Annotated in this window: 48 protein-coding genes and 1 riboswitch (2 of these 49 running past the window's edge); of the genes, 37 read left to right on the top strand and 11 right to left on the bottom strand. The window is 71.8% G+C overall.

Annotation, left to right across the window (positions count from 1 at the left end; genetic code table 11):
- A protein-coding gene (locus FCH28_RS31755; RefSeq protein ID WP_136743633.1) for a primosomal protein N' crosses the window boundary here: on the top strand, positions 1–2,014 show its 3' portion. It extends 125 nt beyond the left edge of the window; 2,014 of the gene's 2,139 nt are visible here — the last part of the coding sequence; its start codon lies off the left edge, out of view; the stop codon is at positions 2,012–2,014.
- 160 nt (positions 2,015–2,174) lie between these two features.
- On the opposite strand, the gene FCH28_RS31750 is transcribed toward FCH28_RS31755, so the two are convergent.
- A complete protein-coding gene (locus tag FCH28_RS31750; RefSeq protein ID WP_136743632.1) occupies positions 2,175–2,720 on the bottom strand; it encodes a hypothetical protein in 546 nt (181 codons plus the stop codon).
- Positions 2,721–3,001: 281 nt separating this feature from the next.
- Here FCH28_RS31750 and fmt point away from each other — a divergent pair, with 281 nt between their 5' ends.
- The 9 genes from fmt (at position 3,002) to FCH28_RS31705 (ending at position 12,824) form a co-directional block, all read left to right on the top strand.
- Positions 3,002–3,940: a methionyl-tRNA formyltransferase gene (fmt, locus tag FCH28_RS31745; RefSeq protein ID WP_136743631.1), complete on the top strand. Its 939-nt coding sequence runs from the start codon at positions 3,002–3,004 to the stop codon at positions 3,938–3,940.
- A gap of 130 nt (positions 3,941–4,070) precedes the next feature.
- The gene (locus FCH28_RS31740; RefSeq protein ID WP_136743630.1) at positions 4,071–5,510 is read left to right on the top strand and encodes an RsmB/NOP family class I SAM-dependent RNA methyltransferase; all 1,440 of its coding nucleotides are present in this window, start codon (positions 4,071–4,073) and stop codon (positions 5,508–5,510) included.
- 78 nt (positions 5,511–5,588) lie between these two features.
- Positions 5,589–6,269, top strand: a complete 681-nt coding sequence (rpe, locus tag FCH28_RS31735; RefSeq protein WP_136743629.1) for a ribulose-phosphate 3-epimerase — start codon at positions 5,589–5,591, stop codon at positions 6,267–6,269.
- 335 nt (positions 6,270–6,604) lie between these two features.
- A complete protein-coding gene (locus tag FCH28_RS31730) occupies positions 6,605–7,594 on the top strand; it encodes a sugar-binding transcriptional regulator (RefSeq protein WP_136743683.1) in 990 nt (329 codons plus the stop codon).
- 99 nt (positions 7,595–7,693) lie between these two features.
- Complete coding sequence (locus FCH28_RS31725; protein ID WP_136743628.1) at positions 7,694–8,125, top strand: guanyl-specific ribonuclease; 432 nt, start codon at positions 7,694–7,696, stop codon at positions 8,123–8,125.
- Positions 8,126–8,414: 289 nt separating this feature from the next.
- Positions 8,415–8,867, top strand: coding sequence for a barstar family protein (locus tag FCH28_RS31720; protein ID WP_136743627.1), 453 nt, complete (start codon positions 8,415–8,417; stop codon positions 8,865–8,867).
- A 119-nt stretch (positions 8,868–8,986) separates the two neighbouring features.
- Entirely contained in the window at positions 8,987–10,450 is a 1,464-nt protein-coding gene (locus FCH28_RS31715; RefSeq protein ID WP_136743626.1) for a GuaB1 family IMP dehydrogenase-related protein, read from the top strand.
- A 435-nt stretch (positions 10,451–10,885) separates the two neighbouring features.
- The gene (locus FCH28_RS31710) at positions 10,886–12,358 is read left to right on the top strand and encodes an amino acid permease (RefSeq protein WP_136743625.1); all 1,473 of its coding nucleotides are present in this window, start codon (positions 10,886–10,888) and stop codon (positions 12,356–12,358) included.
- 10 nt (positions 12,359–12,368) lie between these two features.
- Positions 12,369–12,824 (top strand): Lrp/AsnC family transcriptional regulator, encoded by a 456-nt coding sequence (locus FCH28_RS31705; RefSeq protein ID WP_136743624.1) that lies wholly within the window; start codon positions 12,369–12,371, stop codon positions 12,822–12,824.
- Here the strand turns inward: FCH28_RS31705 and FCH28_RS31700 are convergent.
- Positions 12,821–14,272: an MFS transporter gene (locus FCH28_RS31700; RefSeq protein ID WP_136743623.1), complete on the bottom strand. Its 1,452-nt coding sequence runs from the start codon at positions 14,270–14,272 to the stop codon at positions 12,821–12,823. The genes FCH28_RS31705 and FCH28_RS31700 overlap by 4 nt on opposite strands.
- Before the next feature lie 54 nt (positions 14,273–14,326).
- Between FCH28_RS31700 and FCH28_RS31695 the strand changes: the two genes are divergently transcribed.
- The 3 genes from FCH28_RS31695 (at position 14,327) to FCH28_RS31680 (ending at position 18,153) form a co-directional block, all read left to right on the top strand.
- On the top strand, positions 14,327–15,244 hold the full coding sequence (locus tag FCH28_RS31695; protein ID WP_136743622.1) for a LysR family transcriptional regulator: 918 nt from the start codon (positions 14,327–14,329) through the stop codon (positions 15,242–15,244).
- A 170-nt stretch (positions 15,245–15,414) separates the two neighbouring features.
- Positions 15,415–16,224, top strand: coding sequence for a carbon-nitrogen hydrolase family protein (locus FCH28_RS31690; protein WP_136743621.1), 810 nt, complete (start codon positions 15,415–15,417; stop codon positions 16,222–16,224).
- A 234-nt stretch (positions 16,225–16,458) separates the two neighbouring features.
- Positions 16,459–18,153 carry a flavin monoamine oxidase family protein gene (locus tag FCH28_RS31680; RefSeq protein WP_136743620.1) on the top strand — a complete coding sequence of 565 codons (1,695 nt, stop codon included), beginning with the start codon at positions 16,459–16,461 and terminating at the stop codon, positions 18,151–18,153.
- Between the two features lie 43 nt (positions 18,154–18,196).
- Here FCH28_RS31680 and FCH28_RS31675 read toward each other — a convergent pair whose 3' ends face one another.
- Complete coding sequence (locus FCH28_RS31675) at positions 18,197–18,952, bottom strand: DUF5995 family protein (RefSeq protein ID WP_222852471.1); 756 nt, start codon at positions 18,950–18,952, stop codon at positions 18,197–18,199.
- Positions 18,953–19,152: 200 nt separating this feature from the next.
- On the opposite strand from FCH28_RS31675, the gene FCH28_RS31670 reads away from it, so the two are divergent.
- A complete protein-coding gene (locus tag FCH28_RS31670) occupies positions 19,153–19,608 on the top strand; it encodes a phospholipase (protein WP_136743619.1) in 456 nt (151 codons plus the stop codon).
- Positions 19,609–19,671: 63 nt separating this feature from the next.
- Here the strand turns inward: FCH28_RS31670 and FCH28_RS31665 are convergent, their stop codons facing one another.
- Positions 19,672–21,066 (bottom strand): uracil-xanthine permease family protein, encoded by a 1,395-nt coding sequence (locus FCH28_RS31665; RefSeq protein WP_136743618.1) that lies wholly within the window; start codon positions 21,064–21,066, stop codon positions 19,672–19,674.
- Between the two features lie 163 nt (positions 21,067–21,229).
- Here FCH28_RS31665 and FCH28_RS31660 point away from each other — a divergent pair, with 163 nt between their 5' ends.
- On the top strand, positions 21,230–21,706 hold the full coding sequence (locus tag FCH28_RS31660) for an acyl-CoA thioesterase (protein ID WP_136743617.1): 477 nt from the start codon (positions 21,230–21,232) through the stop codon (positions 21,704–21,706).
- Between the two features lie 79 nt (positions 21,707–21,785).
- On the opposite strand, the gene FCH28_RS31655 is transcribed toward FCH28_RS31660, so the two are convergent.
- On the bottom strand, positions 21,786–23,009 hold the full coding sequence (locus FCH28_RS31655) for an MFS transporter (protein ID WP_136743616.1): 1,224 nt from the start codon (positions 23,007–23,009) through the stop codon (positions 21,786–21,788).
- Positions 23,010–23,294: 285 nt separating this feature from the next.
- Positions 23,295–24,059 carry an SDR family oxidoreductase gene (locus FCH28_RS31650; RefSeq protein WP_136743615.1) on the bottom strand — a complete coding sequence of 255 codons (765 nt, stop codon included), beginning with the start codon at positions 24,057–24,059 and terminating at the stop codon, positions 23,295–23,297.
- A gap of 195 nt (positions 24,060–24,254) precedes the next feature.
- Positions 24,255–24,385, top strand: a riboswitch (FMN riboswitch).
- Between the two features lie 184 nt (positions 24,386–24,569).
- Between FCH28_RS31650 and ribD the strand changes: the two genes are divergently transcribed.
- The 10 genes from ribD (at position 24,570) to FCH28_RS31600 (ending at position 33,296) form a co-directional block, all read left to right on the top strand.
- Positions 24,570–25,661 carry a bifunctional diaminohydroxyphosphoribosylaminopyrimidine deaminase/5-amino-6-(5-phosphoribosylamino)uracil reductase RibD gene (gene ribD, locus FCH28_RS31645; RefSeq protein WP_425472044.1) on the top strand — a complete coding sequence of 364 codons (1,092 nt, stop codon included), beginning with the start codon at positions 24,570–24,572 and terminating at the stop codon, positions 25,659–25,661.
- 1 nt (position 25,662) lies between these two features.
- On the top strand, positions 25,663–26,310 hold the full coding sequence (locus FCH28_RS31640; protein WP_136743613.1) for a riboflavin synthase: 648 nt from the start codon (positions 25,663–25,665) through the stop codon (positions 26,308–26,310).
- Positions 26,307–26,960 carry a nicotinamide mononucleotide transporter family protein gene (locus FCH28_RS31635; RefSeq protein ID WP_136743612.1) on the top strand — a complete coding sequence of 218 codons (654 nt, stop codon included), beginning with the start codon at positions 26,307–26,309 and terminating at the stop codon, positions 26,958–26,960. The genes FCH28_RS31640 and FCH28_RS31635 overlap by 4 nt, the downstream gene beginning before the upstream one ends.
- Positions 26,957–28,291: a bifunctional 3,4-dihydroxy-2-butanone-4-phosphate synthase/GTP cyclohydrolase II gene (locus tag FCH28_RS31630; protein ID WP_136743611.1), complete on the top strand. Its 1,335-nt coding sequence runs from the start codon at positions 26,957–26,959 to the stop codon at positions 28,289–28,291. The genes FCH28_RS31635 and FCH28_RS31630 overlap by 4 nt, the downstream gene beginning before the upstream one ends.
- A gap of 100 nt (positions 28,292–28,391) precedes the next feature.
- Positions 28,392–28,877, top strand: a complete 486-nt coding sequence (gene ribH / locus FCH28_RS31625; RefSeq protein WP_136743610.1) for a 6,7-dimethyl-8-ribityllumazine synthase — start codon at positions 28,392–28,394, stop codon at positions 28,875–28,877.
- A gap of 34 nt (positions 28,878–28,911) precedes the next feature.
- Complete coding sequence (locus FCH28_RS31620; RefSeq protein WP_086720687.1) at positions 28,912–29,184, top strand: phosphoribosyl-ATP diphosphatase; 273 nt, start codon at positions 28,912–28,914, stop codon at positions 29,182–29,184.
- Between the two features lie 53 nt (positions 29,185–29,237).
- A complete protein-coding gene (hisG, locus tag FCH28_RS31615; protein ID WP_136743609.1) occupies positions 29,238–30,086 on the top strand; it encodes an ATP phosphoribosyltransferase in 849 nt (282 codons plus the stop codon).
- A 64-nt stretch (positions 30,087–30,150) separates the two neighbouring features.
- Positions 30,151–30,621: a PH domain-containing protein gene (locus FCH28_RS31610; protein ID WP_136743608.1), complete on the top strand. Its 471-nt coding sequence runs from the start codon at positions 30,151–30,153 to the stop codon at positions 30,619–30,621.
- A 165-nt stretch (positions 30,622–30,786) separates the two neighbouring features.
- Positions 30,787–32,181: a hemolysin family protein gene (locus FCH28_RS31605; protein ID WP_136743607.1), complete on the top strand. Its 1,395-nt coding sequence runs from the start codon at positions 30,787–30,789 to the stop codon at positions 32,179–32,181.
- Positions 32,178–33,296, top strand: a complete 1,119-nt coding sequence (locus FCH28_RS31600; RefSeq protein ID WP_136743606.1) for a hemolysin family protein — start codon at positions 32,178–32,180, stop codon at positions 33,294–33,296. The genes FCH28_RS31605 and FCH28_RS31600 overlap by 4 nt, the downstream gene beginning before the upstream one ends.
- A 547-nt stretch (positions 33,297–33,843) precedes the next feature.
- Here the strand turns inward: FCH28_RS31600 and FCH28_RS31595 are convergent.
- Positions 33,844–35,754, bottom strand: coding sequence for an AAA family ATPase (locus FCH28_RS31595; RefSeq protein ID WP_136743605.1), 1,911 nt, complete (start codon positions 35,752–35,754; stop codon positions 33,844–33,846).
- 499 nt (positions 35,755–36,253) lie between these two features.
- Positions 36,254–36,838, bottom strand: a complete 585-nt coding sequence (locus FCH28_RS31590) for a uridine kinase family protein (RefSeq protein WP_136743604.1) — start codon at positions 36,836–36,838, stop codon at positions 36,254–36,256.
- Positions 36,839–37,039: 201 nt separating this feature from the next.
- Between FCH28_RS31590 and FCH28_RS31585 the strand changes: the two genes are divergently transcribed.
- The 4 genes from FCH28_RS31585 to FCH28_RS31570 all read left to right on the top strand — a co-directional run bounded on the left by FCH28_RS31585 (position 37,040) and on the right by FCH28_RS31570 (position 42,411).
- Positions 37,040–38,455: a peptidase C39 family protein gene (locus FCH28_RS31585; protein WP_136743603.1), complete on the top strand. Its 1,416-nt coding sequence runs from the start codon at positions 37,040–37,042 to the stop codon at positions 38,453–38,455.
- A gap of 1,100 nt (positions 38,456–39,555) precedes the next feature.
- The gene (locus FCH28_RS31580) at positions 39,556–40,851 is read left to right on the top strand and encodes a peptidoglycan-binding protein (protein WP_169314304.1); all 1,296 of its coding nucleotides are present in this window, start codon (positions 39,556–39,558) and stop codon (positions 40,849–40,851) included.
- A 74-nt stretch (positions 40,852–40,925) separates the two neighbouring features.
- Positions 40,926–41,621: a peptidoglycan DD-metalloendopeptidase family protein gene (locus FCH28_RS39785; RefSeq protein WP_281289776.1), complete on the top strand. Its 696-nt coding sequence runs from the start codon at positions 40,926–40,928 to the stop codon at positions 41,619–41,621.
- A gap of 223 nt (positions 41,622–41,844) precedes the next feature.
- Positions 41,845–42,411 (top strand): hypothetical protein, encoded by a 567-nt coding sequence (locus FCH28_RS31570; protein ID WP_136743601.1) that lies wholly within the window; start codon positions 41,845–41,847, stop codon positions 42,409–42,411.
- Between the two features lie 116 nt (positions 42,412–42,527).
- Here the strand turns inward: FCH28_RS31570 and FCH28_RS31565 are convergent, their stop codons facing one another.
- Positions 42,528–43,439, bottom strand: coding sequence for an LPXTG cell wall anchor domain-containing protein (locus FCH28_RS31565; RefSeq protein WP_136743600.1), 912 nt, complete (start codon positions 43,437–43,439; stop codon positions 42,528–42,530).
- A 501-nt stretch (positions 43,440–43,940) separates the two neighbouring features.
- Here FCH28_RS31565 and FCH28_RS31560 point away from each other — a divergent pair.
- The 3 genes from FCH28_RS31560 to FCH28_RS31550 are packed head-to-tail and all read left to right on the top strand — an operon-like array spanning position 43,941 to position 48,994.
- A complete protein-coding gene (locus tag FCH28_RS31560) occupies positions 43,941–45,242 on the top strand; it encodes an alpha/beta hydrolase family protein (RefSeq protein WP_222852470.1) in 1,302 nt (433 codons plus the stop codon).
- Positions 45,243–45,302: 60 nt separating this feature from the next.
- Positions 45,303–48,026, top strand: a complete 2,724-nt coding sequence (locus tag FCH28_RS31555) for a molybdopterin-dependent oxidoreductase (protein ID WP_136743598.1) — start codon at positions 45,303–45,305, stop codon at positions 48,024–48,026.
- Entirely contained in the window at positions 48,023–48,994 is a 972-nt protein-coding gene (locus FCH28_RS31550; RefSeq protein ID WP_136743597.1) for an FAD binding domain-containing protein, read from the top strand. The genes FCH28_RS31555 and FCH28_RS31550 overlap by 4 nt, the downstream gene beginning before the upstream one ends.
- Here FCH28_RS31550 and FCH28_RS31545 read toward each other — a convergent pair.
- Together FCH28_RS31545 and FCH28_RS31540 are read right to left on the bottom strand one after the other, a co-directional pair.
- Positions 48,967–49,866, bottom strand: coding sequence for a phenylalanine 4-monooxygenase (locus FCH28_RS31545; RefSeq protein WP_136743596.1), 900 nt, complete (start codon positions 49,864–49,866; stop codon positions 48,967–48,969). The genes FCH28_RS31550 and FCH28_RS31545 overlap by 28 nt on opposite strands.
- 63 nt (positions 49,867–49,929) lie before the next feature.
- Positions 49,930–50,580, bottom strand: a complete 651-nt coding sequence (locus FCH28_RS31540; protein WP_136743595.1) for a class I SAM-dependent methyltransferase — start codon at positions 50,578–50,580, stop codon at positions 49,930–49,932.
- Between the two features lie 259 nt (positions 50,581–50,839).
- Between FCH28_RS31540 and FCH28_RS31535 the strand changes: the two genes are divergently transcribed.
- The 5 genes from FCH28_RS31535 to FCH28_RS31515 form a co-directional block, all read left to right on the top strand.
- Positions 50,840–53,383: an excinuclease ABC subunit UvrA gene (locus FCH28_RS31535; RefSeq protein ID WP_136743594.1), complete on the top strand. Its 2,544-nt coding sequence runs from the start codon at positions 50,840–50,842 to the stop codon at positions 53,381–53,383.
- 85 nt (positions 53,384–53,468) lie between these two features.
- Entirely contained in the window at positions 53,469–54,473 is a 1,005-nt protein-coding gene (locus FCH28_RS31530; protein ID WP_246103412.1) for a thiamine pyrophosphate-dependent dehydrogenase E1 component subunit alpha, read from the top strand.
- Positions 54,470–54,700, top strand: a complete 231-nt coding sequence (locus tag FCH28_RS31525) for an acyl carrier protein (protein WP_136743593.1) — start codon at positions 54,470–54,472, stop codon at positions 54,698–54,700. The genes FCH28_RS31530 and FCH28_RS31525 overlap by 4 nt, the downstream gene beginning before the upstream one ends.
- Positions 54,697–56,793: a 2-oxo acid dehydrogenase subunit E2 gene (locus tag FCH28_RS31520; protein WP_136743592.1), complete on the top strand. Its 2,097-nt coding sequence runs from the start codon at positions 54,697–54,699 to the stop codon at positions 56,791–56,793. The genes FCH28_RS31525 and FCH28_RS31520 overlap by 4 nt, the downstream gene beginning before the upstream one ends.
- Positions 56,794–56,840: 47 nt before the next feature.
- Positions 56,841–57,671 carry the 5' portion of a 3-oxoacyl-ACP synthase III family protein gene (locus FCH28_RS31515; protein ID WP_136743591.1) on the top strand. It continues 195 nt past the right edge of the window, so only the first 831 of its 1,026 coding nucleotides appear in the window; the start codon lies at positions 56,841–56,843; its stop codon lies off the right edge, out of view.

The raw sequence follows: 57,671 nt of genomic DNA, 5'->3' as shown, positions 1-57,671 counted from the left end.
GGGGGAGCTGCCGGTGGCGCGGGTGCTGGTGGACAAGGGGCCGGTGCATCTCGACAAGCTGTGGGACTACGCCGTGCCCGCGGAGCTGGACGAGGAGGCGCGGCCCGGGGTGCGGGTCCGGGTGCGGTTCGGGGCGGGGACCGGCCGGGTGCGCGAGGGCCGGCGCGAGGGCGGGGGACTGCTCGACGGGTACATCGTGGAGCGCGTCGCCGAGTCCGACTACCGCGGCCCGCTGGCGGCGATCGCACAGGTCGTCTCGCCGGAGCCGGTGCTCAGCCCGCCGCTGCTGGCCCTGTGCCGGGCGGTGGCCGACCGCTACGCCGGATCGCTCGCCGACGTGCTGCAACTGGCCATTCCGCCGCGCAACGCCAAGGCCGAGGCGGAGCGCTTCCCGGCGCCGCCGCCACCGCCCGCCGTGCCGTCGCTGGCGAGCTGGGCCCGCTACCCGCAGGGCCCCGCGTTCCTGGAGGCGCTGGCGCACGGGGGCACGCCGCGCGCCGTGTGGACCGCGCTGCCGGGGCCGCACTGGCCGTGGGAGCTGGCCGCCGCGGTGGCGGCGGCCCTGGCGTCCGGGCGGGGCGCCCTGGTCGTGATGCCGGACGGGCGGTCGGCGGCCCGGGTGGACGCGGCGCTGACGGAGCTGGTGGGCGCGGGGCTGCACACCGTACTGGTGGCGGATTCGGGGCCCGAGGAGCGCTACCGGCGCTGGCTGTCGATACGCCGGGGCGCCGTGCGGGCCGTCGTGGGCACCCGCGCCGCGATGTACGCACCGGTGGCGGACCTGGGGCTCGTCGCCATCTGGGACGACGGGAATTCCAGCCACAGCGACACCAACGCCCCGCACCCGCACGCCCGTGACGTGCTGCTGCTCCGCGCCGTGCACGAGAAGGCGGCCTGCCTGATCGGCGACCTGGGGCGCACCGTGGAGGCCACCCAGCTGGTGGAGACCGGGTGGGCCCGGCCGCTGGAGGCCGCGCGCGAACAGGTGCGTACGGCCGCGCCGTTGATCCGTACGGTCGACGACGTCGAGGCGGCCCGCGACGAGGCGGCGCGCGTCGCCCGGCTGCCCTCGCTCGCCTGGCAGACGGCGCGCGCGGGGCTGGCGCGCGGTCCGGTGCTGGTGCAGGTGCCGCGCCGAGGGTACGTACCGCGGCTGGCCTGCGAGCGGTGCCGGGTGCCCGCGCGGTGCCGGCACTGCGCCGGGCCGCTGGAGGCACGGAGCAACGACAGCGCGCTGTGCTGCGGTTGGTGCGGTCAGGGGGCGCCGGACTGGCACTGCGCGGAGTGCGGCAGCCCGCGGCTGCGGGCGCAGATCGTCGGCGCCCGGCGCACCGCTGAGGAGCTCGGGCGGGCCTTCCCCGAGGTTCCCGTGCGCACCTCAGGGCGTGATCACATCCTGGACACCGTGCCCGACCGGCCCGCCCTCGTCGTCTCCACACCAGGCGCCGAGCCGGTCGCGGAGGGCGGGTACGCGGCCGCCCTGCTGCTGGACGGCTGGGCGCTGCTGGGGCGGCCGGATCTGCGGGCGGGGGAGGAGGCGCTGCGCCGCTGGCTGGGCGCCGCCTCGCTGGTCCGCGGCCAGGCGGAGGGCGGTACGGTCGCGGTGATCGCGGAGCCGACGCTGCGGCCCGTGCAGGCGCTGGTGCGCTGGGATCCGGCCGGTCATGCGGTGCGGGAGCTGTCCGAGCGGGCCGAGCTGGGTTTCCCTCCGGTGTCCCGGATGGCCTCGGTGGCCGGGCGTATCGAGGATGTCGCCGAGCTGCTGAAGGCGGCCGAACTCCCCGAGGGCGCCGAGGTGTTGGGGCCCGTTCCGATACCGGTGCCGGACCCGGGGCGCCCCCGCAGGCCCGGCGATCCGCCGCCGGGCGAGGAGTGGCAGCGCGCGCTCGTACGGGTCCGGCCAGGCCAGGGCGCGGCCCTCGCGGCGGCGCTCAAGGCGGCCCGCGCGGCGCGGCTGGTCAAGCGGGAGGGCGAGCCGGTTCGGGTGCGGATCGATCCGCCCGACCTCGGGTGACGTCGGCCTGGGGTGCGGCCGGGTCCGGCGCCGGGCGGTGGCCGCACGGGCGGGACATGGCGCCGCCCCGGGACCGTTGTCGGCGGGCGGTCCCGGGGCGTGGGCGAGCGGCGGAAAGCGGGTCGGCGGGCGTGCGGTGAGCTTCCCGGCCGAGGCGGCGTCAGCCGTTGCGGGGGCCGGGGAGGGCGCCGGGACGGGCCTCGTCACGGGTGGCCGCGGTCGGCTGGGCGGGCAGGGAACGGGCGGCGGGGACCGACGGCGCGGCGGGCAGGCCCGCGGCCACGGTCACCGCGCGGGCCCCGGCGGCGTCGGACGAACGGGCCGTCGGCTCACCGCTGTCGGCGGCGGGCTGGGCGGTGGCCCGGCGGGCCCCGTAACGGCGGTGCACCGCTTGTTTGGTGACGCCCAGCGCCGAGCCCACCGCGTCCCAGGAGAACCCCAGCGAACGGTCGAAGTCGACCGCCGCCGTGACCAGTGTTTCGACGCTGTCCCGCAGTTCCTGGGCCAGACGCACCGTCGGGGCGGGCGCCCGCCCGTAGACGACGAAGCCCGCGGAGGGCCCGGTCCGCCGCGGCCGGTAGACGTTGCCGAGCTGCGCGGTCAGGGTGCGCAGCGCGTCCACCTGCCGGCGGACCCGCTCGATGTCCCGCACCAGGAGATGCAGGCTGGCGCGCGCCTGGGCGTCGTGGGTTGCGTGGTCGGCCATGAGCAAGCCTCTCGAACCGGCGTGGAAAAGGAAGGTGAAAAGGATCGGGCCGCCAAAGCGGCCCGGTAAAAGGTCAATGCTGTTTGACCAACGCGACAGCAGCGGCTGTGGTCACGGTGTGGGGGCGTACGAGCTTCCGCGCGGGGCGCGGACAGGTCCGTACGCCCCCTGGAGTCAGGGCACATGGGCCTGGCGCTGACCGGTGACTCCGGTGCCCGCGCCCTTTCGGCCCCATAGACTGGTGCGTCGTTCCGCTGCGTGTGAGAGGTAGTGCGCCACCCATGAGGCTCGTCTTCGCCGGTACCCCCGAGGTCGCCGTACCCGCCCTCGATGCCCTGATCGCTTCGGACCGGCATGAGGTCGTGGCCGTCGTGACCAGGCCCGACGCCCCGGCGGGCCGCGGCCGGCGGCTGGTCGCCAGCCCCGTCGCGGAGCGCGCGGAGGAGGCCGGCATCGAGGTGCTCAAGCCCGTCAAGCCCCGCGACGAGGACTTCCTCGCCCGGCTGCGGGAGATCGCACCGGACTGCTGCCCGGTGGTCGCCTACGGTGCGCTGCTGCCGAAGGTCGCGCTCGACATTCCCGCCAGGGGATGGGTCAATCTGCACTTCTCGCTGCTGCCCGCGTGGCGTGGCGCGGCGCCCGTCCAGCATGCGGTGCTCGCGGGCGACGAGGTCACCGGCGCCTCGACCTTCCAGATCGAGCAGGGCCTGGACTCGGGACCGGTCTACGGCGTGCTGACCGAGGAGGTACGGCCGACGGACACCAGCGGCGATCTGCTGACCCGGCTCGCGTTCGCCGGTTCCGGGCTGCTCGTCGCGACGATGGACGGCATCGAGGACGGCTCCCTGAAGGCGGTTCCGCAGCCGGAGGAGGGCGTTTCCCTCGCGCCGAAGATCGAGGTCGAGGACGCCAAGGTGGACTGGACGGCACCGGCGCTGCGGGTGGACCGGGTGATCCGCGGCTGCGCGCCCGCGCCCGGCGCGTGGACCGTCTTCCGCGGCGAGCGGCTCAAGCTGATGTCCGCCGCCTCCGCCCCGGCCCACACCGAACCGGAACTCGCACCCGGCGAACTCGCCGTCACGAAGAAGGCGGTGTACGTCGGCACCGGCAGCCATCCCGTCGAGCTCGTCTGGGTCCAGCCGCAGGGCAAGAAGCCGATGAAGGGCGCCGATTGGGCGCGCGGCGTACGCATCGAGCACGGCGAGCGGCTGGGCGACTGACCCGGCGAGGCGCCGGGCGGCCAAGACCCCGCCCGGCCGGCCCGCGCCCGCCCGTCCCGGCGGGTGCCCCGCCGCGCCTCCGCGTAGGCTTGACCACACCTCTTCATCTCGTATCCGGAGCACCTTTTCTGTGAGTCAGCAGCCGCCCCGCCGTCACGGCACCCGCAAGCCCTACCGCCGCCCGCAGAAGGACCCGGTCAGGATCCTCGCGTTCGAGGCACTGCGGGCCGTGGACGAGCGGGACGCGTACGCGAATCTCGTGCTGCCGCCGCTGTTGCGCAAGGCGCGCGAGGGCGGCGACTTCGACAGCCGGGACGCGGCGCTGGCGACGGAGCTGGTGTACGGGACGCTGCGCCGGCAGGGCACCTATGACGCCATCGTCGCCCGGTGCGTGGACCGGCCGCTCCGCGAGGTCGACCCGCCGGTCCTGGACGTGCTGACGCTCGGCGCGCACCAGCTGCTCGGCACCCGCATCCCGACGCATGCCGCGGTCAGTGCCAGCGTGGAGCTGGCGCGGGTCGTGCTGGGCGACGGGCGGGCCAAGTTCGTCAACGCGGTGCTGCGCAAGGTCGCGGCCCACGACATGGACAGCTGGCTGGAGCAGGTCGCCCCGGACTACGACGAGGATCCCGAGGAGCACCTCGGCATCGTGCACGCGCATCCGCGCTGGATCGTCTCCGCGCTGTGGGACGCCCTCGGCGGCGGCCGCGCCGGCATCGAGGACCTGCTGGACGCGGACAACGAGCGGCCCGAGGTGACGCTGGTGGCGAGGCCGGGCCGGGCCACCACCGAGGAGCTGTTGGCGGCCGTCGGCGAGGAGAGCGCGCTGCCGGGCCGCTGGTCCCCGTACGCGGTGCGGCTCGCGGAGGGCGGCGAGCCGGGCGCGCTGGACCCGGTGCGCGAGGGGCGGGCCGGCGTACAGGACGAGGGCAGCCAGCTGGTCGCGCTGGCGCTGGCGAACGCGCCCGTCGAGGGGTCGGACCTGGCCTGGCTGGACGGCTGCGCGGGCCCCGGCGGGAAGGCGGCGCTGCTGGGCGCGCTCGCGGCGCAGCGCGGTGCCGCCCTGGTGGCCTCGGAGAAGCAGCCGCACCGTGCGCGCCTGGTGGCGCGGGCGCTCGCCGGCAACCCCGGCCCGTACCAGGTCATCGCCGCCGACGGCACCCGGCCCGCCTGGCGCCCCGGCGCCTTCGACCGGGTGCTGGTCGACGTGCCGTGCACCGGCCTGGGGGCGCTGCGCCGGCGGCCCGAGGCGCGCTGGCGCCGCCGCCCCGAGGACCTGGACGGTTTCGCGCCGCTGCAGCGCGAACTGCTGCGGCAGGCGCTGGCGGCCGTACGGGTCGGCGGGGTCGTCGGCTATGCCACCTGCTCGCCGCACCCGGCCGAGACCCGGGCCGTGGTGGACGACGTCCTCAAGGGGCGCGGCGGCCCCGCGGTGGAGGTGGAGTGGATCGACGCACGGCCGCTGATGCCGGGTGTCCCGGCGCTGGGAGACGGTCCTGACGTGCAGCTGTGGCCGCATCTGCACGGTACGGACGCGATGTATCTGGCGCTGCTGCGGCGTACCGGCTGAGCCTGCGGGGCGTGGTCCGGCGGCCCTGTACGCGGTCCCCCTTCGGGGCTGCCGGCCGGGCAGGACATACTTGGGGGCATGGCCTTGATCAACCCCAGCATTCTGTCCGCCGACTTCGCCCGCCTCGCAGAGGAGGCGAGGGCCGTCGAGGGCGCCGACTGGCTGCACGTCGACGTCATGGACAACCACTTCGTCCCGAATCTCACCCTCGGCGTGCCGGTCGTCGAGTCGCTGAGCAAGGCGACGGACACGCCCCTGGATCTGCATCTGATGATCCAGGACCCGGACCGCTGGGCGCCGCAGTACGTCGAGGCCGGGGCCGGCTCCGTGACGTTCCATGCGGAGGCCGCGGCGGCGCCGGTGCGGCTCGCGCGGGAGATCCGGGCGCTGGGCGCGCGGGCGTCGATGGCACTCAAGCCGGCCACGCCGATCGAGCCGTTCGAGGATCTGCTGCCCGAACTCGACATGCTGCTGATCATGACCGTGGAGCCCGGCTTCGGCGGTCAGGCGTTCCTCGACATCATGCTGCCGAAGATCCGCCGCACCCGTGAGCTGATCTCCCGGCACGGCCTGGAGCTGTGGCTCCAGGTGGACGGCGGTGTCTCGGCGTCCACCATCGAGCGGTGCGCCGAGGCCGGTGCCGATGTGTTCGTCGCGGGCTCCGCGGTGTACGGCGCGGACGATCCGGCCAAGGCGGTCCGCGACCTGCGGGAGAAGGCCGAGGCGGCGTCGGCGAACGGCTGGGGCTGCGCGCACTGAGACCGTGTCCGCGGTGGCCTCGGCCGCAGCGGTTGCGGCTCCGGTGGTCGTGGCTCTGGTGATCGGGGTTCCGGGCTCGTAGCTTGAGAGCGTACGGCTCACGGTTTGCGATTCTTTGGCCTGTGGTTGGTGATTCCGGGGACGCTCCCCGAGTGCGGGGGTACCGTCCTCACCAGCGTCCGCGCCCCGGGTTGGCCCTGCCGCAACCGAGCGTTCACGGCCGTCGGAGCGGTCATGGTCCCCGCCGACCTCGGGTTTCTGCAAGGATGAGCAAAGACTCGATCAGATGCGCCAAAGGGGAGAAATTCGTGGTAGCCAGCCGCCCGCAATCGGGAATGGGCCCTGCCGAGCTGGTGCAGGCCGCGGCCATGGCCCGCCGTTTCTATCTGGAGGGCAAGTCCAAGATCCAGATCGCGGAGGAGTTCGGCGTCAGCCGGTTCAAGGTCGCCCGGGTGCTGGAGACGGCCCTGGAACGCGATCTCGTACGGATCGAGATTCGGGTGCCCTCCGAACTGGACGCCGAACGCTCCGACGCCCTGCGGGCCCGCTACGGCCTGCGGCACGCGGTCGTCGTCGAGTCGCCAGCGGACGCCTCCGAGGACGCCGCCGACCCGGAGAACCTCGGCGAGGTCGCGGCCGACCTCCTCGGCGAGCTGGTCGCCGAGGGCGACGTCCTGGGCCTGGCCTGGGGCCGGTCGACGATCCACATGGCGGCCGCGCTGCACCGGCTGCCGCCCTGCACCGTCGTCCAGCTGACCGGCGTGTACGACGCGGGCACCGCCGACCGCGGCTCGGTCGAGGCGGTCCGCCGGGCGGCCGACGTCTCCGGCGGCGAGGCGCATCCGATCTACGCGCCGATGCTGCTGCCGGACTCGGCGACCGCGGCCGCGCTGCGCGGCCAGACCGGTATCGCCCGCGCCTTCGACTACTTCGACAAGGTCACCGTCGCCTGCGTCTCCATCGGCTCCTGGGAGCCGGGCGTCTCGACCGTCTACGACATGCTCTCGGAGCAGGAGCGGGAGCACTACGCCTCGCTCGGTGCCGCCGCCGAGATGTCCGCGCACCTCTTCGACGCCGAGGGCCGCCGCATCGGCCGGGACCTCGGCGAGCGCTGCATCACCGTCGAGGCGGACCGGCTGCGCCGTATCCCCGAGGTCGTGGCGATCGCCGGTGGCCGGCGCAAGGCCGCCGCGATCGGCGCGGTCCTGCGCTCCGGGCTGGTCACCAGCCTGGTCACGGACACCGCGGCCGCCGACCACCTGCTGCTGGAGACCGGCCCCGGGCCGCGCCCCGCCCTGGACCGGGCGGACCCCGACGGGGCCTGACGCCGACGGCGGGTGCCCCGGGCGTCCGCCACTCCGTCGCTACTCCGTCGCGCGGTCATCGGCGCGCAGCGCCGGCATTGCTGTGACAGCATCGGCGCCATGAAGATCCGCTCCCGTCCCCACCGGGCCGCCGCCGTCGTCGGCGCGCTGCTCGCCGGGCTGCTGCTGGTGCTGACGGGCTGCTCCACGGGCGGTGCCGGCAAGGGGAGTTCGGCCGGATCGCGGTCCGCGGGCATACCGGGCTGGGCCAAGGGGATGCCGGCCGTCCCGGTCGGCGAGCTGCCCACCCAGGCCAGGGACACGCTGCGGCTCATCGACGCCGGCGGGCCCTTCCCGTACCCGAAGGACGGCTCCGTCTTCGGCAACCACGAACGGCTGCTGCCCCGTCAGCCGCGCGGCCACTACCACGAGTACACGGTCCGTACGCCCGGCTCGCGGGACCGTGGCGCCCGGCGCCTGATCACCGGCACCGGCCACGAGACCTTCTACACCGACGACCACTACCGAACTTTCAAGGCGGTGCTCCGATGACATTCGCGGTGTTCGATGGCGGCCAGGTGGTGCGGCCTGGCGGTGTGGCCGGGGGGCCGGGGGGTGTCCCCCGGGGGATGCGGCAAGGCGGTGCTCCGATGACGTTCCTGGTGTTCGACGGCGGCCAGGTGGTGCGGCCAGGTGGTGCGGCCGGGGGGCCGGGGGTTGTCCCCTGGGGGATGCAGGAAGGCGGTGCTCCGATGACGTTCCTGGTGTTCGATGGCGGCCTGGCGGTGTGGCCGGGGGTCCGGGGGTTGCCACCCGGGAGACGCGGCAAGGCGGTGCTCCGATGACGGATGCTGTGCCTTTCGTGCCGCGGCCGCTCGCGGCGGTGCTCGATGGCAGTACGCCGCCGGGCGTGCTGTCCTGGCCGGCGGACCGCTCCGTGGCGGACGCGCTGACCGCCGCCCGGGAGGCCGGCTGGAGCGGTGCCGCCCTGAACCTCGAAGGGACCGCGGACAAGGCCGAGTTCATGGACCGCTGCGCCCGCGCACTGCGGCTGCCGGACTGGTTCGGCCGCAACTGGGACGCCCTCTCCGACTGCCTCACCGATCTGTCCTGGTGCCCGGCGGACCGGGGCCGGCTGCTCGTCGTGACCGGCTGGCAGGACTATGCCTCCGCGGCCCCCGACGACTGGAGCGTCCTGGAGGAGGTGCTGGCGGACGCGGTGGGGTACTGGCGGGACAAGGACACCGGGCTGGCCGTGATCATGGCCAGGGGGCGGGCGCGAGCCGGCGGGTAACGGCCGTACCGGCCGCCCGGCAGGCCCGGTCCCGCGGCCCGCTTGGCGGATCACACACACGGCGCACCGCCCGGTCGGACAATCGCATGAGTCCTGGTCAGGCCCCGTATCCTGGGGGTATGCGATTCCTGAATCCGAAGAACGGCGCCCTCGAAGAGAGTTCTTCGGTGCCCTACGACCTGACGTACGACGATGTGTTCATGGTGCCCAGCCGCTCCGCGGTGGGCTCCCGCCAGGGCGTGGATCTGTCCGCGCACGACGGCAGCGGCACCACCATTCCCCTTGTGGTCGCCAACATGACGGCGATCGCCGGGCGCCGGATGGCCGAGACCGTCGCCCGCCGCGGCGGCCTGACCGTCATCCCGCAGGACATCCCGCTCGACGTCGTCACCGAGGTCGTGACCTGGGTCAAGCGCCGTCACCTCGTTCTGGACACGCCGATCGTGCTGTCCCCGATCTCGACCGTCGCGGACGCCCTGTCGCTGCTGCCCAAGCGGTCGCACGGCGCGGGCATCGTCGTCGAGAGCGGCCGTCCGGTCGGCGTCGTCACCGAGCACGACCTCGCGGGCGTGGACCGCTTCACCCAGGTCTCCGAGGTCATGTCCAAGGACCTGCTGGTCCTGGACGCGGACATCGACCCCCGGGAGGCGTTCAACCGCCTCGACGCCGCCAACCGCAAGCTGGCGCCGGCGGTCGACGCGGACGGCATGCTGGTCGGCATCCTCACCCGTAAGGGCGCGCTCCGCGCCACCCTCTACACCCCCGCCACCGACGCCCACGGCAGGCTGCGGATCGCCGCCGCCGTCGGCATCAACGGCGATGTGGCCGGCAAGGCCAAGGCGCTGCTGGACGCCGGCGTGGACGCGCTCGTCGTGGACACCGCGCACGGCCACCAGGAGTCCATGATCAGCGCGGTCCAGGCCGTCCGGGCGCTGAACCCGCAGGTCCCGATCGTGGCGGGCAACATCGTCGCCGCCGAGGGCGTCCGCGACCTCATCGAGGCCGGCGCGGACATCATCAAGGTCGGCGTCGGGCCCGGCGCCATGTGCACCACCCGGATGATGACCGGCGTCGGCCGTCCGCAGTTCTCCGCGGTGCTGGAGTGCGCCGCCGAGGCCAAGAAGTTCGGCAAGCACGTCTGGGCCGACGGCGGCGTCCGGCACCCCCGCGACGTCGCGATGGCGCTGGCCGCGGGCGCGTCCAACGTCATGATCGGCTCGTGGTTCGCCGGCACGCTGGAGTCGCCCGGCGACCTCCAGCACACCGCCGACGGGCGCCCGTACAAGGAGAGCTTCGGCATGGCCTCCGCGCGCGCGGTGCGCAACCGTACGAGCGAGGAGTCGGCCTACGACCGGGCCCGCAAGGGGCTGTTCGAGGAGGGCATCTCCACCTCGCGGATGTTCGTCGACCCGGCCCGCCCCGGCGTCGAGGACCTGATCGACTCGATCATCGCGGGTGTCCGCAGCTCCTGCACCTACGCCGGCGCCGGCTCCCTGGAGGAGTTCGCCGAGAAGGCCGTCGTCGGTGTGCAGAGCGCCGCCGGCTACGCCGAGGGCAAGCCCCTCCACGACAGCTGGAGTTGATGGCACGGGGCCGCACACGGGCCCCGGAGCGCCGCTCACCGGCCCCGCACCGCATCGGTGCGGGGCCGGTCGCATGTCCGGGACGGACCGGCCCGGACACGCGACCGGCCGCCACAAAACGGTCCGGTGTGCGGGCGCCGCGGTGTCCGGCCCGTGGACACCGGGCCGGCGGGGTACTCGATCGAAACCTGGCGCGCAACGAACCACCGCCCGCGGCGCCGGTGCGCAACGATCAGATGTAGCTGCGCAAGGAACCCGCATTACGGCAGGTCAGGGCCGGGCCGTAAGGTCATGCGCTAGTACGTGGAGTGGCGGTGACCGCCTGCTCGGCGGTCACCCTGCGGGTCGTGCTTCGCGCTGCCCGCATGCCGGCCGTCGCGGTTGCCCGTCATCCGACCGCCAGTGACAAACGGCAGCGATAAAGGAGCCACCCCAGTGTTGGAGCAAGGCGCAGCCCCGCCCGCAGGGGACCGCGACACCCGGCCGCCCGCCCCCGGCGGCCTCGGGACCCGGCTGATGCGGCGCAAACCGGTCGAGAGACTGGTCGCGGAGGGCGGCAAGGGCGAGGGCGGCACGCTCCGCCGCTCGATGGGCGTGTGGCAGCTGACCATGATCAGCATCGGTGCCACGCTCGGCACCGGCATCTTCGTGGTCCTCGGCGAGGCCGTCCCGGACGCCGGACCCGCCGTCGTCCTCGCGTTCGTCCTCGCGGGCATCACCGCCCTGTTCTCCGCCCTGTCGTACGCGGAGCTGGCCGGCAGCATCCCGGTCTCCGGATCGTCCTACTCCTACGCCTACGCCACCCTCGGCGAACTGATCGCCTGGGTCTGCGGCTGGTGTCTGATCCTGGAGTACGGCGTCTCGGTCGCGGCCGTCGCCGTCGGCTGGGGCCAGTATCTGAACGAATTCCTGGGCGGCACCGTCGGGTTCACCATCCCCGACGCGCTGTCCCAGCCGCCCGGTGACGGGGGCATCTTCAACCTGCCGGCCCTGCTGGTCGTGATGCTGGCGATGGTGTTCCTGCTGGGCGGCGCCAAGGAGAGCGCCCGCGCCAACACCATCATGGTGGTCGTCAAGATCGTCGCGCTGCTGCTGTTCTGCGGTGTCGCCGTGCAGGGCGTGCGGTCCGGGAACTACGCCAACTTCATGCCGCTGGGCATGGCGGGCGTCAGTGCCGCCGGCGCGACCCTCTTCTTCTCCTACATCGGCTTCGACGCGGCCTCCACGGCCGGCGAGGAGGCCAGGAACCCGCAGCGCGACCTGCCCCGCGCGATCATGCTCTCGCTGGTGATCGTCACCGCGCTGTACTGCCTGGTCGCGGCCATCGCCGTCGGCGCGATGCCCTGGCAGAAGTTCGAGGGCTCGGAGGCCGCACTGGCCGGGATCATGAAGGACGTCACGGGCCAGGGCTTCTGGGCCGTACTGCTCGCCTTCGGCGCGGTCATCGCCATCGCCAGCGTCGTACTGACCGTGCTCTACGGCCAGACCCGCATCCTCTTCGCGATGTCCCGGGACGGCCTGGTGCCCAAGGCGTTCTCCAAGGTGCACCCCAAGAGCGGGGTGCCGCGCGCCAACACCGTGATCGTCTCGCTGTTCTGCGGGGTGCTCGCCGCCGCGGTGCCGCTCGGCGAGCTGGCCGACGCCACCAGCATCGGCACCCTCTTCGCGTTCGCGCTGGTCAACATCGCGGTGATCGTGCTGCGCCGCACCCGCCCCGAGATGCCGCGCACCTTCCGTACGCCGCTCTCCCCGCTGTTCCCGGCGATCGGTTTTCTGCTCTGTGTGGGCATGATGACCAGGCTCGGCGCCGTGACCTGGGTGGTCTTCGGTGTCTGGATGGCCGTCGGCCTTGTGGTCTACTTCGGATACGGCATGCGCCGGTCCCGATTGGCCACAGCAGAGAAGTGACCCACCCGCAGTGCGACTGAACGATCTCGACGAACGCATCGTCCACGCCCTCGCCGAGGACGCCCGCCGCAGCTACGCCGACATCGGCCAGGAGGTCGGCCTGTCCGCCCCGGCCGTCAAGCGGCGGGTGGACCGGCTGCGGGCCGACGGCGCCATCACCGGATTCACCGTACGGGTCGATCCGGCGGCGCTCGGTTGGGAGACCGAGGGGTTCATCGAGCTCTACTGCAGTCGGAACACCTCGCCCGAGGCGATCCACCGCGGTCTGTCGCGCTACCCGGAAGTGGCGTCCGCCTCCACCGTCACAGGTGAGGCGGACGCCATCGTCCAGGTCTTCGCCTCCGACATGCGGCACTTCGAGCGGGTACTGGAACGCATAGCGGGCGAGCCCTTCGTGGAGCGGACCAAGTCCGTGCTGGTGCTCTCGCCGCTGCTGCGGCGGTTCGGGTCGGGGGCGCCGGGCTAGGGCCGGACCCTGGGCCGGCGCCTGGCCCGTACGCCGCTGCGCAGGCCGGTGACCACGGCGATGCCCGCGAGGAGCACGACGCCCGCCGCGATGCGATAACCCAGCGCCGTGGCGTCGGTGAAGGCGGTGGCCGCCGCGGCGCCGTGCCCCGTTCCCGAGGCGAAGCGCACGGACAGTACGGTGCCCACCACGGCGATCCCCAGCGCGGCCCCCAACTCCCTTGCCGCGCCCTGGAGTCCGGAGCCCATCCCCGAGCGGCGGGCAGGGACGGACGCCACGACGGCATGGGACAGCGTCGGCATCGCAAGCCCCGCACCGGCCACCATCAGCAGGAGAAACAGCAGGTAGAGCGGGTACGGTGTGCCGGCTTCCGCGGTGGAGAGCAGCAGCAGGCCGACGGCTATCAGCCCCAGCCCCGCGCCGACCGTCCTGGCCTCGCCGAGCCGCCGCGCCCCGCGCATCCCGTACTTCGTCACCGCCATCATCCCGAACGCCAGCGGCACGATCGCCAAGCCCGTCTGCAGCGGTGAATAGCCCTTCACGTACTGCAGGAACTGGGCGTTGACGTAGAACAGGGCGAACATTCCGAAGAAGGCCACCGCCAGTCCGGCAGCTCCGGCACGCAGCCGGGGCAGACGGAACAGCCGGGGGTCCAGCACCGGGTGCGCGGCGCGCAGGCCATGCCGTACGAACAGCGTGAAGACGGCGACGGCCAGGGCGAACGCGCCGAGCACGGCGGGGGAGAGCCAGCCGAGCCCGGGGCCCTCGATGATGCCGAACAGCAGCGCGGCCGAGCCGAGCACCAGCAGCCCGGAGCCGGGCAGGTCCAGTGCCGCGGTCTGCCGGGGGACCCGGGGCGCGGCCAGCGCCACCCAGCCGGACAGGCCCAGCGCCAGCGGGACATACGCCCAGAACAGGCCCTGCCAGGGCAGATATTGGAGGATCAGCGCGCCGCCCGCATTGCCCACCATGCCGCCCACACCCATGGCCGCGCTCCAGGCGGCGACGGCTCCGGCCTTGCGGTCGGGAGGGCAGGAGTGCAGCAGCACGGACATGGTCGCCGGCACCAGCAGCGCGGCGCCGGCGCCCGCCAGCGCGCGGCCCGCCAGCAGGACCGGGAGGGCGGGCGCCAGCGCGCTCAGCAGGGCCCCGGCGGCGAAGACACCGAGCCCGGTCAGCAGGACGCCCTTGCGGCCGAACCGGTCGCCGAGCGCACCGGCCGGGATCAGCAGTCCCGCGAAGACGAGTACGTAAATGTCGACGATCCACAGCAGTTGGGCGGCGGACGGATGCAGACCGCTCGCGGCGATCTTGGGGACGGCGAGGTTGATCGCCGCGACCAGCGACTGCGCGACCAGCACACAGGCGCACATCGCGGCCGTCACGGACCGCCGGTCGCGGGGCGCGCCGACAGCGGTGGCAGGAGAAGCGGAAACGGTCGAGGTCATGGCGGGGAGGCTAGAGTCGCTGCCAGTTGACCTCAACTGCAAGGTGTGCACTGCATGATTGCGCGAAACGCAAACATCGACCTCAACCTGCTGACGGCGCTGGACGCCCTGCTCGAAGAGGAGAGCGTCACCGCGGCCGCCGACCGGCTGGGGCTCTCCGGCCCTGCCATGAGCCGCGCGCTGGGCCGCATCCGCCGTACGATCGGCGACCCCGTCCTCGTACGCGCCGGCCGCCGGATGGTGCCGACCCCGCGCGCCCTGGAGATCAGGGCCGACGTACGGCGGCTGGTGGAGGCGGCGCACGGTGTACTCGCGCCGTCGGCGCCCGCCGACCCGGCCCAGCTGGCCCGGGTGTTCACCATCAACGCCAACGATCTCCTCGTCACCGCCGTCGGCCCGCGGCTCGTCGCCCGCGCCGCCAGGGAGGCGCCCCAGGTGGTGCTGCGCTTCCTCGGCGAGAGCCATATCGACGTACCGCTGCTGCGCGACGGCGCCGCCGACCTGGAGCTCGGCGTCATCGACAGCCGCGAGCCGGAGATCCGGACCGAGGAACTCTTCGAGGACCGCGGCGTCGCGGTGGTGCGCGAAGGGCATCCGCTCACCGCCGCGAAACTCACCGCGCGCCGCTTCGCCGACGCCGCGCACATCAACTTCTCCCGCCGCGGCCGCCTCACCGGACCCATCGACGCGGCACTCGCCGAGCGGGGACTGCGCCGCAAGGTGATCGCCACCGTTCCCACCTTCGCCGCCTCGCTGATGATGGTGCAGGACAGCGACGCGGTGGGGCTGAGCAACGAACGGATCGGGGCCGCGACAGTCCGCAGGCTGGGGCTGCGGACGCTGGAGATCCCGCTCGACCTGCCCTCGATGACCATGGCCATGGCCTGGCACCCCCGCCAGGACGCGGACGCCGGCCACATCTGGCTGCGCGCACTCGTACGGCAGGTCATGGCGGAGACGGTCGGCGCCTAGCCCGCACGCCCCGTCCGACCTGCGCAGACGCGGGGCGCAACGAATCGCCGCGGAGGCCCTTGAAAGCGCAATGAATCCTCCGCGGGCACGCAACGGTGGCGGCTTGTCCAGGATCGCCGGTGGCCCGTACCGTCAATGCGTCCCGCCCAACCGTCCCGCCGAGGGGTCCCATGTCGTCGTTGCGTACCGCCCTGCTCCAGAGTTCGGGCCGGCCCGGCGATGTGGAGTACAACCTCAAGGTGCTGGCCTGGGCGGCCGGCGACGCGGCGTCGTCCGGTGCCGGGCTGCTGGTGTGCCCCGAGCTGTTCCTGACCGGCTATGCCATCGGCTCCGGTGTTGGCGAGCTCGCCGAGCCGGCCGACGGCGAGAGCGCCGACGAGGTCGCCCGGATCGCCGCCGACCACGGCATCGCGATCCTCTACGGCTACCCGGAGCGCCCGGCCGGCGACCCCGGCGGCCCCGTCTACAACTCCGCGCAGCTCATCGGCCCGGACGGCACCCGCCTCGCGAACTACCGCAAGACGCATCTCTTCGGCTGCTTCGAGCGCGAGTGGTTCACGCCCGGCGACACCCCCGTCGTCCAGGCCCAGCTCGACGGCGTCCAGATCGGCATCATGATCTGCTACGACGTCGAGTTCCCGGAGAACGTCCGGGCGCACGCCCTGGCCGGCACCGATCTGCTGCTGGTGCCCACGGCCCAGATGCACCCCTTCCAGTTCGTCGCGGAGTCGGTGATCCCGGTGCGCGCCTTCGAGAACCAGATGTATGTCGCGTACGTCAACCGGGTCGGCGCGGAGGGCGAGTTCGAGTTCGTCGGCCTCAGCTGCCTGGCCGGCCCGGACGGTGTCGTACGCGCCCGCGCCGGCCGCGCCGAGCAGCTGGTGACGGCCGACGTCGACGCCGCCTTCCTGAAGGAATCGCGGGTGGACAACCCGTATCTGCACGACCGCCGGGCGGAGCTGTACGGATCACTGACATGACCTGATCCGCCCAGCCGCCCGATCCACCCAGCCGCCCGATCCGCCGCGCCGCCACCTGATCCGCCCCGCCCGACCCGAAGCCTCAAAGCCGTAAAGCCGCACCGTCCGGCCGCGCCGCCGCACCCCGGCGCGCCTCGATCCCCCCTGCTCCGCTCCCGCCCGATCCCCCCGCTCTGCCCCCTGCCCCGCCCCGCTCTGCCCTGCTTTGCGCTGTCCGCAAGGAGTCGTACCCCGATGACGTCCACGGTGCCCACCGCCGCCGCCCACCACGCGGATGTCCAGCCGCCGATCACCATGTTCGGCCCGGACTTCCCGTACGCCTACGACGACTTCCTCGCCCACCCGGCGGGCCTCGGCCAGATCCCCGCGGTCGAGCACGGCAAGGAGGTCGCGGTCATCGGCGGCGGCCTCTCCGGCATCATCACCGCCTACGAGCTGATGAAGATGGGCCTCAAGCCCGTCGTCTACGAGGCGGACCAGATCGGCGGCCGGCTGCGCACCGTCGGCTTCGAGGGCTGCGACCCCTCCCTGACCGCCGAGATGGGCGCGATGCGCTTCCCGCCCAGCTCCACCGCCCTCCAGCACTACATCGACCTGGTGGGCCTGAAGACCAGGCCGTTCCCCAACCCGCTGGCCCCGGACACCCCTTCGACCATCGTCGACCTCAAGGGCGAGTCGCACTACGCCCGCACCGTGGACGACCTCCCCGAGGTCTACCACCAGGTCATGGACGCCTGGAACGCCTGCCTCGAAGAGGGCGCGGACTTCTCCGACATGAACCGGGCGATCCGCGAGCGCGACGTCCCGCGCATCCGTGAGATCTGGGCCCGCCTGGTGGAGAAGCTCGACAACCAGACCTTCTACGGCTACCTCTGCGACTCGACCGCTTTCAAGTCCTTCCGGCACCGGGAGATCTTCGGGCAGGTCGGCTTCGGCACCGGCGGCTGGGACACCGACTTCCCCAACTCCATCCTGGAGATCCTCCGCGTCGTCTACACCGAGGCCGACGACCACCACCGCGGCATCGTCGGCGGCAGCCAGCAGCTGCCGCTGCGCCTCTGGGAGCGCGAGCCGGAGAAGATCGTCCACTGGGCGCAGGGCACCTCGCTGGCGTCGCTGCACGACGGCGCGCCCCGCCCGGCCGTGACCCGGCTCAACCGTACGGCCGGCAACCGGATCACCGTCACCGACGCGGACGGCGACATCCGTACGTACGAGGCGGCCGTGTTCACCGCGCAGTCCTGGATGCTGCTGTCGAAGATCGCCTGTGACGACGCGCTGTTCCCCATCGACCACTGGACGGCGATGGAGCGCACCCACTACATGGAGTCGAGCAAGCTGTTCGTGCCCGTCGACCGGCCCTTCTGGCTGGACACCGACGAGGAGACGGGCCGGGACGTGATGAGTATGACGCTCACCGACCGGATGACCCGCGGTACCTATCTGCTCGACAACGGCCCGGACCAGCCGGCCGTCATCTGCCTCTCGTACACCTGGTGCGACGACAGCCTCAAGTGGCTGCCGCTGAACGCCAACGAGCGGATGGAGGTCATGCTGAAGTCGCTGTCCGAGATCTATCCGAACGTCGACATCCGCAGCCACATCATCGGCAACCCGGTCACCGTGTCCTGGGAGAACGAGCCCTATTTCATGGGCGCCTTCAAGGCCAACCTGCCCGGCCACTACCGCTACCAGCGCCGTCTGTTCACCCACTTCATGCAGGACCGGCTGCCCGAGGACAAGCGCGGCATCTTCCTGGCGGGCGACGACATCTCGTGGACCGCGGGCTGGGCCGAGGGCGCCGTGCAGACCGCGCTGAACGCGGTGTGGGGCGTGATGCACCACTTCGGTGGCGGCACCGACGCGAGCAACCCGGGACCCGGTGACGTGTACGACGAGATCGCGCCGGTCGAGCTCCCGGAGGACTGACGCGGGCCACCGGCCAAACCTGCCCGCTCACCCGCTGGGCGCCTCAGTTCAGCGGCGTGAGCAGGCACCGGCCGACCAGGCCCACGCTTGCGTCCAGCCGCTCGGTGAACTCCTCGGCGACCTCGGGCAGCCGGCGCGCGCCCCACAGCATCCGGGCCGCCGCCCAGGCGCCGTCCCTGGCCATCTCCAGGCTCCAGGAACCGGCGAGGTGGGTGAGCGGATCGGCGATGTCCAGCACGTCGGGGCCGGGCATCAGACTCTCCCGGATCCGCTCCTCGAGGCCGGTCAGGACGTCCCCGATACGGTCGAAGTCCGCTGCCAGGGACGGCGGTTCGCAGTCCAGCGCCCGGCAGGTGTCCACTACGGCGAGCGCCAGATCGTGCCCGATGTGCGCATTGATACCGGCCAGCGCGAACTGCAGCGGACGCACGCCCGGGTGGCGGCGGAGCTGGAAGAGCGGCCGCCAGCAGGCGGGCGGCCGCCGCCCGGCGGCCGCGGCGTCCACCGCGTCGAAGTAGCGCTCCGCGAAGTGGACGTCCAGCTCGCCGGCGGCCGACGGATCCTGGAAGGCGCCGTCCCCGATGCGCCGGGCCACCGCTTCGGTGACGGTCAGATAGACCCGGTTGAAGACGGCCACCCCGTCGTCGGCGGGCAGCGCCGCATCCAGCGCCCGCATCCGCGCCAGCACGCCCGCCACCCCCGTGGCCGTCGCGCGCTTCGCCCCAGCGGCGGGCGGTGCGTCCGACTCCCCGGTCGCGTCCTGCTCACCCTGTCCGCCCCACTGCTGAGTCGTCGTCATTCGCTCAGCGTGACATCCGGCCGGTGAATATCGACGGCCGCCGAGTGGTCATGACCGGATCGGGGTAATAAACGGCGCGCCCTCTTGTGGCTTTTCCGGTCGAGCCGCGGAGAGCGGCAACGGCCTTTGAGAACCGCATAATTTCGGCGTCCCCAGGAACGGCTGCGTTCGACACGGCGCCGAATTCCGGAGGTTGACGCATGTCCCGACGACTTGCCGCCGCCCTGTCCACTCCCCTCCTCAGCGTGTCAGCGCTGCTGGTCGCGGCCTCCCCGGCGCAGTTAGAAACGCCCGCCGACAAGCCCCGCGTCCTGTCGAGCTGGACCCAGACGAGTGCGATCAGCTACGCGATCTGGGTGGCCGCCCGTGGAAATCAGTCGCAATGGTCCGCATACGGATTCGACTGGTCCACCGACTATTGCTCGACGTCGCCCGACAATCCGCTCGGTTTCCCCTTCGAGATCTCCTGCGCGCGGCATGACTTCGGTTACCGCAACTACAAGCACGCGGGCACGTTCCCGGCCAACAAATCACGGCTGGACAGCGCCCTGTACGAGGACCTGAAACGGGTCTGCAAGCGCTACTCGGGCATGAAGAGCCGCTCCTGCAGAGCGCTGGCCTGGACGTACTACCAGGCCGTCAAGAAGTTCGGCTGAGCTGCGCCGGACGGGGCGCGGGGCATGACCACCAGCGTCCGCACCCCGCGCCGTCCACGCCGGTCAGCCCGTCTCCCGCCGCTCCGCGGCCTCGTCGTACGACGACGTCCCCTCGTCCAGCAGCGGCGGCTGCGCCTTGAGATGTGCGGGGGCCAGCGCGCGCAGCACGTGGTAGCCGGAGAGGACGACGAGGGTGCCCAGCGCGATGCCGCTCAGCTCGAAGTGGTCGCTGATCCGCAGGCCGACACCGCCGATGCCGATGATGACGCCCGCCGCGACCGGCACCAGATTGAGCGGATTGCGCAGATCCACCTTGTTGTGCACCCAGATCTGCGCACCGAGCAGGCCGATCATGCCGTACAGGATGACGGTGATACCGCCCAGCACCCCGCCGGGGATCGCGGCGACCACCGCGCCGAACTTCGGGCACAGGCCGAAGAGCAGGGCGAAGCCGGCAGCGGCCCAGTAGGCCGCGGTGGAGTAGACCCGGGTCGCCGCCATCACGCCGATGTTCTCGGAGTAGGTGGTGTTGGGCGGGCCGCCGAGCGCGGTGGAGAGCACCGAGGCCGCGCCGTCCGCGGAGATCGCGGTGCCGAGCTTGTCGTCCAGCGGGTCGCCGGTCATCTCGCCGACCGCCTTGACGTGCCCGGCGTTCTCCGCGACCAGCGCGATCACCACGGGCAGCGCGACCAGGATCGCCGACCACTCGAAGCTCGGCCCGTGGAACGAGGGCAGTCCGATCCAGTCCGCCGAGCCGACCGCCGAGAAGTCCAGCCGCCAGTGGTCGGTGACCTTGCCGGCGCCGTTCACCGAATGGATCATCCCGAAGACCCGGTCGAAGAGCCAGGAGACGGCGTAGCCGAAGACCAGCCCGAGGAAGATCGCGATCCGCGACCAGAAGCCGCGCAGACAGACCACGGCGAGCCCGGTGACCAGCATCGTCAGCAGCGCCACCCACTGGTCCTGGGGCCAGTAGGTGCTCGCCGTCACCGGCGCCAGATTGAAGCCGATCAGCATCACCACCGCGCCGGTGACCACCGGGGGCATCGCCGTGTGGATGATCCGTGCCCCGAACCGCTGGACGGCCACGCCCACGAGGAAGAGCGCGACACCGACCACCAGCACCGCACCGGTCACGGTCGCACTGCTGCCGCCCTGCGCCCGGATGACCGCCGCGACCCCGACGAACGAGAGCGAACAGCCCAGGTAGGAAGGCACCCGGCCGCGGGTGGCGAGCAGGAAGATGACCGTCGCGACGCCGGACATCATGATCGCGAGGTTGGGGTCGAGGCCCATCAGCACCGGCGCGACGAAACTGGCGCCGAACATCGCCACGACATGCTGTGCGCCCAGGCCCGCGGTCCGCGGCCACGACAGCCGTTCGTCCGGGCCGACCACGGCTCCGGGGGCCGGGTTGCGCCCGTCGCCATGCACGGTCCAGCGCACACCGAGGCCCATGACAGCTCCACTTCTTCGTCACGGGGTTTCGTAACGAGGTCTTCATACCGGGGGGACAAAGCATTCTAAGCAGCCGCTTACGATGGCTCGGTCCCGTAACAGCGGCCCCGGCGGCACCCACTGCCGCAGCGACCGCGGCAAGAATCTCAGGAGCAGCGAACCCGTGAGCGTCGAACCCCTCCAGTCCGCCCCACCCGTCCCGTACGGGCAACTGGTCCCCGTCACCGTCCACTTCGACGACCTCGACGCGCTCGGCATGCTCCACAACTCCCGCTACCCGCTGCTCGTCGAGCGCGCCTGGGCCGAGTACTGGCACGGCCTGGGCTTCGGCTTCGACGGCGACTGGGCCGCCGCGGGCGACATGTGCAATGTGATCAAGGAAATGCGCGTCTCCTACGAGCGCCCGGTCACCCGGCCAGGCCACTACGCCGCGCACCTGTGGGTCGAACGCCTCGGCCGCACCGGCCTGACCTACGGCTTCCGGCTCTGCGACGCGGACGGCACCGGCACCTATGCGCAGGGCCACCGGGTGCTGGTACGCGTCGACCCGCAGGCGCTGCGGCCCACGCCGTGGTCGGAGCGCGCCCGGACGATAGCGGCGGAGCTGCTGCGCCCGGAGGCGGAGGCGGAGGCGGCCTGACCGCCGCGGGGGCGGGGCCCGCACAGCGGCCGGGCCGGGACACGGCCGTGGCCGGAAGCACCGGTCATCGGGGCGCCGGTCACGACCGGTCCGGATCGGTGGCCGGCGCGGCCCTGGGCACCGGTGCCTCCTCCGCCGCGCGCCCCGGCGTCCGCACCACCCGCGCACCCATGACCAGCCCGAACGCCAGCAGCGCGACCAGCCCGAACGACACCGTCAGCGAGGTCGCCTCGGCGACACCGCCGATCGCGGACGGCGCGATCAGGCCGGACGTGTAGGTGATCGTCGCGACGCCCGCGATCGCCTGGCTGGGCGCGGGGCCGCTGCGCGCGGCGGCCGCGAAGGCGAGCGGCACCACGACCGCGATACCCAGGCCCATCAGCGCGAACCCGGCCAACGCCGGCGCCGGATGCCCCGCCGTCGTCACCAGCAGGGCGCCCGCCGTCGCCAGCACCCCGCCCGCCCGTACGGTGCGCACCGCGCCGAAGCGGGCCACCACCGCGTCGCCGGCCAGCCGGGCCGCCGCCATCGTGCAGGCGAAGGCGGTGGTCGAGGCGGCCGCCAGGCCCGCGTCGGTACCCAGAACGTCGCGGAGATAGACCGCCGACCAGTCCAGCCCCGAGCCCTCCGCGAACACCGCGCAGAACCCCACCGCGCCGATCAGCAGCGCGGACCTGGGCGGCAGCGAGAAGCGCGGCGGCGGGTGCTCCCCGGGGCCGCTGCGCAGATCCAGCACACCCTGGCAGACGAGCGCCCCGAGGACGGTCAACGCGAGGGCTGCGCCGCCCAGATGGAGCCGGGCGTCCGTCCCCGCGTGCGCGGCGACGGTGCCGGCCGCCGAGCCCAGCAGCGCGCCCACGCTCCACATGCCGTGCAGGCCCGACATGATCGGCCGGCCGAGCCGGTCCTCGGTCTCCACGCCCAGCGCGTTCATCGCGACGTCCGCCATCCCGGAGGTGGCACCGTAGAGCAGCAGCGCCGCGCAGAGCGCGTACAGGCCGGGGGAGAAGGCGGGCACGGCCAGCGCCAGCGTCCAGAGGGCGAGCAGTACGCGCAGCGCGGTGCGGGCGCCCAGACGATGGCTGATCCGGCCGGCCAGCGGCATGGCCAGGGACGCACCGATCGCGGGGAAGGCGAGGGCCAGGCCGAGCTGGCCGGGGGTGATGCCGGTGTGGTCCTGGATCCAGGGAATGCGGGTGGCGAAACTGCCGGTCACCGCGCCGTGGACGAGAAAGACCAGGGCGATGGCGCTGCGCCTGGGCTGGGCCGATGGGTTGTTCGCCGCGCTGCCGGGTGCACGCACATGGGTCAGCTTCCCCGGCCCCGCCCCTTCCCGAAACCGGGGCGAGGGATCTCCCGGACCACGAGCCGCAGACAACGGCCTACGACACACCCCCACCACCTCCCACCACCCACCCACGGGAGGGGCCGGAACTCATGACGGAGTCCTGAGGTCCGGCACCGCAGCCGAAAAGCCCCGCGCAGCGGCAACAGCACACACCAACCACAACGGCGGGACAGCCGAAGACGGGCCCAGCCCAAGCGCAGCGTCCCCGCCGAAAACGGCGGGCAACCAAGCCGGCCCAGGCTAAGCGCAGCGAACCGCCAGGAACTCCGCGTACGTCCGCCGCCCGTCGGCATGGCGCGGCGTGAGGTGGTCGCCCCGCCGGAACCCCGCGAACGTCGGGCCCGGCAGCCACAGCGGCACCAGCAGCCGGTGCCGTCCGCCCGCCCGCAGTGTCGTCCGCGCGAGGTCCCAGGCCTCCAGCACCTCCGGGCCGCCCATGTCGGGAACCCGTCCGGCCGGCTCGCCGGCCGCCAACTCGGCCAGCCGGTCGGCCACTTCACGCACCTCGACCGGCTGCACCCGCACCCCCGTCGGCACCGGCAGCACCGGCGACCGGGCGCCGGCCTTGACCGCCTGGAGCACCAGATCGTGGAACTGCGTGGTCCGCAGCACCGTCCAGCCGATGCCCGACTCCTCGATCGCCCGCTCCACCGCGAGCTTGGCGCGGTAGTAGCGCAGTGGAATCCGGTCCACACCGACGATCGAGATATAGACCAGATGCGGGACATCCGCCGCCTTCGCCGCCGCGATCAGCCGTCCGGCCGCTTCCGTGTCCCCGCCCGTCGGCGTCGAGGCGCAGTGCACGATCGCGTCCACCCCGGCCACCGCCGCGTCGAGCCCGGTGCCGTCGCGCAGATCGACCGCGTACGCCCGCAGCCGGGGGTGCTCGGTGCCGGTGTGCGGCCGCCGGCTCAGCGACCGCACGTCATGGCCCTCGCCGAGCAGCCGGTCGACCAGGGGCCGTCCGAGCGTGCCCGTGCCACCGGTCACCAGAATCGTCGCCATCGGATCCGTCCTTGAAGTGGGAGACAGCGGGAGCGCAGGGGGGTGCGCCCGTCGGGTACTCCGGTTACGACGAAGCACGCGCGCGGGATGTGACATAGCGCGACGCGCCGGGAGCTGTGAGGCAACCCACAGGGCTTCGCTCGCATGGTCGACGATCAGCCGTGGCAGACTGAAGCTGTACTGACATAAGAGCAGCAGCGCACTCCGGGGTCGGTGTAATTCCGAACCGGCGGTTACAGTCCGCGACCCGTCCGCAGCCAGCGGCCGGTTGAGCAGGTGAAATTCCTGCACCGACGGTGAAAGTCCGGATGGGAGGCAGTGCGCGGCGGGCGAGCTTCGGTACACCGCCGTCGGCGGCGCGTCCGGTCGTTTCCGGGCGAGCCCCTTTTTCCGGTCGCGGTGTCCCCGTGGCTTTGTTTTCCGCTTCTGTCGTCCAGACAGCCCCGGAGTCCGTGCCCTGAGAGGCAGGAGGACCCGGTGGCCACCGCAGCCCCCGATGAGACCGCGGCGATGCGCCGAGCCATTGAGCTCGCCGCGCGCGGCCTCGGGCACACCAGCCCCAACCCTGTCGTGGGCTGTGTCGTCCTGGACTCCGCCGGCCGTATCGCGGGCGAGGGCTGGCACCGGCGCGCCGGCGGGCCGCACGCCGAGATCCACGCCCTGCGCGCGGCCGGCGAGCGCGCCAGGGGCGGCACCGCCGTCGTCACCCTGGAACCCTGCGACCACACAGGGCGCACCGGCCCCTGCTCCCGCGCGCTGATCGACGCCGGGATCGCCCGTGTCGTCTACGCCGTGCCCGACCCCACACCGGCCGCCACCGGCGGCGCCGTCACCCTGGCCGAGGCCGGCGTCGACGTCGAGGGCGGACTGCTCGCCGACGACGCCGCCGCGGGCAACGAGGCCTGGCTGACCTCCGTCCTGCGCCGCCGCCCCTTCGTGCTGTGGAAGTACGCCGCCACCCTCGACGGCCGGATCGCCGCCGCGGACGGCACCAGCCGCTGGATCTCCTCGCCCCAGTCGCGCGCCGACGTGCACCGGCTGCGGGCCGCCGCGGACGCCGTCATCGTCGGCTCCGGCACCGCCCGCGCCGACGACCCGCAGCTCGGCGTCCGCATCAGCCTGTCGGACGACGAGATCAGCCAGCCGCTGCGGGTCGTCGTCGACACCGGCGCCACCGCCGTCAAGGCCGGCGCCCGGGTCCTGGACGGCACCGCGCCCACCCTCATCGCCGTCGCCGAGGACGCGGACACCGCACACCTCGACGGTCTCGCCCCGATCGTCCGGCTGCCACGCGCCGCCGAGGGGCCCGGGCTGCACATCCCCGCACTGCTCCAGGCCCTGTACGCACGCGATGTGCGCTCGGTGCTCCTCGAAGGCGGCCCCACGCTCGCCGGGGCCTTCCTCGCCGCCGGGGCCGTCGACAAGGTCGTCGGCTATCTCGCGCCGGCGCTGCTCGGCGCCGGCCCGACCGCCCTCGGCGACGCCGGAATCACCACCATCGCCGAAGTGTTGAGGCTCGAAGTGACCGACACCGAGCACCTCGGCCCCGATCTGCGCATCACCGCCACTCCCCTTCGCCACGCCCTCCACGAGGAGAACTGAAGTGTTCACCGGAATCGTCGAAGAACTGGGTGAGGTCGTCACCATCGAGAACCTCGGTGACTCCTCCCGCTTCCGATTGCGCGGCCCCCTCGTCACCGAGGACGCCAAGCACGGCGACTCGATCGCCGTCAACGGCGTCTGTCTGACCGTCGTGGACACCGCCGACGGTGAATTCACCGCGGATGTGATGGCCGAGACGCTCAAGCGCTCCAGCCTGGGCGCGCTGGCTGCCGGCTCGCGGGTCAACCTGGAGCGCCCCATGGCGCTCGGCGGCCGGCTCGGCGGGCACCTCGTCCAGGGCCATGTGGACGGCACCGGCACCATCGCCGAACGCACCCCCGGTGAGCACTGGGAGATCGTCAAGATCTCGCTGCCGGCGACGCTGGCCCGCTACGTCGTCGAGAAGGGCTCCATCACCGTCGACGGCGTCAGCCTCACGGTCGTCGACGCCGCGGACGACTACTTCACCATCAGCCTCATCCCCACCACCCTCGACCTGACCACCCTGGGCATCAAGAAGGTCGGCGACCCCGTCAACCTGGAGGTCGACGTGCTGGCGAAGTACGTCGAGCGGCTGCTGGGCCGGGGCACCGCGCAGACCGCCGCGGACCTCAAGGACCTTGAGGAAATCAAGGAGATGGACCGGTGAGCGCTCTCGACTGGCTGGGCGGCGAAGCCTTCACCGCCTTCGGACAGCACGTCATCTGGTCCGACATGATCGGCAACACCATCGGCCTGGCCGCCCTGGCCCTGGGCTGGCGGCGCTCCATATGGACCTGGCCCGCCCAGTTCCTCTCCGGCGTCATCCTCGTCGCCGCCTACGCCTCCGCCCACCTCAGCGGCGGAGTCGGCAAGCAACTGCTGGTCATCGGCGTGGCGGTGTGGGGCTGGCGGCAGTGGCAGCGCGGCAGGCAGCGGGCGCAGGACGGTTCCATCGCCGTACGGTTCGCCGGCCGGCGCGAGCGCGGGCTGCTGCTGGGCGGCACCGTCCTCGGCACCGCCGCCGTCGGCACCCTGTTCACCCTGTTCCCGCAGCTGTCCTGGAACCCCTGGCCGGACGCCTACATCTTCGTCGGCACGCTCGCCGCGATGGTCGCCCAGGCGCGCGGCCTGGTCGAGTTCTGGTTCGCCTGGCTGCTGGTCGACCTCGTCGGCGTACCGCTCGCCTTCAGCAGCGGACTCGCCTTCTCCGGTTTCGTCTACGTCGTCTATCTCGCCCTCGTCGTGTGGGGCATGCGCGATTGGTGGCTGCGCTCTCGCGCGGAAAGCCGCCCCGTCCTGGAAGGAGCAGCGGCATGACCGCACTGCAGAGCTGGTACGACGCCGAGGCCACCGAGGCACTGGCGCTGGACCCCATCGAACTGGCCATCAGCGAGATCGCCGCCGGCCGCCCCGTCGTCGTCGTGGACGACGAGAACCGCGAGAACGAGGGCGACCTCGTCATCGCGGCGGAGAAGGCCACCCCCGAGATCGTCGCCTTCATGATGAGCGAGTGCCGCGGACTGATCTGCGCCCCCATGGAGGGCCCGGAGCTGGACCGCCTCGAACTCCCGCAGATGGTCGAGAACAACACCGAGTCGATGCGGACCGCGTTCACCGTGTCCGTCGACGCCACCGCCGCGCACGGCGTCAGCACCGGCATCTCCGCCGCCGACCGCGCCACCACCCTCCGGCTGCTCGCCGCCGGCGAATCGGTCGCCGGCGACTTCGTGCGCCCCGGCCATATCTTCCCGCTGCGCGCCAGGCCCGGCGGCGTGCTGGTCCGCAACGGTCACACCGAGGCCGGCGTCGACCTCGCCCGGCTCGCCGGACTGCGCCCGGCCGCCGCGATCGTGGAGATCGCCGGCGAGGACGGCACCATGCTGCGGCTGCCCGAACTGGTGCCGTTCGCCCGCAAGCACGGCCTGGCGATCATCTCCATCGAGGACCTGATCGCCTACCGGCAGCGGTCCACGCCCACCGTCCGCCGCGAGGCCGAGACCCGGCTGCCCACCGCACACGGCGAGTTCACCGCGTACGGCTACCGCTCCACCGTCGACGGCGTCGAGCACATCGCGCTGGTCGCCGGCGAGATCGGCGACGGTGAAGACGTCCTGGTCCGGGTCCACTCCGAGTGCCTGACCGGCGATATCTTCCACTCGCTGCGCTGCGACTGCGGCCCCCAGCTGGAGGCGTCGCTGGAACAGATCACCGAGGCCGGCCGCGGCGTGGTGATCTACCTGCGCGGCCACGAGGGACGCGGCATCGGCCTGCTGTCCAAGCTGCGCGCCTACGAACTCCAGGAGCGCGGCCGCGACACCCTCGACGCCAACCTCGAACTGGGGCTGCCCGCCGACTCCCGCGACTACGCTGCGGGCGCGCAGATGCTCCAGGACCTCGGCGTCCGCTCGCTGCGCCTGATGACCAACAACCCCGAGAAGACCGCCGCCCTGGTGCGGCACGGACTGAAGGTCAACGGGCGCGAGCCGGTGGCCGTCCAGGCCGGCGAGCACAACCTCCGGTATCTGCGCACCAAGCGGGACCGGATGGGGCACGACCTGCCCTGGCTGGACCCCGCCGCGGGCACCGGCTCGACCGGAGCGGCGTACGCCACGCCCCCTGCCGGCGCGTCCACCTGCGGCCACCAGTAGCCACCGGACCACTGGCCACCCGGCCAGTAGTCACCCACCCAGAAGTCACCGAGCCGGTAATCAAGCCACCACCAGCACCATCACCCGTACGAGGAGAACCGTGAGCGGCAAGGGCGCACCCGAACTGACCGTGAAGAACTGTGGCGACCTGCGGGTGGCCGTCATCGCGGCGCAATGGCACGAGAAGGTCATGGACGGCCTGGTGGACGGCGCGCTGCGCGCCCTCACCGAGCTCGGCATCGACGAGCCGACGCTGCTGCGGGTGCCCGGCGCCTTCGAGCTGCCCGTCGTCGCCAAGGTCCTGGCCGGCCGCGGCTATGACGCGGTGGTCGCGCTCGGCGTCGTCATCAGGGGCGGCACCCCGCACTTCGACTACGTCTGCCAGGGCGTCACCCAGGGCCTGACCCAGGTCTCCGTGGACACCGGTGTACCGGTCGGCTTCGGCGTGCTGACCTGCGACACCGAGGAGCAGGCCCTGGACCGCGCGGGCATCGAGGGATCGTCCGAGGACAAGGGCCACGAAGCGGTCACCGCCGCGGTCGCCACCGCCGCGACGCTCCGCTCCGTCTCCGAACCCTGGCGCTGAGTGGCGGGGGCGAGCGCGTAGGGTAGGGCTCACCATGTCCAAGAAGACGTTCGAGGAGCTCTTCTCCGAGCTCCAGCAGAAGGCCGCCACCGGCGACCCGGCCACCTCCCGTACCGCCGAGCTGGTGCAGGCCGGGGTCCATACCATCGGCAAGAAGGTCGTCGAAGAGGCCGCCGAGGTGTGGATGGCCGCGGAGTACGAGTCCGACGAGGCCGCCGCCGAGGAGATCTCCCAGCTCCTCTACCACCTTCAGGTGATGATGGTCGCCAAGGGAATTTCCCTCGACGACGTCTACGCCCACCTCTGATCCACCCCCCTCATCACCCCAACTCCCTTTAGCTGCAAAGGAAACCCGCTCTCATGCTGCGCATCGCTGTCCCCAACAAGGGTTCACTGTCCGAGCCTGCGTCGGCGATGCTCCATGAGGCCGGCTACCGCCAGCGCAAGGACCGCAGGGAACTGGTCCTGGTCGACGCCGAGAACGAGGTCGAGTTCTTCTTCCTGCGCCCGCGCGACATCGCGGTGTACGTCGGCTCCGGCAAGCTCGACATCGGCATCACCGGCCGGGACCTGCTGCTGGACTCCGGAGCCGACGCCGAGGAGATCCTGCAGCTCGGCTTCGCCGGCTCGACGTTCCGCTACGCGACCCGCCCCGGCACCGCCAAGGACGTCACCGAGTTCGGCGGCATGACCATCGCCACCTCCTTCGCCGGCCTGGTCACCCAGCACCTCGCCGACAACGGCGTGGACGCCTCCGTGGTGCACCTCGACGGCGCCGTCGAGACCGCCATCCAACTCGGCGTCGCCCAGGTCATCGCGGACGTCGTGGAGACCGGCACCACCCTGCGCAACGCCGGTCTGGAGATCATCGGCGACCCGATCCTCAAGTCGGAGGCGGTGGTCATCCGCCGCACCGGCGCCCCGGAGGACGACCCGAAGGTGCGCCAGTTCCTCCGCCGTATGCAGGGCGTCCTGGTGGCCCGCCGCTACGTGATGATGGACTACGACATCCGCGTGGAGCACGTCGAGAAGGCCGTCGCGCTCACCCCGGGCCTGGAGTCGCCGACCGTCTCCCCGCTGCACCACGAGGGCTGGGTCGCCGTTCGCTCCATGGTCCCGTCCAAGGACGCCCAGCGGATCATGGACGAGCTCTACGAACTCGGCGCCCGCGCGATCCTGACCACCGGCATCCACGCCTGCCGGCTCTGATCCGCCGGCCCTGACGTTCCGTACGCGGAACGTTCCGTACCAGGAATACGAGAAAGACGCTGACGTGTCCGCGCCCGAAGCCCCACTCGACTCGCTCCCCGGCCTCCCGGTGACCTTCCGGCCGACCCGCACCCGGGTCGTCCTCTACACCGTCGGCATCGCCCAGCTCGCCGCCCTCACGGCGGTCGCGCTGGCGCTGCCGAAGCTGACCGGCGGCGAGCGGACCAGCTTCATCCTCACCGGCGCACTGGTGATGGCCGTCCTCCTGCTGCTCGCCCGCCCCAAGGTGGTCGCCGCGCAGGAGGGCGTCACCGTCGTCAACCTCACCACCCGGCGCGAACTGGCCTGGGCCCAGGTCGTCCGGGTCAACCTCCGGGCCGGCGACCCCTGGGTCCATCTCGACCTCGCCGACGGCACCAGCCTCCCCGCGATGGGCATCCAGCCCGGCATCGCCAGGGACCAGGCCATCCGCGACGCCCGCGCACTGCGCGACCTCGTCGAGCACCACGGCGCCGTTGATCACACCGCCCGGTGAGCCTGCCCTAATCGGGGCCCTGCTGATTACTCTGTTCCCCGGGGCGCGTCGAGCGCCCCGCCCCTGAGTGGGAAAACTGCGACCCGAGGAGTGACTCCCTCCAGCGATGGACGGATCGTCCTGTAGTACCTGCGCCGCCCCTCCGCATACGACGGGGGCGGCGGCATGACCGGCCCCCTGCTCCTGCTCGCGGCGGCATTTGTCCTGATTCTGGCCAATGGTTTCTTCGTGGCCGCGGAGTTCGGGCTCGTCACCGTCGAGAAGGCGGACGCCGAACGGGCCGCGGCCGACGGCGACCGCCGCGCCCGCACCGTCGTCTCCGCACTGCGCGAACTCTCCTTCCAGCTGTCCGGCACCCAACTCGGCATCACGATCACCTCCTTGGTGGTCGGCATGCTCGCCGAGCCCGCGCTGGCCGGGCTGCTCTCCGGCCCGCTGCTCGCCACCGGCCTGCCCAAAGCCGCCGTCCCCGGCATCGCCGTCGCGATAGGCATGCTGCTGGCCTCCGCCGTCCAGATGGTCATCGGCGAGCTGGTGCCCAAGAACTGGGCGGTCTCCAAGCCGCTGCAGGTCGCACGGTTCGTCGCCGGCCCGCAGAACGCCTTCTCGAAGTTCTTCCGCCCGGTGATCACCCTGCTGAACACCGTCGCCAACCGCCTCGTCCGCTCCCTCGGCGTGGAGCCCACCGACGAACTGGCCTCCGCCCGCACCCCCGGCGAGCTGGTCTCGCTCGCCCGCCACTCCGCGCAGGCCGGCGCGATCGAGCAGGACACCGCCGACCTGTTCGTCCGCACCCTGTCGCTGGGCGATCTGACCGCCGAGAACGTGATGACGCCACGGGTACGCGTCAGCGCCCTCCAGGCGTCCGCCACCGCCGAGGACGTCGTCAACCTCACCCGCGCCACCGGACTCTCCCGCTTCCCGGTCTACCGCACCCGGCTCGACGAGATCGTCGGCATGGTGCACCTCAAGGACGCACTCGCCGTCCCCGCGCACGAGCGGCTGCGCACCCCGGCCGCCCGTATCGCCGTCCCGCCGCTGCTGGTGCCCGAGACGCTGCCCGTCCAGCCGCTGCTGGAGCGGCTGCGCAGCGAACAGCCGATCGCCGTGGTCGTCGACGAATACGGCGGTACGGCCGGCGTGGTCACGCTGGAGGACATCATCGAGGAACTCGTCGGCGAGGTACGCGACGAGCACGACCGGGTCGACCTGCCCGAGCTGGGCCAGGCCCCCGCCGAGGACGGCCGCCCCGCCTGGGACGCCGACGGCGGCTGCCGGGTGGACACCCTGCGGCGGATCGGCCTGGCCGCACCCGAAGGACCGTACGAGACGGTGGCAGGACTGGTGGCACACATACTCGGCAGGATCCCGGCCCCCGGCGACACCGCCGAACTCGACGGCTGGCGGCTGCGGGTGCGGCTGGTGTCGCACCACCGCGCCGAGCGGATAAGGATCGTCCAGGCCGCCGCGTCGGAGAAGCAGCCCGCCGGTGCCGTGGCCCCGGCCGCTCCCGAAACGCCCCGCGAGCCCGCCGTGGCCGGTGCGGAGGTGGCCCGATGACCCTGGCCCAGCTGCTCTTCGCGATACTCCTCGTGCTCGCCAACGGCTTCTTCGTCGGCGCCGAGTTCGCCCTGGTCTCGGTGCGCCGCAGCCAGATCGAACCGCTGGCGACGGAGGGCTCCAAACGGGCCCGCCAGGTCCTGCACGGCCTGGAGAACCTGCCGCAGATGATGGCCGCCGCCCAGTTCGGCATCACCGTCTGCTCGCTGACGCTCGGCGCGGTCGCCGAGCCGACCGTCGCCCACCTCCTGGAGCCGGTCTTCCACGCGGTACACCTTCCCGAGCCGCTGATCCACCCCCTCGGCTATGTCATCGCCCTGGCCCTGGTGGTCTTCCTGCACCTCGTCATCGGCGAGATGGTCCCCAAGAACATGGCGATGGCGGCCCCCGAGAAGACCGCGCTGTGGTTCAGCCCCGGCCTGGTCGCCTTCGCCCGGCTGTGCCGGCCCGTCACCGCGCTGCTCGGCGCCTGCGCCCACGGTGTGCTCCGGCTCTTCCGCGTCGAGCCCAAGGACGAGGTCGAGGCGGTCTTCACCAGCGAGCAGCTCACCCATCTGGTCGAGGACGCCGGCCAGGCGGGCCTGCTCGCCCCGGCCGAACAGGAGCGGCTGTCCGACGCCCTGGAGCTCGGCAGCCGCCCCGTCACCGACGTCCTGCTCGACCCGGCGGCACTGGTCACCGTCGATCCGACGGTGACGCCCCGCCAGGTGGAGGAGCTGACCGTACGGACCGGCTACTCCCGCTTCCCGGTCTGCGCCGCCGGCAGCGCGTACATGGGCTATCTGCACGTCAAGGACGTCCTGGACCTGGAGGAACGGGACCGCGCGGTACCGCAGCGGGTCTGGCACCCGATGGCCACGCTCCGCGCCGAGCTGCCCCTGGACGACGCCCTGACGGCGATGCGCCGGGCCGCCTCCCACCTGGCGGCGGTCGCCGACGCGTCCGGCCGGGTGCTCGGCCTGGTCGCGCTGGAGGACGTACTGGAGATGCTGGTCGGCGAGGTCCGCGACCCGGCCCACCGCACCACCCCGACCGCCCGCTCCGCCCGCGACCGGATCGCCGGCCCCCGCGCCGAACCGTCCCTCGCCGAGGACGAACGGGCGTTGGCGGGGTAGGGGCCGTTCCGGGTGCGGCCCCTGAGCCGGCGTTTCCCGCTGCCTCCGTCGCGTGGCCACGGGAATGATCCGCCGCATGCCCCTCCTTGCCGCCGGCGCGCCCGGGACCGACGTGCGGTGCCGACGGGCTGCCCGCGTCGCGTGGGCCACGGGAATGCCGACCTGTCGTGCCGGCGTCGGGTGCCGAGCCTGCGTTGCCGACGTGCGGTGGCGAGCCTCCCGTGGCGACCTGCGTTGCCGACACTGCGGTGCCGCCCTGCGGGGCCGACGTGCGGTGCCGACCTGCGTTGCCGACAGTGGCGCCGACCTGTGGTGCCGACGTGCGGTGCCGAGCCTGCCGTGGCGACCTGCGGTGCCGCCCTGCGAAGCCGACGCGCGGTGCTGACCTGCGGTGCCGACCCTGCCGTGCCGACCTGCGGTGCGCCCTGTGCTGCGCCCAGCGACGGGAATACCGTCCACCGTCGCTGCGTTGTGGACCCGCAGGGGGGCCTCGCGACCCTCAGGGGATCTGTTCGACCACCCCCTAAGGGAATCCCCCCGAAAAGCCCTACAAATCCAGCCCCTTCGGCGGTGGCCCCTGCGGGTCCGGGCCTCGGCCGGAGAGGACCTCGCCGTACGCCTGCATCAGGTCGGGCAGCCGCAGCGTGGCGAGGTCGTCGCGGCTGGGGGCGCCGCGCCAGGTGGACAGCCGCAGATCCCGGTAGGCGCAGCTCTTCTCGTACAGGGTGCGCAGAAAGCGGCCGTTGCCGAGTTCGTCGATCCAGCCCTGGTCGACGACATGGCCGCTGATGCTGCACAGCTCGTCGCGGGACTCATCGTCCCAGCGGTCGCCGTTCTCCGCGGCCAGCACCTCGCCGATCGCGGTCAGCTCCAGCGGCCGGTAGCTGGGGAAGTCGACGCGGGTGGTGAAGCGGGAGGACAGACCCGGATTGGCGGCCAGCAGCCGGTCCATGCCCTCCGGGTAGCCGGCCAGGATGACGACCAGCCGGTCGCGGTTGTCCTCGGCCCGCTTGAGCAGCACCTGAAGGGCCTCGTCGCCGTACGCGTCGCCCTTGCTGTAGCCGGAGTTGGACAGGCTGTACGCCTCGTCGACGAACAGCACCCCGCCCAGCGCCGAGTCGATCAGCTCGTTCGCCTTGACCGCGGTCTGGCCGAGGAACTCGCCCACCAGATCGGCCCGTTGGGCCTCCACGAGATGGTCGCCGCCGAGTAGCCCCAGGGCGTAGAAGACCCGCCCGAGTATGCGGGCCACGGTCGTCTTGCCGGTGCCCGACGGCCCGGAGAACACGAAGTGCCGCTTGGGCGGCTGCACCGGCAGGCCCTGGCTCGCGCGCAGCCGCGCCATCCGCAGTTGCGCGGAGAGCGCCCGGACCTGCCGTTTGACCGGCTCCATGCCGACCATCCGCTCCAGCTCCGCCAGCGCCTTCTCCAGCAGCACCGGATCGGCCGGCCCGGCGGGCAGCCGCTCCGCGCCGCGCGGGCCCGGCGCCGCGGCCTTCATCCGGGCCGTGCTGTCCGCCCCGGCCGCCGCGCCGCCCCCGCCCCCGTCGCCGTCCGGGCCGTCCGCCTCGCCGGTCGCCAGCAGCTCGCGGCCGTCGACCGGATCGAGCGGGGACAGCGGGTCCAGATCGCCGCCGGCCTCCTGGCCGAGTCCTGAGGCGGAGACCGTCGCCAGGTCGGAGTCCTCGTCCAGGCCGTCCCCCTCGGCGATGGCGGCCAGCCGCGCCGAGGTGTCCATGAACGCCGGATCGACGCGGTGCACCGCGCGGTAGAGGGGCAGCGCCGCGGCGCTGCGGCCGGTGCCCTCATGCGCGCGGGCGAGCCAGTAGCGCAGTTCCTTGCGCTGCGGCTGCTCGCTGCGGCAGCGCATCAGCGCGGCGGACAGCAGCGGCTCGGCCTGCCCGTACATCTCCAGCCGCACCCGGGCCATACCGCCGAAGAGCCCGGCCTCGATGCCCAGGACCGGGTCCCCCAGCAGCGGCTCGGTGTGCCGTACGAGCTGGTCCCAGTCCTTGACGAGATAGGCGCGGCAGGCGTGCAGAAAACGGACCTGGGGATCGGTGTCGACCGGCGGGCAGCCGGCCAACGCCTGGTCCAGCTCGGCGACATGGCGGCCGTCCAGCCAGTGGGAGGCGTGTGCGAGCAGCAGATCGCGGCCGGTCTCCAGCACCGGCTGCACCCACCAGCCGAGCCAGTACCAGGAATTGAGGGTGCGTCGGTGGCGGGTGCGCTGCTCACCGAAGCGGTCGCGGTGCCGGTGCATACGCAGCAGCGCGGTGGAGGTGTCGACGCGCAGTGCGTGCAGCCCGAGCCAGGCGTCGGCCATCGACGGATCGAGGCGTACCGCGGCCCGGAACTCCTCCTCGGCCTGCGGATACGCGCCCACGGTGTAGGCGTCGACCGCGCGCAGCCAGGCGAGTTCGGCCGGGGCGGGCGAGCCTTGTGTGCCGAGTTCCATCCCGTCCCCCCACAAAACGTCCCCCCGTGGTGTACCGCCGGACGAGTGCCGCGCCGGATTTCCGAACCGGCGTACGAGGGACGGGAGTTGACCGTCGCCGCGCACCTCGGCCGGTGTCCCCGGTGGCACAGACTCGCATCGTACCTGCGGAAACGGCACAGGCCGAAGAGGGCCGCACGGGCGGGGAAGAAGGAGGGAACCGAGGCGGCTGTGGCCGGGAATCCGCAGCTGGGCGGCGCGAAGAATGCGGTGACCCAGGGTGAGGGAGAGGCGGCGCGAAGCGCGCGGGAGTGGGGGGATTCGCACAGAACGAAGCCCCCGATCACGGGGGAACAACCGGGGGCTTCGCGTCTGCGGGCGGTCCGTTGAACCGCACATTGAGAACGTAAGTCCTGTACGCCCCCCAGGTCAAGCCGAGTTGGGGCAGTCGGCGGGTCCCCGCCGACGCGAGGGGGCACACCGACGGCGGTCTGTTACGCAGGGTGAAATCAGGGCCGGGTCATGGCGTCGAAGTAGGCCCCTCGCACACCTCGTATCCCATCTGCCCCTGGTGCACCAGGAAATCGGCGTACGGGCGCGACGGGTCCTCGGCGAAGTGGCTGAGCTCCGCCGGGATCCAGCCATCCCAGAAGGCGGAAAGCCCCGGCCCGTCCCGGAGTTGACCCCTTTCCCATGAGTGTTCGCTCGCCAGTTCCATCCACAGCAGGCACGCCAGATACGACCGCAGGGACCGGCGGCCCGTGCCGACGCCCTCGACCAGCACCACCGGCGCGGGCGCCACGACCCGCTGCTTCATGAACGCCCGGTGCGCCCAGTCGTAGACCCCGTACCGCGCGTTCTCCCCGTGGGACAGCGGCTCCAGCACCTGCGCCCGGAACCGGTCGCTCCAGTCGAACAGCTCGTCATGGGTGGCGAGGTCGTCGGTGTGCACCACCGGCGCGCCGTCGAGGGCGGCCGACAGCAGCTGGGCGAAGGTGGTCTTGCCGGACCCGGCGTGGCCGTCGATCGCGATCAGCCGCACCGGCCCGCAGGAGGGCGGCAGGGCGTGCAGCCGGGCGGCGAGCGAGGTCAGATCACGGTCCATCACACCAGCGTATGCCAGTGGTCCACACCAATAATGTGGCGCGACACGGGAATATTGTTGCCGGGACGCGCACCGAACCGCTGGCCCAAGGGCGATCGGAGCGGTGATAGTTGAGCCACGGCCGACCCGTACGTCCGCGCCCGCTGTCCCGGCCCGATTCCTGGTACCCGATCGTACGCATCCGACTGGGGGACTCTCACCATGAACAGCTCCGCGCCCCGGCGCACCGTCCTGGCCGCCGCACTCGCCGCCGTGGCGGGCGCCGCCACCCCCTTGGCGCAAGCCGTCGTTCCCGACGAAGCGTCCGCCGAGTCGTCGGGCGACACGTCCGCCGAGACGTCGGGCGTCACATCCGCCGACCAGCCCGCACAGAAGCAGAAGCGCCACGTGGACTACCGCGCCTGGACGACCGCCGACGACTGGAGCGAGGGCGAGGCCGACGGCTGCCGTGTGGTGGACGACGCCCGCCCCGGCGTCGTCATCGCCGCCCCGGCCGGCACCTACGAATACCTCGACCCGCACACCCACAAGAAGTCCACCTGGGAGTACGCCACCTGGACCTCCCCGGCGATCACCCTCGACGTCCCCGCGACCGAGGCCGTGGCCTCCTGGAACGCGCACACCCCGGCCGGCACCTGGATCGCCGTCGAGCTCCGCGGCAAGTACAGCACGGGCGGCCACACCCCCTGGTACGTCATGGGCCGCTGGGCCGCCGGCGACGAGGACATCCGCCGCACCTCCGTCGATGGCCAGAAGGACGGCAGGAGCAGCATCTCGACCGACACCTTCGCCATCGACGACCCGGCGAGCGGCCTGCGCCTGGCCTCGTGCAAGCTGCGGCTGACGCTCTACCGCAAGCCGGGGACCAGGCTCACCCCGAAGGTGTGGCGAGCCGGTGTGATGGGCTCCGACGTCCCGGACCGCTTCACGGTGCCCGCCTCGCGGCCGGGCCTCGGCGCCGGCCGCGAACTGGACGTACCGCGCTACTCGCAGGAGATCCACAAGGGCCAGTACCCCGAGTACGACAACGGGGGAGAGGCGTGGTGCAGCCCCACCTCCTCCGAGATGATCATCGAGTACTGGGGCCGCGGGCCCACTCCCGAGGACCTCGCCTGGGTCAACCCCGACTACGCCGACCCCCAGGTCTGCCACGCCGCCCGCTACACCTTCGACTACCAGTACGAGGGCTGCGGCAACTGGCCCTTCAACGCGGCCTACGCGTCGACGTACCGGGGCATGCAGGGGCTCGTCACCCGGCTCGGCTCCCTGACGGACGTGGAGCGTCTGGTCCACGCCGGCATCCCCGTCATCACCTCGCAGTCCTTCCTCAAGGAGGAGCTGGACGGCGCGGGGTACGGCACGGCCGGCCACATCATGACCGTCATCGGCTTCACGGAGAGCGGCGACGTCATCGCCAACGATCCGAACTCGGCGACGGATGACGCGGTCCGTCACGTCTACAAGCGCCGGCAGTTCGAGAACATCTGGCTGCGGACGAAGCGGAAGAACGCCGAGGGGAAGGTCGTCGGCGGCAGCGGAGGCGTCTGCTACCTGTACTTCCCGGCCAGGCCGGCGCCGTCTCAGCTCCGGGCGCTGGCGGCGGTGGGAGTCCGCTGAGCGGGTGCACCCCGAGGGTGGCCTCGGGCGCGTTTATCTCCCGTTGATCGCGTTGGTCTTACATGGGGGCCGTGGGCAGCCCGGCGGTGGCCGGAGCGGGTCTCGGCGGGAGCCAGGGGGCCGACTGTGCGTTGCCCGACGCGTAGGTGAGGGGGAGTCCGGCCCCGGAGGGGAAAAACCGCTCGTGTTCGAGGTGGACGATTACGCGGCACTGCGTTCCGGATTTCGGCAGCGCAGCGGATATGTGTGGCACCGTCGTGCACTTCGGGCGCCGCAGTGGTTATCGGCTCGGTGTCGTGCCGATATCAGAAGACCCATGGCCACCTGAACAGGATCAATTCGGACTCGTATCCGGGTTTCTTGCACGGGGGTCGCAATGATCTATATAGTTGATGAGGCGTCAGCGCGGGGGAAGTGTTGGGCGCGGCAGTCATGTCGTGTAATCAAGCCCAAGAATTCCGACATATTCCCCCCATGCGAGGGCGTGTGATCATGCATCGAAACGGGGGAATTACCATGGGGCGGTGTGCCCGCGGACCGATGTCCGCGACCGGTGTCGACGACTGCGCGCTCATGTGCAGAGGTCTGAGACGCGGGGGTTGGGCACCTTGGTCGCCCCTGGGGGCTGCGCGCGTCTGAGTGCGCAGGGTCGTGACGTGGAGCGTCGCGATGTGTCACCAGAAACGGGGTCAAGGGGGAAGGCTGGTCACCTGCGGTGATCGGTGATCCCGGCGTGCCCGGACGGCTGGGTTTCGGGCCGGCCATGGGTCGGTCCATGGGCTGATCCATGGGTCGATCCGCAGGCCGGGCAGAGCGGCGATTTCCGTGCTGAAGCCGGGCGACAGCCGTACTTCCGTGCGCGCCTGACGGGCGGATTTCCAGTCCGCCGGCGGTTGTCCGGTGTGTCCGCTCAGCGCGGGCAGCTGCGAATTGCTCGATAACGCTGTGGGATTACTCCTGCCTGGATCGCGCCTATTTCTCCTTCGCTCTCAATTTACCCGGTCGCGGCTTTCCGCTGCGAAAGGGACAGAAATACGTGCTCCGCGCTTTGCGACATCGGCATGCGCGGAAACCGACAATTTCGGAATGGTGGAACAGTTATGGCAACGCCGAAGTGGCGAAAGCTGATCGATCACGTGCAGAGCATCAAGGAGGGGGTGTACGAGAAGAACGTCAACGGGGACTACGACAACCGGACGCGGTTCGGCGAGCAGTACGGCATGAACGGTGAGCCGTGGTGCGTCATGTTCGACTGGGACATGTACGCCGACACGGGCCTGGAAGAGTTCGTGCCGAAGATCGCCAGCGTCAACGGGTTCACCTCGTGGGCGAAGGAGCGCGAGCAGTGGTCCGAGTACCCGTCGGTCGGCGCGTGGGTCAACCTCCACGACGGCGGTCACACGGAGCTGGTGGTCGGCTTCGACGAGACGTACGTCTACACCAAGGGCGGCAACACCGTTGAGGCCGGTGCGACGGACGCCAACCAGGGCAAGGGCGTCTACTCGCACAAGACCGAGCGGAAGAGTGCGAGCATCGTCGGGTATTTCGCGCCCAAGTTCCCCAACGACGAGTGCCCGCCGACCGCCGACCCGCATGACCACCGGGGCGGTGCCGCGCGCAAGGAATGGCGCTGGCACGGGCACCGGCTCCCCCACGAGGACCACAAGGTGAAGGCCTCCGAGGTCGTCTTCGGGGCGCGGAACGTCTCCATACGGATCGTGCAGGCAGCTCTGAAGGCGGAGGTCGGGCTCGACTACAGCTCGGCGCCGGGGACGTTCGGCCCCCGGACCAAGGCCGCGGTGGCCGAGTTCCAGCGCGAGCTCGGCTTCACCGGTGCGGACGCGGACGGTGTCTTCGGCCGCCACTCGCTCGTCGAGCTCGGCAAGCGGCACAAGTTCCGGGTGTACGGGCTGGACTTCTTCGACCGCAAGCGCGATGACGACGACGGCAAGCCGGGCTCCGGGCGCGAGGGCATCCCCCTCGACGCGGTGACCTACAAGCACGTGCCGGACGGCAGCGCATCGAGGGCGGCGAAGGAGGCCTGCCACATCCTCAAGGTGCCGGAGGACCACTGGGTCAAGGGCATCATGACGGCGGCCAAGCGTGAATCGACCTACCGCTTCAACGCGGTGAACACCTACGACTCGAACGCCCACGGGCCCGAGCAGAGCGACGGGCATCCGCAGAGCTGCACGCGCGGGCTCATGCAGGTCATGCCGGAGACGTTCGCCGAGAACCACCAGCCCGGTACCTCGAACAACATCTACGACGGTGTGGCCAACATCTGCGCCGCCATGAACTACGTGATGGTCAGGTACGGCGTGTACCGCGACGGCTCCAACCTGGCCGGCCGGGTCCAGCAGTTCGACCCGAAGCGGCCGCCGATGGGCTACTGAGCGTGTCCGGCATAGGCGAGATATTCGAGAGTGTGGCCGAAAGTGTGGCCGAGTTGTTCACGGGAGGATCGAGCGTGAAGCCAGCCGAAGTGGTGTCCCTGTCCGAGGTCCACCCCGGTGCGAAGAACGGCAGTGTCCTGACGGTGCAGTATGCACTGGAGAAGGCTGTGGGCCTGGACTACTCGTCGGCCCCGGGCACCTTCGGCCCGCGCACCAAGGAGGCCTACGCCAACTGGCAGCGGCACCTCGGCTTCTCCGGCGGCGACGCCGACGGGATTCCGGGGAAGACGTCCCTCAAGAAGCTCGGAGCCGAGTACGGCTTCAAGGTGCGGGAGGGTGACGGAGGCGGCGACGGAGGCGGAGACTCGCCGTCGTCGGGCGGCCGCGTCTCCTCACCGGTGCCGGGGCACGGCATCAACTACGCGTACGGCGTGCAGAACGCCCGTTACCAGGCGGGGTATCACACCGGGGACGACTACGCGGCACCGGTGGGAACCACGGTCGTCGCCGTCCGGGACGGCGTGATCAAGTGGTCGGACGGCCAGGGCGGTGCCTACGGCAACTGGATCGGCCTCCAGGCGGACAACGGCCGCGTCTACGTCCACTGCCACCTGTCCCGGCGGGACGTCCAGCCCGGCCAGCGGGTCAAGGCCGGTCAGCGGCTCGGCAAGGTCGGGTCCACCGGCAATGTCACCGGTCCGCACCTGCACTTCGAGGACCACCCGGCAGGCCCGTTCCGCTACGGCCACGATCGCAAACCGGCCTGGTGAGCAGGGACAAGGGATAGGTATCCCTGATCGCTGATCATGCGAAGCGCACCCCTGGCCCCGGCGCCGTCCCTCCGGGGCCACAGGGGTGCGCCGGCCTGCCGTCAGCAGCATTTCAGCCAGCACTCCGTCATGCCCGGTGCTACGCGAAGGGCCGGGAGACGCCTCGCCACCCCTTCGCTAGGGTGTCGCGGGCTCAGAAGATCGACTCAGGGGGATTTCCCATATGACGTACCGTCACTCACGCCTGCGCGCACTGCAGTTGGCCGCCACTGCGGGCGTGGCGTTGCTCGCTCTCACCGCCTGCAACGACGGCAGCTCCGCCGGCCGGGACGACGCGGGCTCGCAGAACAAGGCCGAGAGCAAGGACGCCGGGGGCCACAGTGCCTCCCCGTCGCCCTCCGGCGCCGGCTCCCCGGAAGCCACCTCCGCCCCTTCGTCACCGGGCACCGGCTCCACTGCCCCTACTGATTCCGCCGCCCCCACCGGCTCCACCGCCTCCGCGCCCGATGGCCCCCGCACGACCTCCAACGACAAGAGGGTCAAGGTCCTCAAGTGCGCGGACAGCACCGCGACCACGACTCTGCTCATCGACAACTCCGCGGGTTCCGATGTCGATCTGCCCCTCACCATCAAGGTCAGGATTGTTGACGGCTCCGGAGGCCTCATCGAGACCGACAAGGCCTTCGTCTCGGTTCCCCCGGGCGAGACCAAGACCAAGAGCGTCAAAATGAACTTCACCAACCGGGCCTCCGAGGTCGCCCGCTGCGAGGTGCATGCCTCGGTCTACTAGCCCTGGGTCAGACGTACTCCAGGGGGTGGAAGAACCGGCCCTCCCAGAGTCTGGGAGGGCCGGACGGTGGTGCCGGCGGCCCTCCAACTGGCGCCGGGGCCGGGCACGTTGGTCCCCTACGCCGCGGCTCCCGTGCCGTCGCCGGTGCCCGTAGCGGTCCTGCGGCGGCGTACGCCGATGATCGCGCCCGCTCCCACGGCCATCGCCACGCCGCCCACCAGGGCGATCGTCGGCAGCGCCGAGGACGAGCCGGTCGCGGCGAGATGGCCGCCGCCCGAGGTCTCCTTGGCGCCTCCCTGAGGGGTGGGGCCGCCCGTGGCGCCACCGCTGCCGCCGGGCTGGGCGCTCTCACCGGGCTTGCCCGGCGTACCGGGACGGCCGGGCTTGCCGCGCGCCGGGAGGATCTTGAAGTCGTACTGCTCGTGGTGGGAGATGCCGCAGGAGCCGTCCCGGTTGGAGAACTCCCCCTCCATGATCGCGTAACCGGATCCGGGCTTGGCCGGATCGATCGCGCGGACCCGCAGCGGCAGCGTGACGGTGCTGTGCGCGGCGACGGGGAATCCGGTGAACACGTCGTCGTACGTGGCGTCTTCGAAGCTCAGCCACCTGCCCGTCACGGGATTGCGGAACTGCGCCTCCAACTCTTCGTACTGACGGTCGACGATCTCGCGGGAGGCGATGTACGGCCGCGGCCGCACCTTCTCCATGGCCTTGTCGGAGGTGTTGGTGACGGTGATGGAGGAGTGGCTCCAGTCGGCACCGGCGACGAACTCGGACTGCAGCCCCTTGATCGCCATCCGCAGGTGCTTCGGCGCGCTCGCGCATTTCTCCCCAGGGGGTATCTCCTCGTAGGGGGACTCGCTGGGTGTGGCGCCGGGCGTCGCGCCGGGCGTGGCGCCGGGCGTGCTGGTCCCCGCCGACGGGCTCGGGGTTTCCGTGGCGAACGCGGCGGTGGGCGCGGCCAGTACGGCGACGGGTGCGATGACGGCCGCCGCCGCGGCGGCCGTCAGGGCTTGGCGTAATTTCATCGACGAGACCTTCCTGAGACATCACCTGAGCTGGTCAGGCGCTTGTGCGTAGATGACCGCCGACGGGGCAAACGGTTGCCCCGTATGGTCAGTTATGGGAGGAAGATCACAGCGTCGCCGGGCGAGGGGCGGGCGGAGTGCGGTATGCGTCCGGCTGATTCCCTAGGGGTGGTAAGGGAATTCGCGGATCGGCTATCAGGGCGCTCTCAATACACTCCTGAAACGGGTGTCGGTCCGGCCCTTGGAAGGTTTCCGTCTTGACGTGTGCGAGCGGGTGGCGTTCGCTTGCTCTGGACGGAATCTTCAAGGAAGAGGGCGGGGTGCTCTTTGAGGAGTGGGAGAGGAATAAGGCCGGGGACAGGGGCAGGGGCAGGGCTTTCCGTCTGGTTGGTTGTTCTGCTGGTGTTGATTCCCCTGGTTCTCCTCATGCCCGCCTCAACCGCTTCGGCAGTCGAAGCACATGGCACCCGTGCGACTGCCCCCGCTCTCACCAGTTCTGAAGTGAGTTTCCGGGGAGGCGGCGGCGTCGAACTGCACGGCAGTGTGGTGCGGCCCGCCGGGGCTCCGGCGCAGCGGGACGCGGGGGTGCGGAATGGAGCGCGGCCCGGCCTGGTGGTCATTCAGGGTTCCGGCAAAGGAGCCAGGGAAGACTACCGGAAAGAAGCCGAGGCCTATGCGAGCCGGGGCGTGGTGACGCTGATTTACGACAAGCGGAGCGTGGGCTACTCGCTCCTGGAGCGGGATTTCTCACTGTTGGCCGATGACGCGCTCGCCGCGGTGCGGAAATTGCGCAGGATTCCCGGCGTCGATCCGCGAAGGGTCGGGGTCCTGGGAATCTCCGAGGGGGCGTGGGTGGCTCCGCTGGCCGCCGGGCGGTCCGCCGATGTGGCGTTCGTCGCCACCGTCGGCGCGGGGACGGCCCCCGCCCGCCAGCAGGCGTGGAGTTACGGAAACCAGCTGCGCCATCGTGGGGTGACCGGCTCTCTGCTGAAAACCGTGCAGGTACGCGCGGTGGGGCTGATGGTGGCCGCGGGCCTGTTCCCCGAGGCGGAGCACGATCCGACGCCGCCCCTGACCAGGATCCGGCAGCCCGTGCTGGCGATGTGGGGGCGGTACGACCGGGTTTCCCCGCCCGGGGAGGGCGCCGGTCTGTTCCGGGCGGCCCTGAAGCACGGGGCCGTTTCCTCGTACACGATCCGGGTCTTCGACGACGGCGAACACGGGCTGCGTCGGGCCCGTGACGACGGCTTCGATCACGACGATGCTTTCGTCCCCGGCTATATCGACTTCGCCGCGGGTTGGATTTCGGGAGTGCCGGACGAACTGCCGGCCAACAGCGCCGACCCGCTGCCGGAACAGGCGCGGATGTCCGCTCCGTTGGCGCCACTGGAGTTCTATGAGTCGTCATGGAGTCAGCTCGTCGTCATTGTTGTCCTGCTCGGGGCGTACGGCGGTTGTCTGGTGACCCGGGGAACGTCCGAATTCGGCGGGGAGCGCTGGCCGGCCGCCGCGGGGATTCTCACCGTCCTCGGTGCCTTCGGATATCTCGGATATCTCGTCGTCACGGCCGCGGAGAGCCCGGGTCCTGTGGTGGTCGGGCGGCCCCTTCCGTGGCTGGTCCTTCAGCTCTTGGCGGTGGTTGTTGTCTGTGCTGCCGTCCGTTCGGCATACGTTCGGTGGCGAATGCGGCGGAAGTCGACGGACGGTTGTCGGAGCGCGGGACGAATCCGGCCCGCCCTTCTCCTCGCCGGTACCGCGCTGTTCGTTCCATGGGCCGTGTATTGGGGACTGCTCATTCCCTGAGACGGAGAAACGAGAAGAGGACGACCGGAAAGAGAACCAGGAAGACCAGGAAGGGAAAAGATGGGCGTGGAGCGGTTCTCGGTCAACGGGGTTGAGCGTTCCTTCGAGTCTTCCGACACCGACAGCGCGCTGGATGTCGTTCGGGACCAGATCGGCCTGACCGGCGCCAAGCGGGTCTGTGAGGCAGGCGCGTGCGGCGCGTGCACCGTGCTGGTCGACGGCGCGCCGGCGGCGAGTTGCCTGATGCCCTCGGACACCCTCGGTGGCCGGAGGGTCGTCACCGTGGAGGGGCTCGGTGGCGGGGACCGGCTGCATCCGGTCCAGCGGGCCTTTCTGGCCCAGGACGCGGTCCAATGCGGTTACTGCACACCCGGTTTCGTCCTGGCCGGCGTCGCGTTCTTCGAGGACTGGCGCGCGGAGCACGGCACCGGTGTTCCCCCGGAGTCGGAGATCCGCGCGGCCCTTTCGGGGCAGCTGTGCCGCTGCGGCTGTTACCTGCGCATCCTCGATGCCGTACGGGAGGCCTGCGCGGGCAGGTACGACGACGGCGACGATGCGGTGGCGCACCGGCACGAGACGCTGGAGAAGGTCACCGGCCGCGCCGAGTACACCACCGATGTGCGCTACCCGAGCCAGCTCGAAGGGGTGTTGGTGACCTCTCCGTACGCCAACGCCGTCGTCCGGGAGATGGACGACGGCGCCGCGGCCGGTCTGCCAGGGGTGCGGGCGGTCGTCCGGCTGCTGCCCGAGGGAGGGCGGATCCGGCACGCCGGCCAGGAGATCGTGGCGGTGGCGGCCGACACCGCGGCGGCGGCGCGCGAAGCGGCCGCCGCCGTCAAGATCCGGTACGACCACTCACCGGCCGCCACCAGCATGGACGCCGCGATGGCCGAGGGCGCCCCGCTCGTCTACGGGCCCAAGGACCGCAAGTCCGCGCCCTCCGCCGGCGAGGTGCCGGTGCTGTTCCCGCGCCGCCGTTGGCGGGGCAACGTATGCAGTCCCGCGCCGCCGCTCGCCGGGCGCGCGGCCCGCGCCGACCGGGCGGTCCGGCGTGCCTTCGAGGAGGGAACGGGAGCGGGGCAGGAGGCAGCGCCGAGGGCGGAGGGTGCGGGGCAGGGCGGGGCGGTGGTCGACGGAGTGTGGCGCACGGCCGGACAGAGCCATGTGCCCCTCGAAGCCCATGCGTGTGTCGCGTCGTGGGACGGCGACAGCCTCACCGTGCACCTCTCCACCCAGGCCGTGAGTCTGGTGGCGCATGCCGTCGCCCGCCGCTGGCATCTGAAGTCCGACCAGGTCCGGGTGCTCGCCGACCATGTCGGAGGAGCCTTCGGGGCCAAGCAGGGGCTCACCGCCGAAGCGGTGGCCGCCATCGAACTGTCCCGCGCCTCCGGGCGCCCGGTCCGGGTCGTGCTCGACCAGCGCGCCGAACTGGCGGTGGGCGGGCATCGCCCCGCCAGCCGCACGCACCTCGCGTTGCGCACCGGCGCCGACGGCGGCCTCACCGCGTTACGGGTCGAGGCGTTCGCGGACACCGGTACGGCGCTCGGCTCGGACATCGCCAAGGTCGCCGGACTGCTGTACCCGGGAGCGCCCCGGACCCTGCGCGACCACAGCGTGGTCAGCCACCGCCCGCCGGGCAAGCCGTTCCGGGCCCCGAGCGGCCCGCCGGCCTTCTGGGCACTGGAACAGGCCGTCGACGAGGCGGCCCACCGCCAGGGACGGGACCCGCTGGAACTGCGCCGCGCCTGGGACACGGAGCCTGTGCGCCGCCGGCTGTACGACTGGGTGGCGACCGCCACCCCCTGGCCGGAACGCGGCCCGGTCGCCGCGGGCGGCGGACCCGTCCGCCGGGGACTCGGGCTGGCGGCCGCCGCCTGGTACTACTACCTCCAGCCCCGTACCAAGGTGCGGGCGCGCGTCGACACGGAGGGCGTCGAGATCAGTGTCGCCACCCAGGAGATCGGCACCGGCTGCCGGTCGCTGCTGGTCTCCGTGTTCGCCGACGGGCTGGGCCTGGCACCCGGAGAGGTCCGCGCCCGGATCGGCGACTCGCGGTTGACGCCGGGCCCGCTCGCCGCCGGCAGCAGCACCACGGCCTCCCTGGTCCCCGCCGCCCATGACACGCTCGACCGGCTGCGCCGCCGGCTGCTGGCCACCGCCACCCGTGAACTCGGCCTGCGTGCCGCGGCCGTCGCCCTCGACGGGATCCGCCACGCCGGCGGCACGGTGACCTGGCGGGAGGCGCTGCGGCTCGCCGCGCCCACCGAGGTGACCGGCCGCCGGCCGCGGGACCGGGGCCGGCGCCCCGAGCCGTGGTACTCCCCGTTCTTCGGCCGCGGGCAGGGCGCTCCCAGCATCGTCCAGGTGACCGAAGTCGAGGTGGACGAGCGGTTCGGTCTTGTACGGGTGGTCCGCACCTGGTGCGGGCTGGCCGTCGGCAGGGCGGTACGGCCGGTGCTGGCCACCACCCAGTGCCACGGCGCGGTGATCCAGTCGATCGGCCAGACGCTGTACGAGGAACGGCTGACCGACCCGGCCACCGGGCTCACCCTCCACACCAGCCTGGAGAACTATCCGATACCCGGGATCGGCGACGTGCCCGAGATCACCGTCGACTTCGTTCCCGGCGGCTTCGACCATGTGGCCCAACAGGCCGTCGGCCTGGCCGAGTTGGCGGCGCTCGCCACCCCCGCGTCCATCGGCAACGCCGTTTTCCACGCGACCGGCCGCCGGATGCGGTCCCTTCCTCTGGACCCTGCCCAACTGCTCGGGGAGGCAGAATGACCCACCGTCCCACCCGCCTTGCGCGCGCCGCCCGGCTCGGGGGCCCGTACCGGGCCGGCGGCACCGAACTGACCCGGCTGCGCCGGCTCGGCCTGGCCGAGGGCGAGCCCGTCGACCTGCGGGAACTCGCGCCCCTGCGCGGCATCGAACGCACGGCTGACGGGCTGCGCATCGGCGCGATGGTCACGCTCAGGGAACTCGCCGGGCATCCCGAGGTGCGCACCCACTACCCGGCTCTGGCCCAGGGGGCGCTCGCCGTCGCCAATCCGCAGGTGCGGTCCCTGGCGACGGTCGGCGGGAATGTGCTCCAGCAGACCCGGTGCGCCTACTTCACCCACCCGGACACCGACTGCCTGCGCAAGGGGGGTACGGACTGCCCGGCCCGCGACGGTCATCATGCCGAGGCGGCGGTCTTCGACGTGCGGTCGTGTGTCGCGCCGCATTCCTCGACGCTGGCGACAATCCTCGCCTGCTTCGGCGCCCTCGCACAGGTGACGGGACGGGGCACGCTGTCCCTCGACGAACTGCTGCACCAGGAGACCACCGGCGGCGTGCCGCGTCCCGTGCCGCACACCCTGGCGCCGGGTGAACTGCTCACCGCGTTCATGCTGCCGGCGCCACGGCCGGGGGAGCGATCCGCCTATCTGCGGGTGTCCCGACGGGCGTTGGCCGACTGGCCGCTGGTGGAGGTCGCGGTGCGGTGCGCGGGCGCCGCCCGGGTGGAGTGCGTACGGGTGGTGGCGGGTGCCGTCGCCCCCCGGCCGTGGCGGCTGCGCGCCGTCGAGGAGGCCGTGCTCGCAGGCCCCGCGACGCCCGACGCGTTGCGTCGCGGGGCCGCACTCGCCACCACGGGTGCCCATGCCCTGCCCGGGACGCGGTACAAGCTGCGCCAGCTCGAGGCCGCCGTGCTGGCGGCGCTCGAACGGTGCTGGCCGGCGTCTCAGGAGGTGCCCGCGCCGGCCCGGTGAGCGAGCCGGCCGGGGGTGTCGCCGTCGACCTCGGAGAAGAAACCGCCGAGGAAGTCCTCGAGATGTGACAGGTTCTCCGCGGCGAACAACACCGGCTGATAGGACGTCACATCGTAGGGCCGGCTGGTCATCTCCCGCGCGTCGAGCGGGCGGATGTCCGCCTTGCGGAAGTTCTGCAGCTCACCGTACGCGGACAGCAGGCTCGCGCCGTACGCCCGGTACTCGCCGTCCTCCTTCAGGACTCCGTATTCGAGGGTGAACCAGAAGACCTTGGAGACCAGCTGGAGGGCTTCTTCCGTAGCTGCCCGCCGGGACGCCTCGCCGGCCTGCTGGTAGAGCTTGGCGAAGCGGCCGCTCGCCATCGTGGTGCCGTGCCCGAGGACCTCGTGCACCATGTCCGGTTCGGGGGAGAACAGCGGGCGGGAGTGGTGCCGGATGAACTGGGTCGCGTTGAAGGTGAGGTCCGCGAGCGAACCGTAGAACTCCCGGAGCGGAACGATTCCGGCGGCCGGCCGGAGGGAGAACCCGGTGAGCTCGGTCAGCCGCGCGGAGGTCTCCCGCAACTGGGGAACGCGGTCGGTGGGCAGGTCGAGCAGGGCGGCCGCCTCGCGTGCCTCGGCGGCCGCGTACTCGGGATGCAGCGAGGTGAGCGCGCTGCTTATCTCCTGCCAGCAGGCGTGGTCGGACGGACGGTAATCGACGTCCGGGACCGGGTCACCGGGCCGGTGGCCGAGGGCCAGCGCGGCCACCGAATTGCGGTGCGCCCGGTATTCCCAGTCGCCATGGCCCGGGTGGCCCGGCGGAAAGGTGACGTCGGGGTTTCCCTCGTCGTCGATGACGAGCGGCGCGAATAATTCTGCTTTCTTGGGCATATCTGACTTCTCCCTCCTGAACCACGGCTGGTGAAGTCGGCGCAGTCGCTTCTCCCGGACGGGTCAGGCCGCGTCCGCGAGCCGGCGCAGCCGATAGCGCCAGGCCCGGTAACGGCCGTTCGTCAGGGTCTTTTTGGCCAGCTTCGGCCCGTCGAAGTACTGCACCAGCTCCTCCGGGGCCATGGGAGCGGCGTCGAGGATCTCCCAGCCGGTGAAGCGATTTCGCAGATCCTCCTCGGTGACATTCATCCCGGGGGTGTTCTGCTCGGCAAAGGCCACCATGAGCATGAGGGCGCCCGGGGCCGCGGCTTTGGTCACCTCCGCGGCATAGGCGTCCCGCCGCTCCTCGGCGATGGCGTGATAGCAGCACGCGTCGACCACCAGCGTGTAATCCGTGCCGACGCCGTAGTCCGACAGGCGCGTGGCGTCGCCCTGCACCAGGTTGACCGGGACGCCGGCGGCGGCGGTCGTGCGGCGGGCCTTGGCGAGGGCGTGGCCGATGAGCTCGACCCCGGTCACCCGCCAGCCGTGCCGGGCGAGATAGACGCTGTTGCGGCCGTTGCCGCACCCCAGGTCGAGAGCCTTCCCGGGCGGCAGCTTCTCCTCGCCTTCGACGACGGCCACGAGATCCCTGTCCGGCACCGCGGAAGGCACGATGTTGAAGGGCAGGCGGTGCTCGATTTCGTACAGGATCCGCAGCGCCCAAGCACGCATTCCATACCCCCAGGGGTCGGTTGGCCGTAGGTCGTTGTCCGAAACAAAGCCGGTCCATTTGGGGACCGCGGCGAGCAATTGAAACAGTAGGCCCGGTCAATCTCAGGGCACTACTTTCTCGATCTCAACGATCCGCGGGCGACAGCGGCGAGGAACGTCCGACAGCCGGCGATGACACGGAGAGAGCCCGCAGCGAAGAACGCCGAGTAGCGTGATCGGACGCGCACCTCACACCTCCAGCAAAGGAATGGACATTCTCATGCCGTCACTTTCCCCGGAGTACCGGACCCGGCCGGACGACGCCGGTCACATCGAGGTGGTGGGAGCCAGAACCCATAATCTGCGGAACGTGTCGGCCCGAATTCCGCGGGGCCGGGTCATCGCCTTCACGGGTGTCAGCGGAAGCGGTAAGACGTCCCTGGCCATCGACACCATTCACAGCGAGGCCCAACTGCGCTATCTGGAGGGGCTGTCGCCGTTCGTACGGCAGTACATCACGCAGCGCAACCGGCCGAAGGTCGACCGCATCCTGGGCCTGGGCGCCACCCTCGCGGTCGACCAGCGGCGTCTCAACTACAACCCCCGCTCCACCGTCGCCACCATCACCGGCATCGACGGCCATCTCGGGCTGCTCTACTCGCGGTTGCCCACACTGGTCTCCGGGGCCGGCGGCGCGTCGGCGGGGACGCTGTCCACCGCGCACTTCGACCAGTACAGCCCGGAGGGCAGCTGTCCGGAGTGCCACGGGGTCGGCGGGGCCTGGCGGGCGGCCGAGGACCTCATCATCACGCACCCCGCATTACCGCTGTTCGACGGCGCCTCCCCCTGGTTCGCCAAGTGGCGCTCCGGTGAGCACCGCTTCGTCCCCGCACTCGCGGAGAAGCGCGGCATCGACCTCTCGCGCCCCTGGAACGAGCTGCCCCAGCACTTCCGTCACGCCGTTCTGCACGGCACCGGCGACGAAGTCATCGAAGCCAGCTTCGAGATGCAGAACAAGAACAAGACCGGCAAGTGGACCTACAGCGACAGCGGGCCCATGCGCGGTGCGCTCGCCGAGGTCGAGCGGGTGGCCGGCGCCGCCGGCCAGAGCGCCAAACAGCGCTACTTCGCCTATATGCGCAAGTCGCCCTGCGCGACGTGCGGCGGCACCGGATACGGGGAGGCGGCACGCAGCGTCCTGCTCGCCGGCGTCAGCTACCAGCAGCTGGCCGACTTCGACGTGCACGGTGTGCGGCACTGGACCGGCGAGGTCGCCGCGGAACTCACGGCCATGCAGAAGGAAGTGGGCGCCCCCCTGCTGCAGGCGCTCGAAGCACGGCTGAAGCTGCTCGAACGCCTCGGGGTGGCGCATGTGCAACTGCACCGCAGCGCGTCCTCCCTGTCCGGCGGAGAGCTCCAGCGGACCCGGCTCGCCGCCCAGCTCAGCACCGACCTCACCGGTATCACCTTCGTACTCGACGAGCCCGGGACCGGACTGCACCCCGCCGACAAGGCACATCTGCTGGACATCGCCCAGGAGCTGCGCGACGCGGGCAACACCGTGCTCGTGGTCGAGCACGACCCCGAGCTGATCGCCCGTGCCGACTGGGTCGTGGACATGGGGCCGGGCGCAGGGCGCCTCGGCGGTCGGCTGCTCGCCTCCGGCCCGCCGGCCGAGGTGGCCCGCTGCCCCGAGTCGGCGACCGGCCGCTACCTCGCCCAACAGGGCCCGCGGGTACGGCGGGAGAACCGCCCGATGACCGGGGAGACGCGGTGGCTGACCCTGCGCGACGTCACGGCGCACAATGTCTCCGCCACGGAGATCCGCCTCCCCCTCGGCCGTCTGACCTGCCTGACCGGGGTGAGCGGCAGCGGCAAGAGCAGCCTGCTGCGGGACATTCTCGGCGCGGGCGTGGAAGCCGCACTCGACGGCGGCGTCGTCGACGGGGTGGGCGGCGTGTCCGGCGTCGATCAGGTGCAGTGGCTGGCCGTGGTCGACCAGAACCCGATCGGGCGGACGCCCCGCTCCAACCCCGCCACCTACACCAAGGCGTTCGACATCATCCGCAAGCTCTTCGCCGGGACCGAACGGGCCCGCGAACTGGGCCTCGGCGCCTCCGCGTTCTCCTTCAACGCCGCCGGCGGACGCTGCGAGGACTGCGCCGGATACGGGCGCCGCCTGGTGAACATGCACTTCCTGCCCGATGTGTGGGTGGTCTGCGAGACCTGCGAGGGCCGCCGGTTCACCCCCGAGATCCTCTCCGTCACCTACCAGGGCATGACGATCGACGACATCCTCGGGCTGACCGTGGCCGAGGCGGTGCAGCGCCTCACCGAGCCCGCGCAACTCGCCGCGATCCTCACCGCGCTGGACCAGGTCGGACTCGGCTACCTCCAGCTGGGCCAGAGCGCCACCGACCTGTCGGGCGGCGAGGCGCAGCGCCTGAAACTGGCCAACGCGATCCAGCGCGGCACCCACGGCCGCAGCCGCGGACTCGTCCTGCTCGACGAACCGGTCTCCGGGCTGCACCCGGCGGACATCCAGCGCATGGTGGACGCCTTCGAGCTGCTGCTGCACGCCGGCAACACCGTGGCGATCGCCGAGCACGACCTGCATGTGGCGGCCTGTTCGGACTGGCTGATCGACCTCGGCCCCGGCGCGGGGGCGGCCGGCGGACGGGTGGTCGCCGAAGGCGTCCCCGCCGACGTCGCCCGCGGCGACGGCGTCACAGCGGGCTATCTGCGGCGTATCGAGCACGGCGAGCCGCTGCTCGGGACGGCGGCAGGGGCGCTTCGAGAGCGGGCTGATAACGCCGCTTGTTAGCGTCGGCACGATCACGGACCAGCGCGCGAAACGCCCGGCGGAGCGGCGCCCCTGCCGCCCCGCCGGGTGCGAGCAAGGAGGTGCAGTGACTGTCGACCACCAGTGGCCCGTCGCGGACCGGATGCGCGGGCCGGATCCGTACCCCCCGGAGCCGTCCGACGACGACCTCGAACTCCTCCTGCTGATACGGCACTTCGAGCGGGCCCTGCTCGACCTCTTCGCCGCCGGGAAACTCAACGGAACCACCCACACCTGCCTGGGCCAGGAGTACGTGCCCGTCGCGCTGGCCCCACTGATCGCCGAGGACTTCGTCTTCAGCAACCACCGGGGCCACGGCCACTACCTCGCGCGCTTCCGCGACCCGGCGGGACTCCTCGCCGAGATCATGGGCCGCGAGGGGGCCGTGTGCCAGGGAGTGGGCGGCAGCCAGCACCTCTATCGCGACGGTTTTCTCTCCACCGGCGTCCAGGGACAGAGCCTGCCCGTGGCCGTGGGCGTCGCGCTGCACTTCAAACGCACCGGACAGCGCCGGGTCGCGGTGGCCTACATCGGCGACGGCACCTGGGGCGAGGGGGCGGTCTACGAGGCCCTGAACATGGCCCAGTTGTGGCAGGTCCCGCTGCTGGTCGTCGTCGAGAACAACGGCATCGCCCAGTCGACCCCCACCCACGCCCAGATGGCCGGCACCATCGCGGACCGGGCCCGGGCCTTCGGGATCGCCCACCACGCCGTCGGAACCCACGACATCGACACCATCCGCGCCGAGCTGGCGCCGCGCGTCCACGACGTACGGGAGCACCGCACCCCGCTGGTGGTCGAGTTCGACACCGTCCGGCTCGGACCGCACAGCAAGGGCGACGACACCCGGACGGAGCGGGAACTGGACCGGGCCCGCGCCCGGGACTGGTACGACACCTACGCCGCCCGGCTCGGCCCGCGCTTCACCGCCGCCGACACCGGCCAGCGGGCCCGGGTCGCCGCGCTCGTGGCGGACGTCGAGGCCCGGCCGCCCTCGGTGTGGCAGCGGCCGGCCGCCGACGGCGGCGGGCATCCGACGACGGCACCGGCGGAGGGAGCCGCGACTCCATGACCACTCTCGAAGCCCTCGTCGGCGGCATCCTGGAAGTGGGCGCGGAACACATCACCGACGACACCGGCCCCGCCACCACCGGCGACTGGACCAGCCTGCGCCATGTGCGGATCGTCGCCGCCGTCGAGGACGCCTACGGCGTACGTCTCACACCGCGCGAAGCGCGCACGGTCCGCTCGGTCCGCGCGCTCCGCTCAGTGCTCAAGGCCAAAGGACTGGACGTATGAACCAGCGGTCCACCCTCACCCGCCCCGGCGGCGCGCCCCGTGTCTCCGGCGAGCTGAACCGGGCCCTGCACTCCCTGTTCAGCCGCAGCGAGCGGCTCTACTTCCTGGGCGAGGACATCAGCGACCCCTACGGCGGCGCGTTCAAGGTCTCGAAGGGGCTCTCCACCGCCTATCCCGACCGGGTCATCGCCACCCCGCTGAGCGAGGGCGGCATCACCGGGGTGGCCAACGGCCTCGCCCTGTGCGGCAACCAGGTCATCGTCGAGATCATGTTCGGCGACTTCCTGGCCCTCGCCTTCGACCAGCTGCTGAACTTCACCGCCAAGTCGGTGTCCATGTACGGGCAGCGGGTGCCCATGCACCTGCTGGTGCGCTGCCCGGTCGGCGGGAACCGCGGCTATGGGCCGACGCACAGCCAGAGCCCGCAGAAGCACTTCATCGGCATACCGAACCTCGCGCTCTACGAGCTGTCGCCCTTCCACGCCGTCGAACCGCTGCTCACCTCGGCGCTGGGCAGCGGCACCCCCGGAATCCTCTTCGAGGACAAGGTCCTCTACACCCGGCGGATGTACCGCGACGGCCGTGTCGACGAGGTGCTGCGCTACGAGATGACCGGTGGCACGCCGGGCTGGGCCCATGTCTTCCCCGACGGGCGGCGACCGGATCCGGACGTGGTGATCCTGGCGCCCGGAGGAGCCGCCCAGCGGGCCGTGGAAGCCGCCAGGTCCCTGTACGACGACCGGCGGACGGCCGTCCATGTGCTCGTCCCCGGCCGGCTCCACCCGCTCGACCTGGACCCGGTGCTGCCGACGCTGCGCGCCGCCGGGCGGGTCGCGGTGGTGGAGGAGGGCACCGCCGACGGCACCTGGGGGTCGCACGTCGCCACGTTGCTGTACGAGCGGCTGTGGCCGGACCTGCGGCACCCGGTGCTCCAGCTCAGCTCCGCCGACTCGGTCATCCCCACGGCGCCCCACCTGGAGCGCGAGGTCCTGCTCGGCCCCCGGACCATCGCGGAGCGGGTCGCCGCCGACGGCCTGGCACCCGCACATCCGGCGTCGGGACCAGAGGGAACCGAGCCCCTGGGCACCAGCGACGGCGAGACCGTCACCGCGCCCAAACTGAACAACAACGACACCGAATACCGCGTGGTGGAGTGGCTGGTGGCCGATGGGGCCTGGGTCGAACCGGACACCGAGATCGTCGCCCTGGAGACCTCCAAGGCGGTGGAGGACATCGTCGCCACCTCGGCCGGCCATCTGCACCATGTCGCCTCCGTGGGCAGCGACGTCGGCGTCGGCGCGGTGCTCGGCCGGCTGCTGCCGGCACCGCGGGAGACCGCGCCCGCGCCCGCTCCCGACCCGATGCCGGAGACCGGACCCGTACCGGCGGCAGCGGCCGTGGCGAGCCGGCACCCGCTCAGCCGCGCCCAGCTCGGTACGGCAGCGGTCGTCACCCGCAGCCACCGGGAGGTGCCGGCGGCGTTCACCGTGATGCGCGTCGACATGGAGCGTGCCCTCGACCGCCTGGCGGACCTCGGCGAACGCACCGGCGCCGCGGTCGGCCCCGCGGACGCGCTGGTGAAGGCCGTGGCCATGGCGCACACCGACTTCCCGCTGCTCTACGGCACCCTCGCCGACGCCAGGACCGTCGCCCTGGCCGACGCGCCGCGGGTGGGCGTCACCATCGACGCGGGACCGGCGCTGTACGTCCCCGTCGTACGCGATGCCGAGAAGCTGCCGGTCGCCGATGTCGCCGACCACCTGATGGACCTGCGGATGAAGGCGTTCCGGCAGAGCTTCACCGCGGCGGAGCTGGACGGCGCGAACATCACCGTCTCCCTGAACCAGGACCCCGGGGTCGTCCTCGTCCAGCCCATCGTCCAGTGGCCCCAGCTGTGCATGGTCTCCCTCGGCGCGGTCCAGCGCGAACTGGTCCTCGAGGACTCGGGGGCGGCGCGCGAACGCCGCTGGGTCAACCTCGGCCTGGCCTACGACCACCGGGTCGTCAACGGCAGCGACGCGGTGCGGTTCCTCACCCGGCTCAGGACCTCGCTGGAGGACGAGGACGCCCTCGCCTCGCTGACCGCCGAGTGACCGTCCCCGCCCCCTCACTCACCGCTGCACCCTGGAGGTGCCACACTGTGAACTTCGGGCTGATGTCCTTCGGAACCGCACTGGGCGAACGCGCGCCGGTGGCGGAGATCGCGTCCTCGTACACCCGGGACGTCGAGCGCGTCCTGGAGTACGGGTACCGCAACATCCACCGGTGCCCCCCGGACACCGGGATCAGCGATCTGGCCCATGAGGCCGCGCTGCGCGCGCTCGCCGAGGCGGGCGTCGAGGCGGACGAACTCGATCTCGTCGTCCTCGCGATCACCGACCTTCCCGAATACCTCTACTGGGACCCGAGCGCCCACCTCCAGCACCGGCTCGGCGCCCGGCGGGCGGAGACGGTCCTGATCACCCAGGGCTGCGTCGGGGGCATCACCTGCCTCGACGAGATCGCCGGCCGGTTCGCCACCCACCCGGACTACCGGCGGGCCCTGGTCGTGGGAGCCAACCGCACCATCGAGGCGTACTGGAACCGCATGGAGACCCACTCCCTGCTGTTCTCCGACGGTGCCACCGCGGCTGTCGTCGGGCGGGACCACGAGCGGCGGCGCTGGCGGGCGAGCGAGGCGGTGACCGATGGGCGCTACGCCGGCTTCTTCCTCCTGGAGAAGGGCGGCTCGGCCGCGCCGTTCGGGGCCGGCGGCACCGCCTCCGACGAGGAGCCGGTGGCGGTCCGGGACGGCTGGGACATCATGGAGTACTTCGACTACGACACCGACGCCTTCTCGGCGTTCGTCGAGATGATGAACCAGCGGGTCGCCGATGTCGTGGCCGAGGCGTGCCGGCGGGTGGGCGTCGAGACGACGGACCTGGCCCGCGTCGTGCTGCTCAACGACAACGCCCGCACCATGAACGAGGTC

It is taken from the genome of Streptomyces piniterrae, from assembly GCF_005048155.1.
Classification (GTDB): Bacteria; Actinomycetota; Actinomycetes; order Streptomycetales; family Streptomycetaceae; genus Streptomyces; species Streptomyces piniterrae.
This window is presented reverse-complemented; position numbering and strand designations above follow the sequence as displayed.

Bases quoted from the DNA above. Each gene is read 5' to 3' on its own strand.
- FCH28_RS31750 (WP_136743632.1), bottom strand. From the start codon at position 2,720: ATGGCCGACCACGCAACCCACGACGCCCAGGCGCGCGCCAGCCTGCAT.
- fmt (WP_136743631.1), top strand. From the start codon at position 3,002: ATGAGGCTCGTCTTCGCCGGTACCCCCGAGGTCGCCGTACCCGCCCTC.
- rpe (WP_136743629.1), top strand. From the start codon at position 5,589: ATGGCCTTGATCAACCCCAGCATTCTGTCCGCCGACTTCGCCCGCCTC.
- FCH28_RS31730 (WP_136743683.1), top strand. From the start codon at position 6,605: ATGGGCCCTGCCGAGCTGGTGCAGGCCGCGGCCATGGCCCGCCGTTTC.
- FCH28_RS31725 (WP_136743628.1), top strand. From the start codon at position 7,694: ATGAAGATCCGCTCCCGTCCCCACCGGGCCGCCGCCGTCGTCGGCGCG.
- FCH28_RS31720 (WP_136743627.1), top strand. From the start codon at position 8,415: ATGACGGATGCTGTGCCTTTCGTGCCGCGGCCGCTCGCGGCGGTGCTC.
- FCH28_RS31715 (WP_136743626.1), top strand. From the start codon at position 8,987: ATGCGATTCCTGAATCCGAAGAACGGCGCCCTCGAAGAGAGTTCTTCG.
- FCH28_RS31700 (WP_136743623.1), bottom strand. From the start codon at position 14,272: ATGACCTCGACCGTTTCCGCTTCTCCTGCCACCGCTGTCGGCGCGCCC.
- FCH28_RS31695 (WP_136743622.1), top strand. From the start codon at position 14,327: ATGATTGCGCGAAACGCAAACATCGACCTCAACCTGCTGACGGCGCTG.
- FCH28_RS31690 (WP_136743621.1), top strand. From the start codon at position 15,415: ATGTCGTCGTTGCGTACCGCCCTGCTCCAGAGTTCGGGCCGGCCCGGC.
- FCH28_RS31680 (WP_136743620.1), top strand. From the start codon at position 16,459: ATGACGTCCACGGTGCCCACCGCCGCCGCCCACCACGCGGATGTCCAG.
- FCH28_RS31675 (WP_222852471.1), bottom strand. From the start codon at position 18,952: ATGACGACGACTCAGCAGTGGGGCGGACAGGGTGAGCAGGACGCGACC.
- FCH28_RS31670 (WP_136743619.1), top strand. From the start codon at position 19,153: ATGTCCCGACGACTTGCCGCCGCCCTGTCCACTCCCCTCCTCAGCGTG.
- FCH28_RS31665 (WP_136743618.1), bottom strand. From the start codon at position 21,066: ATGGGCCTCGGTGTGCGCTGGACCGTGCATGGCGACGGGCGCAACCCG.
- FCH28_RS31650 (WP_136743615.1), bottom strand. From the start codon at position 24,059: ATGGCGACGATTCTGGTGACCGGTGGCACGGGCACGCTCGGACGGCCC.
- ribD (WP_425472044.1), top strand. From the start codon at position 24,570: ATGCGCCGAGCCATTGAGCTCGCCGCGCGCGGCCTCGGGCACACCAGC.
- FCH28_RS31630 (WP_136743611.1), top strand. From the start codon at position 26,957: ATGACCGCACTGCAGAGCTGGTACGACGCCGAGGCCACCGAGGCACTG.
- FCH28_RS31620 (WP_086720687.1), top strand. From the start codon at position 28,912: ATGTCCAAGAAGACGTTCGAGGAGCTCTTCTCCGAGCTCCAGCAGAAG.
- hisG (WP_136743609.1), top strand. From the start codon at position 29,238: ATGCTGCGCATCGCTGTCCCCAACAAGGGTTCACTGTCCGAGCCTGCG.
- FCH28_RS31605 (WP_136743607.1), top strand. From the start codon at position 30,787: ATGACCGGCCCCCTGCTCCTGCTCGCGGCGGCATTTGTCCTGATTCTG.
- FCH28_RS31600 (WP_136743606.1), top strand. From the start codon at position 32,178: ATGACCCTGGCCCAGCTGCTCTTCGCGATACTCCTCGTGCTCGCCAAC.
- FCH28_RS31595 (WP_136743605.1), bottom strand. From the start codon at position 35,754: ATGGAACTCGGCACACAAGGCTCGCCCGCCCCGGCCGAACTCGCCTGG.
- FCH28_RS31590 (WP_136743604.1), bottom strand. From the start codon at position 36,838: ATGGACCGTGATCTGACCTCGCTCGCCGCCCGGCTGCACGCCCTGCCG.
- FCH28_RS31585 (WP_136743603.1), top strand. From the start codon at position 37,040: ATGAACAGCTCCGCGCCCCGGCGCACCGTCCTGGCCGCCGCACTCGCC.
- FCH28_RS31580 (WP_169314304.1), top strand. From the start codon at position 39,556: ATGGCAACGCCGAAGTGGCGAAAGCTGATCGATCACGTGCAGAGCATC.
- FCH28_RS31570 (WP_136743601.1), top strand. From the start codon at position 41,845: ATGACGTACCGTCACTCACGCCTGCGCGCACTGCAGTTGGCCGCCACT.
- FCH28_RS31565 (WP_136743600.1), bottom strand. From the start codon at position 43,439: ATGAAATTACGCCAAGCCCTGACGGCCGCCGCGGCGGCGGCCGTCATC.
- FCH28_RS31555 (WP_136743598.1), top strand. From the start codon at position 45,303: ATGGGCGTGGAGCGGTTCTCGGTCAACGGGGTTGAGCGTTCCTTCGAG.
- FCH28_RS31550 (WP_136743597.1), top strand. From the start codon at position 48,023: ATGACCCACCGTCCCACCCGCCTTGCGCGCGCCGCCCGGCTCGGGGGC.
- FCH28_RS31545 (WP_136743596.1), bottom strand. From the start codon at position 49,866: ATGCCCAAGAAAGCAGAATTATTCGCGCCGCTCGTCATCGACGACGAG.
- FCH28_RS31540 (WP_136743595.1), bottom strand. From the start codon at position 50,580: ATGCGTGCTTGGGCGCTGCGGATCCTGTACGAAATCGAGCACCGCCTG.
- FCH28_RS31535 (WP_136743594.1), top strand. From the start codon at position 50,840: ATGCCGTCACTTTCCCCGGAGTACCGGACCCGGCCGGACGACGCCGGT.
- FCH28_RS31525 (WP_136743593.1), top strand. From the start codon at position 54,470: ATGACCACTCTCGAAGCCCTCGTCGGCGGCATCCTGGAAGTGGGCGCG.
- FCH28_RS31520 (WP_136743592.1), top strand. From the start codon at position 54,697: ATGAACCAGCGGTCCACCCTCACCCGCCCCGGCGGCGCGCCCCGTGTC.